Annotated in this window: 32 protein-coding genes and 1 pseudogene; 27 read left to right on the top strand and 6 right to left on the bottom strand. The window is 68.9% G+C overall.

The features are described 5' to 3' along the window. The first annotated feature begins 411 nt into the window (after positions 1-411). Together gltB and WBL05_RS13335 are read left to right on the top strand one after the other, a co-directional pair. The gene (gene gltB / locus WBL05_RS13330) at positions 412-4,926 is read left to right on the top strand and encodes a glutamate synthase large subunit (RefSeq protein WP_424226641.1); all 4,515 of its coding nucleotides are present in this window, start codon (positions 412-414) and stop codon (positions 4,924-4,926) included. Continuing rightward, entirely contained in the window at positions 4,919-6,382 is a 1,464-nt protein-coding gene (locus WBL05_RS13335) for a glutamate synthase subunit beta (protein WP_424226592.1), read from the top strand. The genes gltB and WBL05_RS13335 overlap by 8 nt, the downstream gene beginning before the upstream one ends. Positions 6,383-6,422: 40 nt before the next feature. Here WBL05_RS13335 and WBL05_RS13340 read toward each other — a convergent pair whose 3' ends face one another. Continuing rightward, positions 6,423-7,739, bottom strand: coding sequence for an enolase C-terminal domain-like protein (locus WBL05_RS13340; RefSeq protein ID WP_424226594.1), 1,317 nt, complete (start codon positions 7,737-7,739; stop codon positions 6,423-6,425). Between the two features lie 208 nt (positions 7,740-7,947). Between WBL05_RS13340 and WBL05_RS13345 the strand changes: the two are divergent. After that, a pseudogene (locus WBL05_RS13345) lies at positions 7,948-8,157 on the top strand (IS1380 family transposase); the annotation flags it as partial. A gap of 191 nt (positions 8,158-8,348) precedes the next feature. On the opposite strand, the gene WBL05_RS13350 reads toward WBL05_RS13345, so the two are convergent. Beyond that, positions 8,349-9,317 (bottom strand): zinc-binding dehydrogenase, encoded by a 969-nt coding sequence (locus WBL05_RS13350; protein WP_424226596.1) that lies wholly within the window; start codon positions 9,315-9,317, stop codon positions 8,349-8,351. 151 nt (positions 9,318-9,468) lie between these two features. Between WBL05_RS13350 and WBL05_RS13355 the strand changes: the two genes are divergently transcribed. The 3 genes from WBL05_RS13355 to WBL05_RS13365 all read left to right on the top strand — a co-directional run bounded on the left by WBL05_RS13355 (position 9,469) and on the right by WBL05_RS13365 (position 14,067). Further along, the gene (locus WBL05_RS13355) at positions 9,469-9,792 is read left to right on the top strand and encodes a putative quinol monooxygenase (RefSeq protein WP_424226597.1); all 324 of its coding nucleotides are present in this window, start codon (positions 9,469-9,471) and stop codon (positions 9,790-9,792) included. Between the two features lie 93 nt (positions 9,793-9,885). Beyond that, positions 9,886-13,404: a DNA polymerase III subunit alpha gene (gene dnaE, locus WBL05_RS13360; RefSeq protein ID WP_424226599.1), complete on the top strand. Its 3,519-nt coding sequence runs from the start codon at positions 9,886-9,888 to the stop codon at positions 13,402-13,404. A gap of 33 nt (positions 13,405-13,437) precedes the next feature. Continuing rightward, a complete protein-coding gene (locus WBL05_RS13365; RefSeq protein ID WP_424226601.1) occupies positions 13,438-14,067 on the top strand; it encodes a hypothetical protein in 630 nt (209 codons plus the stop codon). On the opposite strand, the gene ybaK is transcribed toward WBL05_RS13365, so the two are convergent. Continuing rightward, complete coding sequence (gene ybaK / locus WBL05_RS13370; RefSeq protein ID WP_424226602.1) at positions 13,996-14,457, bottom strand: Cys-tRNA(Pro) deacylase; 462 nt, start codon at positions 14,455-14,457, stop codon at positions 13,996-13,998. The genes WBL05_RS13365 and ybaK overlap by 72 nt on opposite strands. A gap of 36 nt (positions 14,458-14,493) precedes the next feature. Continuing rightward, positions 14,494-15,273, bottom strand: a complete 780-nt coding sequence (locus tag WBL05_RS13375; RefSeq protein WP_424226604.1) for a DUF554 domain-containing protein — start codon at positions 15,271-15,273, stop codon at positions 14,494-14,496. Positions 15,274-15,336: 63 nt separating this feature from the next. On the opposite strand from WBL05_RS13375, the gene hisD reads away from it, so the two are divergent. The 15 genes from hisD (at position 15,337) to WBL05_RS13450 (ending at position 30,587) form a co-directional block, all read left to right on the top strand. Further along, entirely contained in the window at positions 15,337-16,647 is a 1,311-nt protein-coding gene (hisD, locus tag WBL05_RS13380) for a histidinol dehydrogenase (protein ID WP_424226605.1), read from the top strand. Further along, positions 16,644-17,774 carry a histidinol-phosphate transaminase gene (locus WBL05_RS13385; RefSeq protein WP_424226607.1) on the top strand — a complete coding sequence of 377 codons (1,131 nt, stop codon included), beginning with the start codon at positions 16,644-16,646 and terminating at the stop codon, positions 17,772-17,774. The genes hisD and WBL05_RS13385 overlap by 4 nt, the downstream gene beginning before the upstream one ends. A gap of 5 nt (positions 17,775-17,779) precedes the next feature. Beyond that, positions 17,780-18,391 carry an imidazoleglycerol-phosphate dehydratase HisB gene (hisB, locus tag WBL05_RS13390; RefSeq protein ID WP_424226608.1) on the top strand — a complete coding sequence of 204 codons (612 nt, stop codon included), beginning with the start codon at positions 17,780-17,782 and terminating at the stop codon, positions 18,389-18,391. Beyond that, complete coding sequence (gene hisH / locus WBL05_RS13395; RefSeq protein ID WP_424226610.1) at positions 18,388-19,023, top strand: imidazole glycerol phosphate synthase subunit HisH; 636 nt, start codon at positions 18,388-18,390, stop codon at positions 19,021-19,023. Before hisB ends, hisH begins: the two co-directional genes overlap by 4 nt. Positions 19,024-19,028: 5 nt before the next feature. Further along, positions 19,029-19,811: a bifunctional 1-(5-phosphoribosyl)-5-((5-phosphoribosylamino)methylideneamino)imidazole-4-carboxamide isomerase/phosphoribosylanthranilate isomerase PriA gene (gene priA / locus WBL05_RS13400; RefSeq protein ID WP_424226612.1), complete on the top strand. Its 783-nt coding sequence runs from the start codon at positions 19,029-19,031 to the stop codon at positions 19,809-19,811. 6 nt (positions 19,812-19,817) lie between these two features. Continuing rightward, on the top strand, positions 19,818-20,849 hold the full coding sequence (locus WBL05_RS13405; protein WP_424226613.1) for a GNAT family N-acetyltransferase: 1,032 nt from the start codon (positions 19,818-19,820) through the stop codon (positions 20,847-20,849). Positions 20,850-20,899: 50 nt separating this feature from the next. Then, complete coding sequence (locus WBL05_RS13410) at positions 20,900-21,700, top strand: YebC/PmpR family DNA-binding transcriptional regulator (protein ID WP_424226615.1); 801 nt, start codon at positions 20,900-20,902, stop codon at positions 21,698-21,700. Between the two features lie 164 nt (positions 21,701-21,864). Then, positions 21,865-22,395: a crossover junction endodeoxyribonuclease RuvC gene (gene ruvC / locus WBL05_RS13415; RefSeq protein WP_424226617.1), complete on the top strand. Its 531-nt coding sequence runs from the start codon at positions 21,865-21,867 to the stop codon at positions 22,393-22,395. Further along, positions 22,392-23,006 carry a Holliday junction branch migration protein RuvA gene (gene ruvA / locus WBL05_RS13420; RefSeq protein WP_424226619.1) on the top strand — a complete coding sequence of 205 codons (615 nt, stop codon included), beginning with the start codon at positions 22,392-22,394 and terminating at the stop codon, positions 23,004-23,006. Before ruvC ends, ruvA begins: the two co-directional genes overlap by 4 nt. Before the next feature lie 13 nt (positions 23,007-23,019). Continuing rightward, positions 23,020-24,054, top strand: a complete 1,035-nt coding sequence (gene ruvB / locus WBL05_RS13425; protein ID WP_424226621.1) for a Holliday junction branch migration DNA helicase RuvB — start codon at positions 23,020-23,022, stop codon at positions 24,052-24,054. An 84-nt stretch (positions 24,055-24,138) separates the two neighbouring features. Further along, a complete protein-coding gene (yajC, locus tag WBL05_RS13430; RefSeq protein ID WP_424226623.1) occupies positions 24,139-24,642 on the top strand; it encodes a preprotein translocase subunit YajC in 504 nt (167 codons plus the stop codon). 81 nt (positions 24,643-24,723) lie between these two features. Continuing rightward, positions 24,724-26,388: a protein translocase subunit SecD gene (gene secD, locus WBL05_RS13435; protein WP_424226642.1), complete on the top strand. Its 1,665-nt coding sequence runs from the start codon at positions 24,724-24,726 to the stop codon at positions 26,386-26,388. Continuing rightward, positions 26,385-27,602, top strand: a complete 1,218-nt coding sequence (gene secF, locus WBL05_RS13440) for a protein translocase subunit SecF (RefSeq protein ID WP_424226624.1) — start codon at positions 26,385-26,387, stop codon at positions 27,600-27,602. The genes secD and secF overlap by 4 nt, the downstream gene beginning before the upstream one ends. Before the next feature lies 1 nt (position 27,603). Next, complete coding sequence (locus WBL05_RS13445) at positions 27,604-28,143, top strand: adenine phosphoribosyltransferase (RefSeq protein WP_424226625.1); 540 nt, start codon at positions 27,604-27,606, stop codon at positions 28,141-28,143. 83 nt (positions 28,144-28,226) lie between these two features. After that, positions 28,227-30,587: a RelA/SpoT family protein gene (locus tag WBL05_RS13450; RefSeq protein WP_424226627.1), complete on the top strand. Its 2,361-nt coding sequence runs from the start codon at positions 28,227-28,229 to the stop codon at positions 30,585-30,587. 15 nt (positions 30,588-30,602) lie between these two features. On the opposite strand, the gene WBL05_RS13455 is transcribed toward WBL05_RS13450, so the two are convergent. Next, positions 30,603-31,886: a DUF349 domain-containing protein gene (locus tag WBL05_RS13455; RefSeq protein ID WP_424226629.1), complete on the bottom strand. Its 1,284-nt coding sequence runs from the start codon at positions 31,884-31,886 to the stop codon at positions 30,603-30,605. Here WBL05_RS13455 and WBL05_RS13460 point away from each other — a divergent pair. The 5 genes from WBL05_RS13460 to WBL05_RS13480 all read left to right on the top strand — a co-directional run bounded on the left by WBL05_RS13460 (position 31,879) and on the right by WBL05_RS13480 (position 38,015). Then, positions 31,879-32,571: an MBL fold metallo-hydrolase gene (locus WBL05_RS13460; RefSeq protein WP_424226631.1), complete on the top strand. Its 693-nt coding sequence runs from the start codon at positions 31,879-31,881 to the stop codon at positions 32,569-32,571. The two genes, WBL05_RS13455 and WBL05_RS13460, sit on opposite strands and share 8 nt — an antisense overlap. After that, positions 32,571-33,905, top strand: a complete 1,335-nt coding sequence (gene hisS / locus WBL05_RS13465; RefSeq protein ID WP_424226633.1) for a histidine--tRNA ligase — start codon at positions 32,571-32,573, stop codon at positions 33,903-33,905. The genes WBL05_RS13460 and hisS overlap by 1 nt, the downstream gene beginning before the upstream one ends. Positions 33,906-33,993: 88 nt before the next feature. Further along, complete coding sequence (aspS, locus tag WBL05_RS13470) at positions 33,994-35,793, top strand: aspartate--tRNA ligase (protein WP_424226644.1); 1,800 nt, start codon at positions 33,994-33,996, stop codon at positions 35,791-35,793. An 84-nt stretch (positions 35,794-35,877) separates the two neighbouring features. Further along, the gene (locus WBL05_RS13475; RefSeq protein ID WP_424226634.1) at positions 35,878-36,657 is read left to right on the top strand and encodes a tyrosine-protein phosphatase; all 780 of its coding nucleotides are present in this window, start codon (positions 35,878-35,880) and stop codon (positions 36,655-36,657) included. Positions 36,658-36,659: 2 nt separating this feature from the next. After that, entirely contained in the window at positions 36,660-38,015 is a 1,356-nt protein-coding gene (locus tag WBL05_RS13480) for a replication-associated recombination protein A (RefSeq protein WP_424226635.1), read from the top strand. Here WBL05_RS13480 and WBL05_RS13485 read toward each other — a convergent pair. Then, positions 38,001-39,059 (bottom strand): YihY/virulence factor BrkB family protein, encoded by a 1,059-nt coding sequence (locus WBL05_RS13485; RefSeq protein WP_424226637.1) that lies wholly within the window; start codon positions 39,057-39,059, stop codon positions 38,001-38,003. The genes WBL05_RS13480 and WBL05_RS13485 overlap by 15 nt on opposite strands. Positions 39,060-39,143: 84 nt before the next feature. Between WBL05_RS13485 and alaS the strand changes: the two genes are divergently transcribed. Beyond that, the coding region (alaS, locus tag WBL05_RS13490; protein WP_424226639.1) for an alanine--tRNA ligase at positions 39,144-41,614 on the top strand (2,471 nt) is incomplete at its 3' end.

The raw sequence follows: 41,614 nt of genomic DNA on the forward strand, positions 1-41,614 counted from the left end.
CGGGTCGACCTCGTGTCCAGCCACGCGCTGTGACTTACCAGAGCCGCTCCGACGGCCAAAGTGATGGCGACCCGCCCGTCCCGCTCATCCCAAACTGAAACACGCCTTCTTCAGCAGTCTCCTAGACAGTGGCGGGCGGGATCGTCTGGGTCTGAGTCCGCGCGGCACCCGCCGGCTGATGGGGCACGCCGACGGGCTCGAGCAAGTCCCGGATCGCGGCTGAGCTGAGCCGACAATGGCGGATCCGCGGCGGCGTGCTCGCGTCCCAACTGCGCCCAACCATCACACGCCTGAAAACTGTTCGTAACAAAGCGTCGTTAGTCTTCCGGTGTTCTCAGCGCCCTTTTTCGGACGCTCCCGCCGGGAGCGTCCGGCCAGGGTGCTCCAGGCTTGGGAGGCGATATGACCGCGATGGGTACAGTGCCGGCACGACAGGGTCTGTACGATCCTGCCTTCGAGCACGACGCCTGCGGGGTCGCCTTCGTCGCCCGGCTCGACGGGCTGGCCAGCCACGACCTGGTGCGGGACGGGCTGACCGCGCTGGCCAACCTCGACCACCGCGGCGCGACCGGCGCCGATGCGGCAGCCGGCGATGGCGCCGGGATCCTGGTGCAGGTGCCGGACGAATTCCTCCGCGGGCAGGTGGACTTCCCGCTGCCACCGGCCGGTGAGTACGCCGCCGGGATCGCCTTCCTGCCCACCGATGAGGAGTTCCGGGAGCTGGCGATGATCTCGATCGAGAAGATCGCCCTGGAGGAGCGGCTCAAGGTGCACGGCTGGCGGGAGGTGCCGGTCCGCACCGACACGCTGAGCCCGATCTCGCTGCGGGCCATGCCATACCTGGCCCAACTGTTCGTCAGCGACCGCCGGCACGCCAGCGGCATCGACCTGGACCGGCAGGTGTACGCGTTACGGCGCCGTTCCCGCTACCAGGCCGGGGTCTACTTCGCGTCGCTGTCGTCGCGCACCTTGGTCTACAAGGGCATGCTCACCACCGGACAGCTCACCGAGGTCTACCCCGACCTGACCCACCCCAGCTTCGCCTCGGCGATCGCGCTGGTGCACTCGCGGTTCTCGACCAACACCTTCCCGTCCTGGCCGCTGGCCCACCCCTACCGGATGATCGCGCACAACGGCGAGATCAACACCGTCCGCGGCAACCGGAACTGGATGCGAGCCCGCGAGGCGCTGCTCGAATCCGACCTGATCCCCGGCGACCTGGAACGACTCTTCCCGATCTGCGCCCCGGCCGACTCCGACTCGGCGTCGTTCGACCAGGTGCTGGAGCTGCTGCACCTGGGGGGCCGCAGCCTGCCGCACGCGGTGCTGATGATGGTGCCCGAGGCTTGGCAGCATAACGACGCCATGCCGCAGGCCCACCGCGAGTTCTTCGACTACCACGCCTGCCTGATGGAGCCGTGGGACGGACCGGCCTGCATCGCGTTCACCGACGGCTCGCTGATCGGCGCAACCCTCGACCGCAACGGTCTGCGTCCCGCCCGCTACTGGGTGACCGACGACCGGGTGATCTTCGCCTCCGAGGCCGGCGTGCTGGACGTGCCGGCCGACCAGATCCGGCAGAAGGGCCGCCTGCAGCCCGGCCGGATGCTGCTGGTCGACCTGGCGCAGCACCGGCTGATCGACGACCGCGAGATCAAGGACCAACTGGCCGCGGAGCGCCCCTACGGTGAGTGGCTGGCCAGGGGCCGGGTCTTCCTCGACGACCTGCCCGAGCGCACCCACATCGTGCACAGCCCCGGCTCGGTGGCCCGGCGCCAGCAGGTCTTCGGCTACTCCCACGAGGACCTCGCCACGATCATCGCGCCGATGGCGAACACCGGCGCCGAGGCGATCGGTTCGATGGGCAGCGACACCCCGATGCCGGTGCTCTCGTCGGAGCCGCGGTCGCTGTTCGACTACTTCAGCCAGCTGTTCGCTCAGGTCACCAACCCGCCGCTGGATGCGATCCGGGAGGAGTTGGTCACCTCGCTGGAGACCAGGTCAGGCCCGGAGGCCAACCTGCTCGCGCCCGGGCCGGAGTCGGCCCGGCAGCTGGTGCTGCGCTCACCGGTGATCGACTCCGAGCAGTTGGCCAAGATTGTCCACCTCGGCGAGCGGGCCGATCGTCCCCGCGGCCTGACCAGGGTGATCAGCTGCCTGTATGACGTCGACGGCGGCCCGGCCGCGCTGCGCGCCCGGCTGGCCGCGATGCGGGCCGAGGCGACCGCCGCGATCGAGGACGGTGCGCTGTACGTGGTGCTCAGCGACCGGCACTCCAACGAGGACCGGGCACCGATCCCGTCTCTGCTGGCCACCGCCAACATGCACCACCACCTGGTGCGGCTGAAGAAGCGCGTCCAGATCGGCATGATCGTCGAGGCCGGTGACGTCCGCGAGGTGCACCACGTGGCGCTGCTGATGGGCTACGGCTCGGCGGCGGTCAACCCGTACCTGCTGTTCGAGAGCGCCGAGGACCTGGCCCGCCGCGAGCTGCTGGTCAACGTGTCGCCGGACACCGCGATCCGCAACGTCAGCCACGCCCTCGAGCACGGCCTGCTGAAGGTGATGAGCAAGATGGGCGTGTCGACGATGGCGTCCTACCAGGGCGCCGAGATCTTCGAGGCGGTCGGGCTGAGCAGCGAGTTCATGGACGAGTTCTTCAGCGGCACCACATCGCGGATCGAGGGGATCGGGCTGGACCAGATCGCCCGCGACATCGCCGCCCACCACGCCCGCGCCTACCCGAAGCGGAACCCGTTGCCGCACCGCACCCTGATCACCGGCGGCCAGTACAACTGGCGACGCGAGGGCGAGCAGCACCTGTTCGACCCGGAGGCGATCTTCCGGCTGCAGCACGCCACCACGACCGGACGCTACGACGTGTTCAAGCGGTACAGCGCCCGGGTGGACGACAACTCGTCGCGGCTGATGACCCTGCGTTCGCTGCTGGAGCTGGTGCCGCAGGGGGAACCGGTCCCGATCGACGAGGTGGAGCCGGTGAGCGAGATCGTCAAGCGGTTCAGCACCGGCGCGATGAGCTACGGCTCGATCAGCCAGGAGGCGCACGAGACCCTGGCGATCGCGATGAACCGGATTGGTGCCCGGTCGAACACCGGCGAGGGCGGGGAGGACCGGGAGCGGCTGCACGACCCGGAGCGCAACTCCGCGATCAAGCAGGTCGCGTCCGGCCGCTTCGGCGTCACCTCGGAGTACCTGAGCTACGCCACCGACCTGCAGATCAAGATGGCCCAGGGCGCAAAGCCGGGGGAGGGCGGGCAGTTGCCCGGCCCCAAGGTGTACCCGTGGATCGCCCGCACCCGGCATTCCACCCCCGGCGTGGGCCTTATCAGTCCGCCGCCGCACCACGACATCTACTCCATCGAGGACCTGAAGCAACTGATCCACGACCTGAAGTGCGCAAATCCGGCTGCCCGGGTGCACGTCAAGCTGGTCAGCGAGATCGGCGTCGGCACCATCGCCGCCGGGGTCAGCAAGGCGAAGGCGGACGTGGTGCTGATCTCGGGGCACGACGGCGGCACCGGTGCGGCGCCGCTCACCTCGATCAAGCACGCCGGCGGACCGTGGGAGCTCGGCCTGGCCGAGACCCAGCAGACCCTGCTGCTCAACGGGCTGCGCGACCGGATCGTGGTGCAGTGCGACGGCCAGCTCAAGACCGGACGCGACGTGGTGATCGCCGCGCTGCTGGGGGCCGAGGAGTTCGGTTTCGCCACCGCCGCGCTGGTCACCACCGGCTGCATCATGATGCGGGTCTGCCACAAGGACACCTGCCCGGTCGGGGTGGCCACACAGAACCCCGAGCTGCGCAAGAAGTACGCCGGCAAGCCGGAATACGTCATCAACTTCATGCAGTTCATCGCCCAGGAGGTGCGCGAGTACCTCGCCCAGCTCGGCTTCCGAACCCTGGCTGAGGCGGTCGGACGCGTCGACCGGTTGCAGACCCGCCGAGCCGTCGAGCACTACAAGGCGTCCGGTCTCGACCTGACCCCGATCCTGCACCAGGTAGCGGTGCCCGACCAGGCGCCCAGGCGGCAGGTGACCGGGCAGGACCACGAACTTGACAAGTCGCTGGACGTCGAACTCATCCGGCTCGCCAGGGCGGCGCTGGAGCGCGGCGAACGCGTCCACGCCCGGCTGCCGATACGCAACACCCACCGAACCGTCGGCACCATCCTCGGTCACCGGGTCACGATGGCCACCAACGGACAGGGGCTGCCCGCCGACACCATCAGCTTCGAACTGGTGGGAACCGCGGGGCAGAGCTTCGGCGCGTTCCTGCCGGCCGGTGTCAGCCTGCTGCTGACCGGGGACGCCAATGACTACCTCGCCAAGGGGTTGTCGGGCGGCCGGATCGCGGTCCGGGTCGACCCGGCGGCCCGCTTCGAAGCCGCCGACCAGATAATCGCCGGCAACGTGGTGGGCTACGGTGCCACGGCCGGTGAGATCCTGCTCAACGGCCGGGCGGGGGAGCGGTTCTGCGTCCGCAACTCCGGCGCCACGGCGGTGGTCGAGGGGGTGGGTGACCACGCCTGCGAGTACATGACCGGCGGAGAGGTACTGATCTGCGGCAGCACCGGACGTAATCTGGCCGCCGGGATGTCCGGCGGCACCGCCTGGGTGCTCGACCTGCGGCGTTCCGACCTGAATGACGAGTACGCCGATGCGGTCCCGATGACCGATGTCGACGTGCGGCGGGTGCTGGAACTGTTGCGGCGCCACCACGACGTCACCGGGTCGAAGCGGGCGGCCGACCTGCTGCTGGGCGGTGCGCCCCTGGTCCGCGAGCGGTTCACCAAGCTGGAGCCGCGCGACTACGCCCGCATCGTGCGCGTCCGGGACGACGCGCTCGGCCGCGGCCTGTCGCAGACCGAACTGACCAGGCTCATGATGGAGGCTGCCCATGGCTGATCCGACCGGCTTCCTCACCACGCCACGCGAGGTGGCGACCCGCCGCCCGGTGGCCGAGCGGCTGCAGGACTGGAACGAGGTGTACCCGGACACCCCCGGCGCTGTGCTGCTGCCGATAATCAGCAAGCAGGCCGGACGCTGCATGGACTGCGGGGTGCCGTTCTGTCACCAGGGCTGCCCGCTGGGCAACCTGATCCCCGAGTGGAACGACCTGCTGTGGCGCGACGAGTGGCAGGATGCCCTGGAGCGCCTGCACGCCACCAACAACTTCCCCGAGTTCACCGGCCGGCTCTGCCCAGCCCCGTGCGAGACCGCCTGCGTGCTGGGTATCAACCGCGACCCGGTGACCATCAAGAACATCGAGGTGGCGCTGGTCGATAAGGGGTGGGCCGACCGCCGGATCACCCCCCAGCAGGCGAACTGGCACACCCTCAAGACCGTTGCGGTGGTCGGTTCCGGACCGGCCGGGCTGGCCGTTGCCCAGCAACTGACCCGCGCCGGCCACACCGTGGTCGTCTACGAGCGGGCCGACGCGATCGGTGGTCTGCTGCGCTACGGCATCCCGAACTTCAAGATGGAGAAGAAGGTCCTCGACCGGCGGCTGAAGCAGATGGTGCTGGAGGGCACCACCTTCCGGCCCAACACCACGATCGGCGTCGACATCACCGCCGAGCAGTTGCTGGAGCGGTTCGATGCCGTGGTGCTGGCGATCGGCGCCACCCGGCCCCGAGACCTGCCGGTGCCCGGCCGGGAACTCGGCGGCATCCACCAGGCGATGGACTACCTCACCCAGGCGACCAGGGCGTTGGCCGGCCCGCTCGACGGCCAGATCAGCGCCGAGGGCAAGGATGTGGTGGTCATCGGCGGTGGCGACACCTCCAACGACTGCCTGGGCACCGCGCTGCGCCAGGGCGCCCGCTCGGTGACCCAGTTGGAGATCCTGCCGCTGCCGCCGGTCGAGCGGCCCGACAGCCAGCCGTGGCCCACCTATCCGATGACCTACCGGGTCTCGTCGGCCAACGAGGAGGGTGGCGAGCGCGTCTACGCCGTCAGCACCACCGAGTTCGTGGCCGTCGACGGGCAGGTCGCCGGCCTGCGGCTGGTCGAGGTCGGCGGAGCCGAGACGCGGTTCGCGCCGATCACCGGCACCGAACGCGTGATCCCGGCGCAGCTGGTGCTGCTGGCAATGGGCTTCCTCGGACCTGAGACCACTGGGGTGGTGGAGCAACTCGGGCTGGCGCTGGACGCGCGCGGCAACATCGTCCGGGACGACAGCTTCGGCACCAGCGTGCCGGGCGTGTTCGCCTGTGGGGACGCCGGCCGTGGCCAGTCGCTGATCGTCTGGGCGATCGCCGAGGGACGCAGCTGTGCCGCCGGGGTGGACGCGTTCCTGACCGGAGAGCCGAGCGTGCTGCCGCGCCCGGTCGGCCCCACCGACCGGCAGCTACTGGCCTGAGGTGCCAGAGGCGTCGACGTCGGTGGAAGTCGGTGACCGCTCAGCGGACGCCGCTCCAGTACCGGCCGTCGGGGAACCTGAACTCGGCGATCGACTCGGCGTGCATCTCGGTGTTGTAGCCGCGTTCGCCGGTGACCTGGTAGCGGCCGCCGGCCACCCGCACCGGATGCACGAAGTGCTCGTGCAGGTTGTCGACGTACTCGGTGATGCGACCGGCGTAGGAGCCTGATACCGCCACGTAGTCGAGCATGGACGCATGCTGAACCATCTCGCACAGGCCGACCCCGCCGGCGTGCGGGCAGACCGGCACCTCGAATTGGGCGGCCAGCAACAGTACGGCGAGGATCTCGTTGAGCGAGGCGAGCCGGCCGGCGTCGAGCTGGCAGAAGTCCATCGCGCCGGCGGCCATGAACTGCTTGAACATCACCCGGTTGTGGCAGTGCTCACCAGTGGCCACCCCGATCGGTGCCACCGCATCGCGGATCTCGCGGTGGCCCAGGATGTCGTCGGGGCTGGTCGGCTCCTCGATCCAGCGCAGGTCGAACTCCTGCAGAGCGTTGACCCATTCGATCGCCGTTGGCACGTCCCACATCTGGTTGGCGTCGATCATCAGCGGACGATCCGGCCCGATCGCTTCGCGGGCGAGCCGGCAGCGGCGGATGTCGTCGTCGAGGCTGGCGCCGACCTTCAGCTTCACGGCGGTGAAACCCAGTCGCTCCTGCTCGGCGATGAGCCGCAGCATCTTCTCGTCGGAGTAGCCCAGCCAGCCGGCGGCCGTGGTGTACGCAGGGTAGCCGCTCGCCTCCAGCTTGGCGATTCGCTCCGGCTTGCCGAGCTCGGCCCCCTGCAGGATCTCCAGCGCCCGCTCGCGGGGCAAGACGTCCGCGAGGTAGCGCAGGTCGGCGATGTCGACCAGTTGCTCGGGAGTCATTTCGGCGAGCAGCCGCCACACCGGTTTACCGACCCTTCGTCCGGCCATGTCCCAAAGCGCGTTCATCACCGCCGACAGCGCCAGGTGCACCACGCCCTTCTCCGGGCCTAGCCAGCGCATCTGCGAGTCGTCGCCGAAGCTGCGGTAGGTGCGTCCCATGTCGTCCAGCAGTGCGTCGACGTCGTGACCCACGATCCGCTGCCCGAGCTCGCGGGCGGCCATGCACACGATGTCGTTGCCGCGCCCGATGGTGAAGGTCAGGCCGTGCCCGACCAGCGGTGCACCTGCGGCATCCGGGGCGTCGGTGTGCACCACGGCGTAGGCAGCCGAGTAGTCGGCGTCCTTGTTCATCGCGTCCGAACCGTCGGCGTGGAGGGAGGTGGGGAACCGGAGGTCTATTACCTCGAGCGAGGTGATGGTGGGCATTGCGACTCCTTGCTGGGTATCTTCTCAGGCAGGCAAGCGCACGGGTCGAGCTGTCTGGTCAGGATACCCACGCTTGCTGGGGCGCGCGACGCAGCGGTGGAACGACGGCGAGGCGGCCCTGTCAGATCCCCGCCCAAGTCTGGGCCACCGAGGCGTAACAGGAAGATTCGGCGAGCCATCGTGCTTGGCCAACTGAAGCACTCGACCTGACCTGCTGGACCAAACTCGTCGCATTCGCCGACATTCCAGAATAGAACTGGCCCGCTGCGAGATCGCCACGTTCCGCTATCGAGTGCTACACGTCGCAGCGAGGATCGCCCGAGGCGCTCGACATATCAGGCTCCGTATCGACAGGAATTGGCGCTGGGCCAGCCACATCGCCCAAGTCTTCGAACGAATACGCACCGCGTTCGCCTGACCACCCACCGCGGCACCCGCCCGCCCCAACCCCGAGGAGCCCGGAGAACCGCCCACCGGCAGCGCCAGCCAGCACCCTGTCGCCCCCTCACACAGCAAACGACCCGGTAACCCCACCGAGCCCAAGACCCGGCCAATCAGCCAGCCGCGTGAAAGACCGAGGCCAATAGCGTCGTGGGCCGACGCCGGGGCTCAGGGAGTGAAAATGATGTTGCCGAAAACCTTACCGGCAGCGAGCTGCTCGAAGCCCCGCCGGGCCTCGGCGAGCCGGTAGTGGTTCGCCACGATCGGCTCGATTGACTTGGTGTGCACGAACTGCAGCAGCGCGGCCAGTTCATCCCTCGTTCCGGCCGAAGAGCCAAGTACTCGCAGCTCACGGAAGAAAATCTTCCGCAGCTCGGTCTTGCGCGGCGACTCGCCACTGGTCGCGCCGCACGTGACCAGGCAGCCTCCCGGCTTCAGCACGTTGATCGAGTGGCTCCAGGTGGCGGCACCAACGTTGTCGATGACGGCATCCACCTTCTCGGGCAGCCAGGCGCCCGGCTGGAACGCCTGTTCGGCGCCGAGCTCCAGGGCCCTTTCCCGGCGGCTGGCGTCGCGGCCGGTGACCCAGACCCGGATGCCGGCAGCGGTGGCGAGCTGGATCACCCCAGAATTGACCCCGCCGCCGGATCCCTGGACCAGCACCAGCTGGCCCGGCTGCAGCTGCGCCTGGGTGAACAGCATGCGATAGCCGGTCAACCAGGTCATCGACGCGGTCGCTGCGGAGGCCCAACTCATCCCCCGGGGTTTCGCCACCAGGTTGCCGGTCGGCACCAGCGCGACCTCGGCGAAGGTACCGTCGACGCGCTCGGACAGCATCGTCCGGCTCGGATCCCAGATCTCGGGGCCGCGCCAATCGGGGTCGGTCACCAGCGGGTACAGCACCACCTCGTTGCCGTCCGGATCAACGCCGGCGCCGTCGCAGCCCAGCACCCGTGGCAGTTCCTCGGGCCCGATACCTACGCCCCGCAGCGACCACAGGTCGTGGTGGTTGAGCGTGGTGGCCCGCACTGTCACCGGCACCCATCCTGACCGAGGCTCGGGTTCGGGCTTGTCACCCACGTGGAGTCCGGAGAGAGGGTCGGTGGTCGAAAAGGCGGTGGCACTGACGGCAAGCACGTGCCCATGTTAATGGCCCACCCAGAATGCCGACCGCCGGCAGCCCGGGCCGGGCGATCGGAGGGTCACTCCCGCCAGGTGCGCGGTTCCTGCCCGAAACTGTCGGACGCGGGCTCTAGGCTGGCAGTCCGAATCGAGGAAGGAGCCACAGATGGCCGAACCGTTGACTGTCGTCGCGATCGTGCACCCCGCACCCGGCAAGGGGTCCGAGGTCGCCGAAACCTATCGCGAGGTGGCAGACGAGATCCACGCCGAACCCGGTTGCGAGCTCTACGCCGTTCACCTGTCGCAGGACGAGCAGACCGTTGTGGTCATCGAGCGCTGGACGACGCTGGCCGACCTGGAGGCGCACCTCGATGGACCGGCCATCGCCCGGCTGACCGAGCTGAACCAGGGGTTGCGGGCAGCACCCTCGCAGGTGATCAAGCTCGACCCGATCCCGATGGGCGACCCGGCCAAGGGTGTCCTCGGCTGATCAGGCCGCGCCCGCGGGTATCCTGTGGCAGGCGTGCCGGGGCGGTACGCCGGACTCGTGTCGGTGCGGCACGGGAAGGGTAGGTAGGTCTCCATGTCGCGGGGGTTCGTCCATCTGCACAACCACACCGACTTCTCAATGCTGGATGGTGCGGCCCGGGTGGACGACCTGGTCAAGGCGGCCAAGGCTCAGGGAATGCCGGCCCTGGGCATCACCGACCACGGCAACATGTTCGGCGCCTACGAGTTCTACAAGGCCGCCCAACGTGAAGGCGTGAAGCCGATCATCGGTCTGGAGGCGTACCTGACCCCCGGCACCCCCCGGTGGGAGCGCAAGCGGGTCCAGTTCGGCGACGGTACCGGCGACGACGTCGCTGCCAAGGGTGCCTACACCCACATGACGATCTGGAGCCAAACCCGTCAGGGCATGTACAATCTGTTCCGGTTGTCGTCCCGATCGAGCCTGGAGGGCCATTTCTACAAGCCGCGGGCTGACCGTGAACTGCTGAGCGAGTACCACGAGGGTTTGATCGCGACCACCGGCTGTCCCTCGGGCGAGGTTCAGACCTACCTGCGGCTCGGGATGTTCGACAAGGCGGTCGCCTCAGCAGCCGAGTTCCAGTCGATCTTCGGCAAGGAGAACTTCTACGTCGAGCTGATGGACCACGGGCTGTCGATCGAGACCCGGGTACGCAGCGACCTGCTGCGGCTGGCCAGGAGGATCGGCGCACCACTGGTCGCCACCAATGACCTGCACTACGTGCACGCCGAGGACGCCAAGGCCCAGGACATCCTGCTGTGTGTCTCCTCCGGTTCCCGGATCAACAGCCCCGACCGGTTCAAGTTCGACGGCACCGGATACTACCTGCGGCCGGCCGACGAGATGCGGACGCTGTTCAGCAACCTGGCCGAGGCCTGCGACGCCACCCTCGAGATTGCCGAGCGCTGCAAGACCGGGTTCGACGAGGGCAACGGCACCTACATGCCGGTCTTCGACGTCCCGGCCGGACAGACCGAGGAGTCGTGGTTCCGCCACGAGGCAGAGGCTGGGCTGCGCAGGCGCTACGGCGACCCGCTGCCCACCGAGGTGCGGGAGCGCGCCGACTACGAGATGAGTGTGATCCTGACCAAGGGCTACCCGGGCTACTACCTGGTGGTCGCCGACTACATCGGCTGGGCCAAGCGCAACGGCATCCGGGTCGGTCCGGGTCGCGGGTCTGGTGCCGGCTCGATCATCGCCTATGCGATGGGCATCACCGATCTGGATCCGCTGCGGTACGGGTTGCTGTTCGAACGCTTCCTGAACCCCGAACGGCCCTCGCTGCCCGACTTCGACATCGACTTCGACGAGCGCCGCCGCGGCGAGGTGTTGGACTACGTCACCGAAAAGTACGGCAAGGACCACGTCGCCCAGATCGTCACCTACGGCACCATCAAGGCGAAGCAGGCGGTCAAGGACTCCGCGCGGGTGCTCGACAAGTCATTCGCGGTGGGGGAGCGCATCACCAAGGCCATGCCGCCGGCGGTGATGGGCAAGGACGTGCCGCTGAAGGAACTGTTCAACCCCGAGCACGACCGCTACGCCGAGGGCGGAGAGTTCCGCGACCTGTACAACTCCGACCCCGAGGTCCGCGAGGTCGTCGACACCGCCCAGGGCATCGAGGGCCTGAAGCGGCAGTGGGGCGTCCACGCCTGCGGCGTGATCATGGGTTCGGTCCCGCTCACCGACGTGATCCCGGTCATGAAGCGCGAGCAGGACGGCGCGATCATCACCCAGTTCGACTACCCCAGCGCCGAGGCGCTCGGGCTGGTCAAGATGGACTTCCTGGGTCTACGCAACCTGACGGTGATCGACGACGCGCTGCGCAACATCAAGCGCAACCGGGGCGTCGAGGTCGTCCTGGAGGACTTGCCGCTGGACGACCCCGCCACCTACGAACTCCTCCAGCGCGGCGACACCCTCGGCGTCTTCCAGTTGGACGGCGGCCCGATGCGGGCGCTGCTGCGGTCCATGCGTCCCGACAAGTTCGAGGACATCTCCGCGGTCTCGGCGCTCTACCGGCCCGGGCCGATGGGCGCCGACTCGCACAACAAGTACGCCCGCCGCAAGACCGCGCGGGAGCCGATCACCCCGATCCACCCTGAACTGGCCGAGCCGCTGGCCGAGATCCTGGATGAGACCTACGGCCTGATCGTCTACCAGGAACAGGTGATGGCGATCGCCACCAAGCTGGCCGGCTACACCCTGGGCGCCGCGGATGTGCTGCGCCGGGTGATGGGCAAGAAGAAGAAGAAGGAGCTGGACGCCCAGTACGACGTGTTCAAGGCGGGGATGCTGGAGCGAGGCTACTCCGAGGCGGCATTCCAGACCATCTGGGACATCCTCGTCCCGTTCAGCGACTACGCGTTCAACAAGTCCCACTCGGCGGCCTACGGCCTGGTCAGCTACCAGACCGCCTGGCTGAAGGCGAACTACCCGACCGAGTACATGGCCGCGCTGCTGCAGTCGGTGAAGGACGAGAAGGACAAGTCCGCGGTCTACCTGGCCGAGTGCCGGCGGATGGGCATCAAGGTGCTGCCTCCGGACGTCAACGAGTCCGACGGCATGTACACCGCCGTCGGCACCGACATCCGGTTCGGCCTGGGGGCGATCCGCAACGTCGGCGCCAACGTGGTGCAGGCGATCGTGGCCGCCCGCGACTCCCACGGTCCGGTGGCCGACTTCCACGAGTTCCTCGACATCGTGCCGTTGGTGGTGTGCAACAAGCGGGTCATCGAGTCGCTGATCAAGGCGGGCGCCTTCGACTCGCTCGGTCACCTGCGCCGCGCCCTGATGGAGGTGTACGAGAACGCGGTCGACCAGGTCGTCGAGATCAAGCGCAACGAGGAGCACGGTCAGGACAGCCTGCTTGGTGGTTTCGGCCTGGACGCGGACGGGCAGAACGGTCACGAACCGATCCCCGCCGTCGACGACTGGGACAAGCGCACCCGGCTGGCCTTCGAGCGCGAGATGTTGGGCCTGTACGTCTCCGACCACCCGCTCAACGGCCTGGAGCCGGTGCTGGCCACCGAGCGGTCGACGACCATCGTCGGGCTGACCGAACGCGGTGAGGGCGCAGCCGGCAGCAGCCAGGTGATCTGCGGGCTGATCACCCAGGTGCAGCGCCGCCAGACGAAGCAGGGCAACATCTGGGCGTCCATGGTGGTGGAGGACCTGGACGCGGCGATCAATGTGTCGGTCTTCCCCAAGGTCTACGAGCAGGTTGCCCACGAACTGGTGCCCGACTCGATAGTTCGGGTGCGGGGGCGGGTGAGCGTGAGGGACGAGGTGGTCGAACTGCACGCCGACCAGGTGACCACGCTGGACGTCAGTTCCGACGACGCCCGTCCGGTGGTGATCCAGCTGAAGGCTACCCGCTGCACCCCGGGTGTGGTCGACCGGCTGCGTTCGGTGCTCAGCGCGCACCCGGGCGCCACCGAGGTGCGCCTCAAGCTACTGTCGGCCGAACGCGCCACCACCTACCAACTGGCCGACGACCTGCGGGTGCAACCTTCGCAGCCGCTGATCGCAGACCTGAAGGCCTTGTTGGGGCCGTCCTGTCTGGCCGTCTAGAGTGGTGAGGTCCAAGAGGGGAGGCCAGCGCGGATGAGTGGTTCAACTCCCGTGCCGCCGCCGAGGGAGTTCCTGCTGGTGCGGGTGGGGCGAACGCTGGCTCCGATGCGTCGGCGACTGATCGGCTACGTCGTCATCGCGGCGGGCGCCGGCGCGGTGGCTGGCTGGTTGTGGAACGCCATCGTCGCGCTGCCCACGTACCTGACCAGCGACGACGGCTCGGTGCAGATCACTGAACGTGCGCAGAGTGAAGTCTTCGCCACCGATGCAGTGTTTGTCATCATCGGGCTGATCGTGTCGGTGGCGCTCGGCATCGTCGGCTGGCGGTTCTTCAACCGGCTGGGATGGCCGGTTGCGCCGATCAGCGTCGCCGGCGGGCTGACGGCCGGCGCGACCTGCTGGGCGGTCGGCGTCCTGCAGGGCCCCAGGAACTTCGCCGAGCGGGTCGCAACCGCGGTGCCCGGCGAGATGGTGCCGATCGACTTCGAACTGCACACCACCTCGGCGCTGCTGGTCTGGGGGCTGGGCGCGATCATCCCGGTGATGCTGTATGCGAACCTCAGCCGCGAAGAGCCTGAACCTGCGCCTCGGTCACGATCTGGCCAGCCGCGCGACGTGGGCACCCAGCAGCCCGACGAGATCCCCAGCGGCGACCTCAATTGACAACCCGCGCCGTCCGCCCGAGACCAGGATGGTCTCGAACGTGCGCGCCGAGGCGTCCAGGTAGACGGGTAGTTGACGCCGTTGCCCGACCGGCGAGATGCCGCCCACCACGTAACCGGTCAGCCGTTCGGCGGTGGGGGCGTCAGCCAGCCGCGCCTTCTTCGCCCCGGCGGCCTGCGCCAGCGCCTTCAGATCGAGTTGGCCGGCCACCGGCACGACGGCGCAGACCGTCGGCTCGCCACCGCCGTCCAGGTGCGCGATCAGCGTCTTGAACACCCGGTCGGCGGCCACGCCGAGCGCCGCCACCGACTCGTCCCCATAGTGGGTGTTGGCAGGATCGTGTTCGTACTCGTGCACGACGAAGCGGACACCGGCCGCGGTCAACGCCACGGTCGCCGGTGTCCCGACAGCCTTCCTGCGGCCCACTCAGACCACCAACTCAGCCACCGAAACCGCGATCGGGGCGACCAGCAGACCGGGCAGCAGGTCGGCAACCCGGATGTCCTTCACCGACAGCAGGCGCAGGCCAAGACCGCCGAGGACCACCCCGCCCGCCACCGTCAGCGCGTCGATCTGGGCCAGCGGCAGCACGTCTCCGAGCAGCCATCCGACCAGGGTCAGGGAACCCTGCAGCACCGCCACCGTTAACGCGGACGCCGCCACCCCGACGCCCAGCGAGGCTGCGAATGCCATGGCCGCGAAGAAGTCCAGACCTGACTTGAGGAAGAGTTGTTCGGCGCCGCGGCCCAGCCCGTCGTTCAGCGAGCCGAGAACGGCCAGCGGGCCGATGCAGAAGACCAGCGACGAAGTGACGAAACCATCGACGAACCGGGCCTCGGCGCTGGCCAGGTCGACCGCACCCTCCGGCGTCCTGCGCACCAGTCTGCGGCGCAGGAAGGAACCCAGCCGGGCGACGCCTTCCTCCAGCCGCAGCGCCGATCCGATCAACGTCCCGAGCAGCATCGCCACCATGATCACCACCATGGCGCCCGCGCCGACGGCCTCGGCCAGCGGTTCCCCGGCCAGCGGCACAATCGAGGTGCCGGCGATCACCAGGGTCAGCAGCCCGAGGGTATCGGTGACCGTGTTCCGGGTCCGGGCGCTGAACCGGTCGCCCAGCGCCATTCCCAGCCCGGCACCGGCCAGGACTGCGATGATGTTGACGACGGTGCCCATTCCGATGATGTGGACGATCACACCTGCCATCCCACCACGGTCGGCCGACAGACCCCTTCGGCGTCTCACCAGCCGACGGCCTAGAATCAGGGCGTGCTTTCCGTGATCGATCTCACCGACCGCCGGCTCGACGACTACACCGACGTGCTGCCGCGTGGCCGGTTCGACGTCGACAAGGCGGTACTGACGGTGCAGCCGATCTGTGACGCGGTCCGCGAGGAGGGCGAGCCGGCGCTGCGGCGGTTCAGTGAGCAGTTCGACCATGTGGTACCCGATCAGTTGCGGGTGCCCGGCCGGGCCCTGCAGTCGGCCCTTGACGAACTCGACCCGGCGGTGCGGCGGGCCATCGAGTTGGCCATCGAACGGCGACGCAGCGTCTGCCTGGCGATCGAGGACGAGCCGGCCTGGCAGACCGTTGAGCTGGCTCCGGGGGCGGGGGTGGGCAACCGGCTGGTCCCGGTCGGTCGGGTCGGGTTGTACGTGCCAGGGGGACTGGCGCCGCTGTCGTCCAGTGTGGTCATGAACGTGGTGCCTGCGCAGGTCGCCGGCGTCGGCTCGCTGGCGGTGGCCACCCCGCCGCAGGCCGAGTTCGGTGGGCTGCCGCACCCGGTGACACTGGCCACCTGTGCGCTGCTCGGTGTGGACGAGGTCTACGCGGTCGGCGGCGCTCAGGCGATCGCCATGTTCGCCCATGGCGTCGCCGGATTGTGCCGGCGGGTTGACATGGTGACCGGCCCGGGCAACATCTACGTGGTGGCCGCCAAGCGCCACCTTCGCGGGCTGGTGGGGATCGACGCCGAGGCAGGTCCGACCGAGATCGCGGTGCTGGCCGACGGGGCGGCCAACCCCCGGTACGTGGCAGCAGACCTGATCAGCCAGGCCGAGCACGATCCGATGGCCGGTTCGGTGCTGATCACCCCCAGCCGCGAATTGGCCGATGCGGTCAACGCCGAGATCGGCCGGCAGCTGGAGGGGCTCGCGACGGCCGACCGGTTACGCACCGCGCTGTCGGGTGAACAGAGCGCCATCGTGCTGGTCAGCGACCTTGCCCAGGGCGTCGAGGTGGCCAACGCCTACGCCGCCGAGCACCTCGAGATCCAGACCGCCGAACCGATGGCGGTGGCCAACCGGATCCGCAACGCCGGTGCCATCTTCATCGGTCCGTACTCACCGGTCCCGCTGGGCGACTACAGCGCCGGATCGACCCACGTGCTGCCGACCGGGGGAGCGGCCCGCTACTCGTCCGGGCTGACGGTGCGCAGCTTCCGGCGGGCGATCCACGTCATCGACTACGACCGGGCCGCGCTGGCGGAGGTGGGGCAGCGGGTGATCGACTTCGCTGACGCCGAGCGGCTGCCCGGACACGCCGAGGCCATCCGCGTCCGGCTTGAGGAGCAACTGTGACAACAGATCCGGGCGCGGCGATCACGCTGGCCGAGCTGCCGCTGCGGCCCGAACTGGTCGGGGAGCAGCCCTACGGCGCCCCCCAACTTGATGTCCCGGTCATGTTGAACGTCAACGAGAACCCCTACCCGCCCAGCCCGAAGGTCCGCCAGCAGATGGCGGCCGCCATCGGCGAGCTGGCGGGCACGGTGAACCGCTACCCCGACCGCGAGGCACGGGCGCTGCGCGAGGACCTGGCCAACTACCTGGGCTTCGGGCTGGGGGCCGACCAGATCTGGGTCGGCAACGGCTCGAACGAGGTGATGACGCACCTGCTGCAGGCCTTCGGCGGACCGGGCCGCACTCTGCTCACCTTCACTCCCACCTACTCGATGTATCCCGAGTACGCGCGCAACACCCACACCCGCTACGTCACCGTGCCGCGGCGCCGCGACTTCAGCGTGGACGCCGACTTGGTGGTCTCCGCGGTGGCCGATCACCGTCCGGACCTCCTGCTGCTGTGCACGCCCAACAACCCGACCGGGACCCAGATACCGGTCAGCGTCATCCAGGAGATCTATCAGCAGGTCGACTGCCTGGTGATCGTGGACGAGGCGTACCAGGAGTTCACCGAGGTGCCCGAGGACTCGGCGCTGGCACTGCTGCCCAGTTGCGGCCGGCTGATCGTCTCGCGGACGATGAGCAAGGCGTTCGCCCTTGCGGGCGGGCGGGTCGGCTACCTGGCGGCCGCCCGGGCGGTCGTGGACGCCTGCCGGATCGTCCGGTTGCCGTACCACATGTCGGCGCAGACCCAGGCGCTGGCGCGGGTTGCGCTGGCCAATACCCAGGAGATGCTGGGGCAGGTCGAGGTGCTGCGCGAGCAGAGCCAGCTGATCCAGCGGTGGCTACGTAACCAGGGCCTGCAGGTGCTGCCCAGCCAGGCGAACTTCTGCCTGTTCGGCCGCTTCACCGACCGGCACGCGGTCTGGTCCGACCTGCTGGAGCGGGGCGTGCTGGTGCGTGAAACTGGGCCGGACGGGTATCTTCGGGTGTCGGCGGGTACGCCGGAGGAGATGGCGGTCTTCCGCGACAGCCTCACCGAGGTGCTGCCCAACCACGAAGTAATCGGCTACCACGAGGAGGTGTGACGGCCATGGCCGGCAGGAGCGTCGAGGTCCACCGCGTCACCGGCGAATCAGACGTCCGGGTCTGGCTCGACCTGGACGGCACCGGGCAGTCCGAGATCAACACCGGGGTGGGCTTCTACGACCACATGCTGACCGCGCTGAGCAAGCACTCGCTGATCGACATTCGGATCACCACCACCGGCGACGTGCAGGTCGACGGGCACCACAGCGTGGAGGACACCGCGATCGGAATCGGCCAGGCACTGCGTACCGCGTTGGGCGACAAGCGCGGCATCCGGCGCTTCGGCGATGCCATGGTGCCGCTGGACGAGGCGCTCGCCCAGTGCGTGGTGGACGTGGCCGGTCGTCCGTACGTGGTATGCACCGGTGAGCCCGATGGGCAGGTGTACGCCCGAATCGGTGGGACGCCGCCGCTGTACGCGGGTTCGATGACCCGGCACGTGGTCGAATCGCTGGCGTACAACGCAGGGCTTTGCGTCCACCTTCGGCTGTTGGCCGGACGTGAACCGCACCACATCGTCGAGGCGCAGTTCAAGGCGCTGGCGCGCGCCCTGCGGATGGCCGTCGAGCCCGATCCGCGCGTCGATGCCGTCCCCAGCACCAAGGGCACCCTGTGACCCAACCCCTGGTGGGCGTCCTCGACTACGGGTCGGGCAACCTGCACTCGGCCTGCCGGGCCCTGGAGGCGGTCGGTGCCCGGGTGCTGCTCGGGCGTCGCCCGCAGGACTTCACCGGCGTCTCCGGCCTGGTGCTGCCCGGTGTGGGCGCGTTCGCGGCCTGCATGACCCAGTTGCGCGTGATCGGTGCCGACGACCTGGTGCGTGACTGGGTGGCCGCCGGCCGCAAGCTGCTGGGTATCTGCGTGGGTCACCAGGTGCTGTTCGCCCGCGGGGTGGAGCACGGCACCGACTCCGCCGGCATCGGCATCTTCGACGGGACGGTGGAACGTCTCGCCGCCCGTCGGTTGCCGCACATGGGCTGGAACACCGTGGAACTGCCGGACGGGGCGGCCCGGGTGGCCGCCGTGCGCGGACGCCGGTTCTACTTCGTGCACTCCTACGGCGTGCACAGTCACGATGAGCAGGGCCGACAGTCGGTGCCACCGGACGCGATGGTCGCCTGGACCGAGCACGGCGGCGACCGGTTCATCGCGGCTGTCCAGTGGCGCAGCGTCACCAGCACGCAGTTCCACCCCGAGAAGTCCGGGGCAGCGGGGGCTGCCCTGATGCACGATTGGTTGATGAGTTAGGGTTGATGACCGTGTTCAATACCCCCGATACCGCGCCAGCCACCGCGGATCGACTGATCCTGCTGCCTGCCGTCGACGTGCAGGCCGGCGAGGCTGTTCAGTTGATCCAGGGAGTCTCCGGCACCGAACGGGTCTTCGGCGACCCGGCCGAGGCCGCGCTGCGCTGGCAGTCCGAGGGCGCCGAATGGCTGCACCTGGTCGACCTTGACGCCGCCTTCGGCCGCGGCGACAACGCCCGGGTGATCGCCGAGGTTGCCGCCCAGATGCAGATCAACGTCGAACTGTCTGGTGGCATCCGCGACGACCAGTCACTGGAGCGCGCCCTGGCCACCGGTGCACGCCGGGTAAACATCGGTACCGCCGCGCTGGAAAACCCCGAGTGGTGCGAGAAGATCATCGGCCAGTACGGCGACCGGATCGCCATCGGCCTGGATGTCCGGGGTCACCAGCTCGCCGCCCGCGGCTGGACCAGGACCGGCGGGGACGTCTTCGAAACCGTGCACCGGATGACCAAGGCGGGCTGCGCCCGGTTCGTGGTCACCGACGTGGCCAGCGACGGCATGCTGACCGGTCCCAACCTCGAACTGCTGGGCGCGGTGTGCGCGCGCACGTCGGCCAAGGTGGTGGCCAGTGGTGGCATCTCCTCGGTGCACGACATCCGCATGCTGGCCGGACTGGTCCCGATCGGGGTCGAAGGCGCGATCATCGGCACGGCGCTGTACCTGGGCAAGTTCACCCTCGCCCAGGCCTTGGCGGCCGCCCGGGATCCGCACCCCGTGCGGCGGTAACGCGTCATGCCTGACACCGAGCAGCGGCCGAGCTGGGGTGAGGCGATCGTCGAGGGCAGCCTCGACTGGTCGTTCCTGACCCGCGCCGACCTGCCCGAGGTCGCCGAACTGTGCACCGCGATCGAGTACTTCGACGACCCGACCCAGCGTCGCACCCTCGACCAGATGGAGCGGGAGTTCGACGAGCCGACCGCGCACGCGTCCAACCACGCGGTGGTGGGCCGCGACCGTGGCGGCACCATCGTCGCCTACGCCTGGAACCACATCACCCCGTCCGACCAGCGCAATCCGCACGTCTGGATGGAGATCGGCGTCCACCCGGCCTGGCGGCACCACAAGATCGGGTTGCGGCTGGTCGGCTGGTCAATCGACCGGGCCCGCACCTGGTACCGGCACATCCGCGAGAGCCGGCCGGACATCGGTCGGCTCTGGGTCGGCTGCGCCGTCGACGAGGGTTCGCGGGTGGCCGCTGACCTGGCCGCGGACGGCACGCTGACCCCGCAGCGGTGGTTCTTCGACGCCAATCGCAGCCTGTCCGACGGCGAGTTGCCGCTGGTCGTGCCACCCCCCGGCATCGAACTTCGCAAGTACGAACGTCAGTTCTCCGAGCAGGTCAGGCAGGCTCACAACATCGCCTTCGCCACCCGGCAGGGTGCCCACGACGTCGGGCGGCAGGACTGGGAGGAGTCGCTGGCCCGTCCGGACTCCCGGCCGGACTGGTCGTGGATCGCGATGCGTACCGACGACCCGGACACCGGGGTGGTGGGTTACGCGCTGAACTGCGAGATCCGGGACCCGCAAACCGGTCTGACGCAGGGCTGGACGGAGCGGTTCGGGGTGCTGCCCGAGTACCGCAAGCAGGGCATTGGCCGGGCGCTGCTGGCGGCCTCCATGACGTCCTTCGCCGACCATGGGTGCGCGCTGGCCGGGATCGGCGTCGACACCGATACCCCGGACGCCGCCGTCAACCTGTTCGTTTCGATGGGGTACGTGCTGGACGACCGGGTGGTGCTCTACGGAGCCGTTTTCACCGACTGAGACGCTGCCCTAGACTGGCAAGTCGTCGAACCGCAGGAGAGGTGAGGGTTATGTCCGGCCATTCGAAGTGGGCAACAACCAAGCACAAGAAGGCGGCCATCGACGCCAAGCGCGGCAAGCTGTTCGCCAAGCTGATCAAGAACATCGAGGTGGCCGCCCGTGTCGGAGGCGGTGACCCGGCCGGTAATCCCACCCTCTACGACGCCATCCAGAAGGCGAAGAAGAGTTCGGTGCCCAATGACAACATCGACCGCGCGGTCAAGCGCGGCTCGGGTGAGGGCGCGGACGCGGTCGCCTACGAGTCGATCATGTACGAGGCCTACGGCCCGGCTGGCGTGGCGATCCTCATCGAATGCCTCACCGACAACCGCAACCGCTCGATCTCGGACGTCCGGGTCGCGGTCACCCGCAACGGCGGCACCATCGCCGATGGCGGATCGGTGCAGCGGTTGTTCAGCCGCAAGGGGGTGGTCGCGGTGGCCAAGGAACAGCAGATCGAGACCGACTCCCGGAAGACCGCCACCCGCACCATCACTGAGGACGAGTTGCTGGAGGCCACCCTGGAGGCCGACGTCGAGGACCTGACCGACGTCGGCGACCAGTTCGAGCTGATCAGTGATCCCAACGACATGGTCGAGGTGCGCAAGGCGGTGCAGGCCGCCGGTGTCGACTACGACTCAGCCGATGTGCAGTTCGTCGCCAGCTTCGACCAGATCGTCGAGTCGGTGGAGGACGCGGAGAAGCTGGAACGCATCGTCGACGCGCTGGAAGACCTCGATGACGTGCAGAACGTCTACACCAACGCCGACCTGTCCGACGAGGTGCGGGCGGCTCTGGAAGCGGAGGAGTGACCCGCTGGTGGGCCTCGCAACCTGCCTGTGACGGCAGGGAGCGCCCCAAGGTGTCCACTACAGCTCCTGCGCCGAGGCCGACAAGCTGACGGCGCGCCTCGTCCCCTCTTGACCGGAACACGCATAGGATCCGAACGTCTGTTCGGACGGCGAAAGGTGTTGGCGTGCGCGTGCTCGGCGTTGACCCGGGGCTGACCCGCTGCGGAGTCGGCGTCATCGACGGCCAACCGGGCCGGCCACCCGAGCTGGTCGACGTCGGGGTGATCCGCACCAGCACCGGCACTGACCACGCCCACCGACTGCTGGCCATCGAGCAGGGCCTGGACACCTGGGTGGTCCGGTTTCGGCCCGACGCCATCGCGGTCGAGCGGGTCTTCGCCCAGCACAACATGATGACCGTCACCGGAACCGCCCAGGCTGCGGGCATCGCGATGCTCATCTCCGCCCGGCACGAGATCCCGGTCGCCCTGCACACCCCGACCGAGGTGAAGGCAGCGATAACCGGCTACGGCGCGGCCGACAAGGCTCAGGTCGGTGCCATGGTGGCCCGGGTGCTGCGGCTACCGGCCGCCCCCACCCCGGCGGATGCGGCTGACGCCGTGGCGCTGGCCATCTGCCACCTGTGGCGGGGTGGCGCAACGAACCGATATGCGGCGGCCGTCCAGGCCCACGCTGCCAGGACAGGACGCCGATGATCGCCCAACTGAACGGAACTCCGGCCGCCCTCGGCCCCAACTGGGTCGTCCTCGACGTGCACGGCGTCGGCTTCCGGCTGACCTGCACACCGGCGACGGTGGCGTCCCTGCGGGCGGGGGAGCAGAGCAGCCTGGCCACCACGCTGGTGGTGCGGGAGGACTCGCTCAGCCTGTTCGGGTTCGCCACCGACACCGAGCGCGACACCTTCGAACTGCTGCAACTGGCGTCGGGAGTCGGGCCGAAGCTCGCCCTTGCGGTGTTGTCGGTGCTCACCCCCGGCCAAGTGGTACAGGCCATCCAGACCGAGTCGGTCAGCACGCTCACCAAGGTGCCCGGCATCGGCCGCAAGGGAGCCGAGAAGATGATCATCGAGCTGCGCGACCGGGTCACCGCGCTGGGCATCGGACCCGGCGACCAGCCCACCGCCGAACCTCGGCAGACCGAGGAGCGCTGGCGGGAGCAGGTCGCCGGTGGTCTGCAGGGACTCGGCTGGTCAGCCCGGGACGCCGAGGCCGCGCTCGACAACGTCGCCCACCTGGTTGCCGAAGACCCCCAGGTCTCGCTCGGTAGGCTGATGAAGGCTGCGCTGCAATCGCTGGCCAGGACCTGAGGAGACTCCCGCTGTGACCCATTCCCCGGTCGACCCGCGACCGACGCCGGACGAGGTGGCCGGCGAGGGTGCGCTGCGTCCCGGCACGCTGCACGAATTCGAGGGGCAACCGCGGGTCGTCGACCAACTCGGGCTGGTGCTGGCCGCCGCCCGGCACCGGGCCGCCACCCCCGACCACGTGCTGTTGTCCGGGCCACCCGGGCTCGGCAAGACCACTTTGGCGATGATCATCGCCAACGAGATGTCGGCACCGCTGCGAATATCGTCCGGACCCGCCATCCAGCACGCCGGCGACCTGGCCGCCATCCTGTCCGGACTGACCGACGGCGAGGTGCTCTTCCTGGATGAGATCCACCGGATGAGCAGACCAGCCGAGGAGATGCTCTACCTCGCCATGGAGGACTTCAGGGTGGACGTGGTAATCGGCAAGGGTCCCGGCGCGGCTGCGATCCCGATCGAGATCCCGCCGTTCACCCTGGTCGGTGCGACCACCCGCGCCGGGCTGCTGCCGGGCCCGCTTCGGGACCGGTTCGGTTTCACCGCCCAACTCGACTACTACGCCGCCTCCGACCTCGAGGGCATCGTCCGCCGGTCGGCCCGCAAGCTCGGCGTGCAGTTGGACGCCGCGTCCGCCGCCGAGATCGCCCGCCGCTCCCGGGGCACCCCACGGATCGCCAACCGGCTGCTGCGCCGCGTCCGCGACTACGCCCAGGTGCACCACGACGGCACCGTCACCTCCGAGCTGGCCTGCGACGCGCTGGAACTGTACGAGGTCGATCCGCTGGGCCTGGACCGGCTCGACCAGGCGGTGCTGGAGGCCATCTGCCTGAAGTTCGGCGGCGGTCCGGTCGGTCTGTCCACCCTGGCGATCGCAGTAGCGGAGGAAACCGAGACCGTCGAGGAGGTGGCCGAACCCTTCCTGGTCAGGTTGGGCTTCATGATGCGCACTCCACGCGGACGCGTGGCGACCCCGGCCGGTTGGCGGCACCTCGGGCTGGAGCCGCCCGCACCACAGAGCGGGTCGGAGCAACCAGACCTGTTCGGCTAATATTGTCGCGGCGCGCGCTCAAGGGTGTGCCGCCCGTTCCGCCCAGACGTGAGTCTGGCTTTCCGACTAGTTAGGTATTACGTCATGGAAATTCTCTTGCTGATGGTGGTCTTCATCGGCCTGATGTACGTGCTGATGGTCCTGCCCCAGAAGAGGAAGATGGACGCCCAGCGCAAGATGTTGAGCGCGCTGGAGCCCGGGGCGCGGGTCATGCTCAACACCGGCATGTTCGGGACCATCCGGGCCAGCGGCAACCAGCAGATGGTCGTCGAACTGGCCCCCGGGGTCGAGGTGACCGTCCTCAAGCAGGCCGTGGTCCGCACCGTAACCGCGCAGGAAGAGGAGTTCGAGTACACCGATGGCGACAAGGCCGCCGAACCGGGCGACAGCTTCTCGGCCGACGAGTTCGCGGCACTCGACGCGCCCGGCACCGACACCCAGGCGGGTCACCAACAGCCAGCCGAGCCGCCGCTGACCCAGGACCGCCCCATCAGCGACGCTCCGCCGGCCGGGCCTTCGTTCGCGCCGGCCGCCGACGACGTGGTCTCGCCGGTGGACGACGAGGACGACCGCCGGCAGAACCGCTGAGGCGGGACCGTCCGAGTGGCAACAACCTCCAACACCAGCGGGGCCACCCGCACGCTGATCGGGGTCGGCGTCGCTGTGGCGATGCTGTTCGGCCTGATGGCCATCACCGGCAGCTGGGTGCCCAGGCTGGGCCTCGACCTTCGCGGCGGCACCACCATTACCCTGACGGCCCGCACGTCCGACGGCAGTTCGCCGCCCCGGGAGAACCTGGAGACCGCGCGCACGATCATCCAGCAGCGTGTCGACTCACTCGGTGTGGGTGAGGCGTCGGTCACCGTGCAGGGCAACGACCAAATCGAGGTCGCCGCCCCCAACGTGAGCAGCGATGAGCTGGTCGAACTTGTGGGTACCACGGCCCGGTTGGCGTTCCGGCCGGTGCTGGCCGTCCAGGCTGCCACCCCGGCAGGCACGTCCACGCCGACCCCGTCCCCGGAGGCGTCCCCGAGGCCCAACCCGGACGACGAGGTGGGTGACCAGGCCACCAGCGAGCCAACCAGTCCGGCGCAGCGGGGCCCGGTGCCGGCGCTGCCGACCGAACCGCCGGCTCCCGCCACGCCGAGGCCATCCGCCCCGGCGGAGAATCCGCCGTCGTTGCAGGAACGGCTGGACTACCAGCCAACCGAACAGGACGTGAACGACTTCCTGGCCTTCGCGTGCGGTGATGAGTTCCCCGACGTCTCCGACCAGCCGCTGATCGCCTGCGATGAGCAGCAGACCGCGAAGTACCTGCTCGGTCCGGTGGTCGTCAGCGGCGAACGGGTCACCGACGCGTCCGCCGGTATCCCGCAGGGTCAGCTCGGCTGGGCGGTCTCGCTCAGCTTCGACTCCCAGGGCACCCAGGAGTTCTCGGACGCCACCGCGGCGCTGGCCACCAAGCAGTCACCGCAGAACCAGTTCGCCATCGTGCTGGACCACCAGGTGATCTCGGCGCCGAGCGTCAGCGAGCGAATCCCCGGCGGCCAGGCCTCGATCAGCGGCGGCTCGATCAACGAGGAGACCGCCCGCTCGCTGGCCGCCACCCTGCGTTACGGCGCGCTGCCGGTCGACCTGGAGATCAGCTCCGTCGACACGGTCTCGCCGACCCTGGGTGGCAACCAGATCACCGCGGGCATCGTGGCTGGCCTGATCGGTCTCGGCCTGGTGGTGGTCTACTCGCTGGTCTACTACCGCGGCCTGACCGTGGTGGTGGTCGGCTCGCTGCTGGCCGCCGCAGTCGTCACCTACGCGGTACTGGTGCTGCTCGGCTCGGCGGTCGGATTCGCCCTGAACCTGCCGGGCATCGCCGGCGCGATCGTTGCCATCGGTGTCACCGCCGACTCGTTCGTCATCTACTTCGAACGGATCCGCGACGAGATCCGCGAGGGCCACAGCCTGCGGCACTCCATCCAGTCCGGCTGGAGCAAGGCCCGCGGCACCATCCTGATGGCCGACGGCGTGCAACTGCTGTCTGCGGTGGTGCTGTACTTCCTGGCCATCGGCAGCGTCAAGGGCTTCGCGTTCACAGTCGGTGTGACCACCGCGATCGACCTGCTGCTGGTGATCTTCTTCACCCACCCGTTGATGACCCTGCTCGGCCAGACCAGGTTCTTCGGTGAGGGACGGAAGGGCTCTGGTCTCGACCCGGCGCACCTGGGTGTCAGCCGCGAGTCGCTGCTGGGCAGGCGTGCCACCACCAGACGACGCACCCGTCCGGACGCCAGACCGGCCGACAGCAGGCAAACCGTCGGCAGCCAGGAGGCGAAGTGAGGACCACCACCCCGCAGCCCAAGCGGCAGACGTTCGCGCATCGTCTCTACACCGGTGACTTCGAGTTCGAGTTCGTTGCCAACCGCCGCAGGTGGTACATCATCAGCGCGATCGTGCTGCTGATCTCGGTGCTGGCGGTCGCGGTCCGCGGCCTCAACCTGGGCATCGAGTTCGAGGGCGGTTCGGTCTTCCAGGCACCGGTCCAGGTCAGCTCGCAGACCATCCCGGAGTTCACCCGGGCTGCGGTCGACTCCGGGGTGCCCGACCTGGGCGTCCAGGTGAGCACCGTCGGCGACCACACCGTCCGCGTCCAGACCCGCAGCCTGGAGACCCCGGAGGTCGTCGACGTCCGGCAGGCGATCGCCGAGCAGGCGGGTATCAACTCCGACGACGTGGCCTACTCGCTGATCGGGCCGTCGTGGGGCCAGCAGATCACCCAGCAGGCGTTGATCGCGCTGGCGGTCTTCCTGGTGCTGGTGGGCATCCTGATCGCCATCTACTTCCGGGAATGGAAGATGTCGGTCGCGGCGCTGGTCGCGCTGATGCACGACCTGGTGGTGACAATCGGGCTCTACGCGCTGGTCGGTTTCACCGTCTCGCCGGCAACCATGATCGCGGTGCTCACCATCCTCGGGTACTCCCTGTACGACACCGTGGTGGTCTTCGACATGGTCCGGGTGCAGACCAGGGACCTGAAGAACCAGTCCCGCACCTACAGCCAGGCCGCCAACGCGGCGGTCAACCAGGTGCTGGTGCGCTCGATCAACACCACCATCATCGCCGTGCTGCCGGTGCTGGCCATCCTGGTGGCCGGCGTTGTGGTGCTCGGCGGCGAGGGGGCGCTGGCCGACCTCGGCCTGGCCATGCTGATCGGCATGATCTCGGGCGCCTACTCGTCGATCTTCCTCGCCACCCCGATGCTGGCGCAGATGCGGGAACGCGAACCCGAGATGGTGCGCCACCGCGCCTCGCTGGAGAAGAGCCGGCGAAAGGCTCGCGCCCGGGTCACCACGGTGGCCGCGGCGTCCACCGACATCGGGCCGGCCAGCGCACCGTCCATGGCGGTGCCGTCGGCCGGGGTGCTCGACTACGTCGAGCCCGAGGTCGACGCAGGGGCTGATGACGAACCGGCGGCCGACCAGCCCGAACCGCCCGCGGGCGGGGACAGACGCGTCCAGCCGAGCAAGAGCAGCAGATCGTCCCGAAAGAAGTGAGATGACCGACCCCCGAGTGGCACGCGCCGCCGCGTTGATCCGCAACGTCCCCGACTTCCCGCAGCCGGGCGTCCAGTTCAAGGACATCACCCCGATCCTGGGCGACATCTCGGCCTTCCGGGACGTGATGGACGTGCTGGCCGAACAGGCCCTGGCCGACATCGACGTGGTCTGCGGCGTCGAGTCCCGCGGCTTCCTGTTCGGGGCGCCGTTGGCGCTGCAACTGGGTGTCGACTTCGCACCGATCCGCAAGCCGGGCAAGCTGCCCAGCACGGTGGTGGAGGAGCACTTCGACCTGGAGTACGGGTCGTCCATGCTCGCCATGCACACCGACGCGGTGCAGCCCGGCCAGCGGGTGCTGCTGGTGGATGACCTGCTGGCCACCGGCGGCACCCTGATCGCGTCGGTGAAGCTGGTCGAGCGCCTGGGTGCCTCGGTCGCCCAGGTGCAGGTCGTGATCGAGCTGACTGACCTGGGTGGACGACAGAACCTGGTCGAGTTCGGGGTGAACGACCTGTACGCGATGATCCGAACCAGCTGAACCCAGCAAATGCGCAGCCACGTGCGGTTTCCGGCCCCGTAATACAATCAACGCTACGGTGCAGCGAGAGGGGGTCGGAAGCGATGTCGGATGACAGCGTCTACGGGCCCTACGGCACGGGGGAAGGGATTCCCGGGGCGCCGCGATCGGCCACCCTGGAACGCATCTCCAGCGGCCCCGAACAACCCAGGCTGCGAATGCGCCAGCGGCTTGCCTGGTTCGGCGCGGTCAACCGGCCACCGCAGTCGGCGGTGCTCGACCCGTTGTTCTCGGTGGTGCGGGCCAACCATCCGAAGGCCGACCTGGAGCAACTCGAACGGGCCTACCACACCGCAGAGCACTACCACCGCGGCCAGGTCCGCAAGAGCGGCGAGCCCTACATCACCCACCCGCTGGCCGTCGCCACCATCCTTGCCGGGCTCGGCATGACCGAGTCGACGCTGTGCGCGGCGCTGCTGCACGACACCGTCGAGGACACCAGCTACACCCTCGAACAACTTCGGGCCGACTTCGGTGAAGAGGTGGCGCTGCTGGTCGACGGGGTGACCAAGCTGGACAAGATCAGCTATGGCGAGTCGGCCAAGGCCGAGACCATCCGCAAGCTGGTGGTCGCGACCGCCCGCGACATCCGGGTGCTGGTGATCAAGCTGGCCGACCGGCTGCACAACATGCGTACGCTCACCTACCTGCGTCCCGACAAGCAGGCCCGCATCGCTCGCGACACCCTGGAGATCTTCGCCCCGCTGGCCCACCGGCTGGGCATGAACGCGATCAAGTGGGAACTGGAGGACCTGTCGTTCGCCACCCTGCAGCCCAAGGTCTACGACGAGATCGTCCGGATGGTCGCCGACGCCGCCCCGCAGCGGGAACGGCAACTGCGTGAGGTGATCGACCAGGTCAAGAAGGACCTGAACGAGGCCGGCATCAGGGCCGTCGTCTACGGCCGACCGAAGCACTACTACTCGATCTACCAGAAGATGGTGGTGCGCGGCCGCGACTTCGCCGACATCTACGACCTGGTCGGGCTACGGGTGCTGGTCGAGACCGTCCGCGACTGCTACGGGGCGCTGGGCGTGCTGCACAACCGGTGGAACCCGCTGCCCGGCCGGTTCAAGGACTACATCGCGCTGCCGAAGTACAACATGTACCAGTCGCTGCACACCACCGTGCTCGGGCAGGGCAACCACCCGGTCGAGTTCCAGATTCGCACCCATGAGATGCACCAGCGGGCCGAGTACGGCGTCGCGGCGCACTGGAAGTACAAGGAGGAGCCGCACGCCAAGGGCGGCAAGGGCGCGCAGCGGGACGACCCGGACAGCCAGCAACTGTCGTGGGTGTACCAGCTGAACCAGTGGCAACGCGAGACCGAGGATCCCAGCGAGTTCCTCGACTCGCTCCGGTTCGAGCTGAACACCACCGAGGTGTACGTCTTCACCCCGAAGGGCGACCTGATCGCGTTGCCGCAGGGCTCCACCCCGGTCGACATGGCCTACGCCATCCACAGCGAGGTCGGCGACCGGTGCATCGGCGCCCGGGTGAACGGACGCCTCGTTCCGCTGGACAGCAAGCTGGCCAACGGCGACATCTGCGAGATCCTGGTCTCCCGCTCCGAGGACGCCGGACCCAGCCGCGACTGGCTGGGCTTCGTGGCCAGCCCGCGGGCCCGGTCGAAGATCAAGCAGCACTTCACCCGGGAGCGCCGCGAGGAGGCGATCGAGCAGGGCAAGAACGCGCTGGCCAAGCAGTTGCGCAAGTCGGGCATGCCGTTGCAACGGCTGCTCACCATCGAGCACCTGACCGCCGTCGCCGACACCTACCGGCTGTCCGATGTGAACGCCCTGTACGCTGCGATCGGCGAGGGCAACATCGGCGCCCAGGCCGTCGTCCAGCGACTGGTCGAGACCGAGGGTGGCCTGGAGGCCACCGTCAGCGAAACCCTGGAGGAGAAGCAGCCGGTACCTTCCCCCGCGCGCAGGTCGCGCGGCAAGGACGACGTCGGCATCGTGGTGCAGGGCGACCCGGACATGTGGGTCAAGCTCGCGAAGTGCTGCACCCCGCTGCCCGGGGACGAGATCCTCGGCTTCGTCACCCGCGAGAACGGGGTGTCGGTGCACCGCCGGGACTGTACCAACGCGGCGAACCTGCTCAGCCAGCCCGAACGCATCGTCGAGGTGGAGTGGGCGCACTCGTCGAACGTCGGGTACCTGGTCTCGGTGCAGGTGGAGGCGCTGGACCGCACCGGCCTGTTGTCGGACCTGACCAGGGCGCTGTCCGACCAGGGGGTGTCGATCACCTCGGCGGTGGTGAGCACCACCAAGGACCGGATCGCCCGGGTTCGACTCACCTTCGAGTGCTCCGACCCCAAGCACCTGGCGCACGTCATCTCGCAGATGCGGAAGGTCTCGGGTGTCTACGACATCTACCGGGTCAGCCAGGGCGGCTGACCCGCGATCGCCGGCTCAGGCGCTGAACTCGTCGAGGGTCTTCTGGGCCTGGGCCAGCCACTCGGTGTAGGTCTTGATCGACTCGCGGGTCTTGGCCGCCTTGCTGCGGTCACCCCGACGCTCGGCCGCCTCGGCCTGCTCGGTCAGCTTCTCGATCTGGGCGCTGAACATCTCGACGGTGTCGGAGGCCCGCTTGCGGGCCTCCGGGTCGGTGCGCCGCCACTCCTCCTCCTCGGCCGAGCGCAACGCCTGCTCCAGCGCGCGGACGCGTCCCTCGAGCGGACGGATGGCCTCCCGCGGCACCTTGCCGAGCTGGTTGTAGCTGGCCAGGAACTCCCGGAAGGCGTCCTTGGCGACCTTGACGTCGGTGACCGGCAGCATCGCCGCCTCCGCCTCCTCCAGCAGCTTCTGCTTGGCCGCCAGGTTCTCGCGGAACTCGGTCTCCGCGGCGTTGAAAACCGCCGAGCGGGCATCGAAGAACTGGTCCTGCAGGCCGCGGAACTCAGCCCACAGCTTGTCGTCCACGTCCCGGCCGGCGCCACCGGCCGCCCGCCACTGGTTCATCAGGTCACGAAACTCCGCCGCGGTCTGCGCCCAGTCGGTGGAGTCGGCGATCTGCCGGGACCGCTCGATGATCTGTTCCTTGATCCTGCGGGCGGCTTCCCGGCGTTCGTTCTCGCTGGCGAACTGCGCCTTGCGGCGGCGGGTGTAGGTGGTGCGGGCGGTGCTGAAACGGTGCCACAACTCGTCGTCGGTGGCCCGGTCGATCCGCGGCAGCGCCTTCCATTCCTCCAGCAGCACCCGGAACCGGTTGACCCCGCCGCGCCAGTCGTTACCGGCAGCCAGCTTCTCGGCCTCGGCGACCATCGCCTCCTTGGCGGCCCTGGTCTGTTCGTTCTGGGCGGCCCGCTCGGCCTTGCGGGCCTCCTGCGCGGCGGCCAACTGGGGAGTGAGCGCTTCCAGCCTGATCACCAGTCCGTCGAGATCACCCACCGCGCTGGCCTCGCCGATCGAGGTCTTCAGGTGGTTGATGGACTTTCGGGCCTCCTCCGGCGACAACGAGCCCGACTCGATCCGCTGCGACAGCAGGTTCACTTCGGTCTCCAGTGATTCGAAGCGGCGCACGAAGAAGGCGAGCGCTTCGGATTCGTCGGCATCGGGGACTTGACCGACCCTGCGTTCGCCCGCGGAGGTCAGCACGTACACCGTGCCGTCTTCCTCGACGCGTCCGAAACTGGCCGGCCCTGCGCTTTCAGTCATGCGTCCCATCTTGCCCGATAGGCTGCGATTTGTGTTCATCGTGCCGTTCGTTTGTGGTCCGTGGCAGGCCAACTGTTATGTGGTAGCCGCCGCCGAGCCGGCGGCGGGCCATCGGCAACCGGCACTGGTCATCGATCCCGGTGTGCAGTCCCGACCGCAGGTGGACGCCGTGACGTCCCGCCATCACCTCGATCTGGCCGGCGTGGTCTGCACCCACGGCCACGTCGACCACGTCGCCGACGCGGCAAAGCTCGCCAACGACCACCGGGTTCCGCTCTGGCTGCACCCCGCCGACCTGCCGATGCTCACCCGACCTGCCCTGGGCCTGGGGCATGGCAGCGAACTGCTGATCCAGCAGGTGCTGGGCAGCACCCGGCTGCCGGCCCCCAACGACCTGCGCGAACTCGCCGACGACCAGCAGCTCGACCTGGCCGGCATCCAGCTGCGCGTCCGGCACGCACCCGGCCACACCCCCGGCTGCGTCGTGCTGACCGGCGTGGCCGACGGCGTCCCGGTGATGTTCAGCGGCGACGTGCTGTTCGCCGGCAGCATCGGCCGGGTCGACCTGCCGGGCGGCAGCATGGCGCAGATGCGCAGCACGCTGGGTGACCTGCGGGACACCGTCGACCCGGTGACGAGTATCCTGCCGGGGCACGGTCCGGCCACGACGATGGCTCGCGAGCTGGCCGGCAACCCCTACCTGACCAAGGAGATGCTCGCCTGATGGCTCGTCCCAAAGCCCTCTCCGGCTTCCCGGAGTTCCTGCCTGCCCAGCGGATCGTCGAGCAGGCGGTGATCGACCTGCTGCGTGAGACCTTCGAGTTGCACGGTTTCGCGGGGATCGAGACCAGGGCCGTCGAACCGATGGACGCGCTGACCCGCAAGGGCGAGATCACCAAGGAGGTCTACGTCGTCCGCCGGCTGCACGCCGCGCCCGACGAGGTCGGCGACGACGTCGGCCTGCACTTCGACCTGACCGTGCCGCTGGCTCGCTACGTGCTGGAGAACTCCGGGCAGCTGAACTTCCCGTTCCGCCGCTACCAGATCCAGAAGGTCTGGCGCGGCGAGCGTCCGCAGGAGGGCCGCTACCGGGAGTTCGCCCAGGCCGACATCGACATCATCGGCGAGCACGGCCTGGCCGAGCACCACGACGTGGAGGCGCCGCTGGTGATGCTGGAGGCGCTGGAGAAGCTGCACCTGCGGCTGGGGCTGCCGCCGGTGCTGATGCACGTCAACAACCGCAAGCTGTCGGAGGGCTTCTACCGGGGGTTGGGCATCGAGGACACCGCCGCGGTGCTGCAGCGGGTGGACAAGTTCGACAAGATCGGGCCCGCCGCAGTGCACGAGTTGCTGATGGACGAGCTTGGCCTGTCCGACCAGGTGGCCGCCAAGTGCGTGGAGCTGGCCACCATCCAGGCCCCCGACGACTCCTTCGCAGCCCGGGTGCATGACCTCGGGGTGCGCTCGGAGATGCTGGACGAAGGGATCGACTCGCTGGTGCGGGTGATCAACGCCGCCCGCACCCAGGTGCCGGGGCGGATGCTGGCCGACCTGAAGATCGCCCGCGGTCTGGACTACTACACCGGCACCGTCTACGAGACCGAGCTGGTCGGGCACGAGCCGCTCGGCTCGATCAGCTCCGGTGGCCGCTACGACTCGCTGGCCTCCGACGGCAAGCGCAGCTACCCCGGCGTCGGCATCTCGCTGGGCCTGACCAGGCTGCTGGTGCCGCTGCTGGGACGAGGCGCGTTGGCGGCGTCCCGCAGCGTGCCGAGCTGCGTGCTGGTGGCGGTGGACGCCGAGGAAACCCGACCGGTGGCGATGTCGGTCGCTGCGGCGTTGCGGGCCCGGGGCATCGCCTGCGAGGTTGCGCCGCGGGCCGACAGGTACGGCAAGCAGATCAGGTACGCCGACCGCCGGGGTATCCCGTTCGTCTGGTTCGGCGGCGTCCAGGGTGAGGTGAAGGACATCCGGTCCGGTGAGCAGGTGGGCGCCGATGCGTCCGGCTGGCAGCCCCCCGCCGAGGACCTGCGTCCCGGGGTGGTCACGGCGTCCTGAGCCGAATTGCGGCTGACCGGCCGGACGGTACACTGTCCGGCGTGCCCGCACTGTCTATGCGGGGTTCGCACCCGAGAGGAATGTGGCGTTGATTCGCACCCACGAGGCAGGGACGCTCGGTTCGTCCGAAATCGGTACCACTGTTCGGCTCGCCGGTTGGGTGGACGCCCGACGCGACCACGGCGGAGTGGTCTTCGTCGACCTGCGGGACGCCTCCGGCATCGTGCAGTGCGTGATCCGTGAGGAACTGGTCGACCAGTTGGGTGCCCACCGGCTGCGCAACGAGTTCTGCCTGGCGATCGGCGGGGAGGTGGAGGCCCGGTCCGCCGACACCGTCAACCCCGGCATGGCAACCGGCGAGATCGAGGTCGCCGTCAACACCCTGGAGGTGCTGAACCCGGCCGCACCGCTGCCGTTCCCGATCGACGACCGCGTCAACGTCGGTGAGGACACCCGGTTCCGGCACCGCTACCTCGACCTGCGCCGCCCCGAGCCGGGCCGGCTGCTGCGGCTGCGCAGCCAGGTCAATGCCGCCGCCCGGAAGGTGTTGGCCGCGCACGACTTCGTCGAGATCGAGACCCCGACGCTGACCCGCAGCACCCCTGAGGGTGCCCGCGATTTCCTGGTGCCGGCCCGGCTGGCACCCGGCTCCTGGTACGCCCTGCCGCAGAGCCCGCAGCTGTTCAAGCAGTTGCTGATGGTGGCCGGCATGGAGCGCTATTTCCAGATCGCCCGCTGCTACCGGGACGAGGACTTCCGGGCCGACCGGCAGCCGGAGTTCACCCAGCTCGACGTCGAGATGAGCTTCGTCGACCAGGACGACGTGATCGCGCTGTCGGAGCGGATCATCGCCGAGGTCTGGTCGCTGATCGGCTACCAGCTGCCGAACCCGCTGCCGCGGCTGACCTTCACCGAGGCGATGGACCGGTACGGATCGGACAAGCCCGATCTGCGGTTCGATCTGGAGCTCACCGAGCTGACCGAGTACTTCGCCGACACTCCGTTCCGGGTCTTCCAGGCGCCCTACGTGGGGGCGGTCGTGATGCCGGGTGGGGCGTCCCAGCCGCGTCGCACCTTCGACGCCTGGCAGGAGTGGGCCAAGCAGCGCGGCGCCAGGGGGCTGGCCTATGTCACCATCGCCGACGACGGCGCCATGGCCGGCCCGGTCAGCAAGAACATCTCGGACGCCGAACGCGACGGGCTGGCGGCCGCGACCGGCGCCCGGCCGGGCGACTGCATCTTCTTCGCCGCCGGTACCCGGACTGCGTCCCAGCATCTGTTGGGGGCGGCCCGCAACGAGATCGCCCGTCGGTGCGAGCTGATCGACCAGGACGCCTGGAGCTTCTTGTGGGTGGTCGACGCGCCGTTGTTCAAGCCGGTGTCCGAAGCGGTCGCCGAGGGCGACGTGGCGGTGGGTGGTGGGGCCTGGACGGCGGTGCACCACGCGTTCACCTCGCCCAAGCCGGAGTGCATGGCGACGTTCGACACCGACCCCGGCTCGGCGCTCGCCTACGCCTACGACCTGATCTGCAACGGCAACGAGATCGGCGGCGGTTCGATCCGTATCCACCGTCGCGACGTGCAGGAGCGGGTCTTCAAGGTGATGGGCATCGGCGCCGAGGAGGCCCAGGAGAAGTTCGGCTTCCTGCTGGACGCCTTCCAGTACGGTGCCCCGCCGCACGGCGGGATCGCGTTCGGCTGGGACCGGATCACCGCGCTGCTCGGCGGTGCCGAGTCGATCCGCGAGGTCATCGCCTTCCCGAAGACCGGCAACGGCTACGACCCGCTGACCGGCGCCCCGGCCCCGATCACCGCGCAGCAGCGTAAGGAGGCCGGTGTCGACACCCGGCCGCAGCACAAGAAGCAGGCCGCCCAGGTCGAGGCCTAGTCCGGCGGAGGTCGGCCCTGCGATGGGCCGGCCCGCCGCAGGGTGTGTACCGGTCGGTCGGCGGGGCAGGGTACGGTCGATGCCATGACGACCGGACCGAACTGGGTGGAACTTGATGGCGTGGTCAACATGCGGGATCTCGGTGGGCACACCACCGTCACCGGACGGACCGTCCGCTGGCGGACGGTGCTGCGATCGGACAACCTGGCAGACCTGACGCCATCGGCGGCCACCCTCCTGCTCGACCACTACCGGGTGAGCGACGTCGTCGACCTGCGCACCAACGGTGAACATGCCCGGGACGGTGCCTGGCCGTTCAACGGGCAGGTCCACCTGCACAAGATGAGCCTGTACCCCGACGACGATCCGGACGATCCGATCCCGCCATGGCACGGCCAGCTGGCCGCCACCGAACCCGGCGAACCCCGCGACCGCAACCACCTGACGGCGCTGCACTACCTGGGCTACTTCACCACCCGGCCCGACAGCCTGATCCGGGCGCTGCGGACGGTCGCCTCGGCCAGCGGCGCCACGATCATCAACTGCGCGGCCGGCAAGGACCGCACCGGCGCCACGTCCGCGCTGCTGCTGTCGGCGGTCGGGGTGCCCGCCGACCAGGTGATCGCCGACTACGCGGCCAGTAACCAGCGGATTCGGGCCATCCTGGAGCGGCTCGGCGAGGCGGCCACCGTGGGGTCGCCCGAGTACGAGGATCGGGTGGCGGCCCAGGCCACCCCACCGGCGGTGATGGAGATCCTGCTGGACCGGATCGACCGCAAGCTCGGCGGCGTGGCGAACTGGCTGGACCGCCAGGGGTGGACCGGCGACGACCAGTCGGCACTGGAGAACAGGCTGCTCGACTGAGCATGTCGGAGGACCTGTTCGGCAACCTGATCCCTGGCCCCGACACCAGCACCGGTGGCTCGCTCACCCACGGTGATCACGCCAATCTCCCGCTGGCGGTCCGGATGCGGCCGCGCACCATCGACGAGATTGTCGGTCAGGACCACCTGCTGGCGCCCGGCTCGCCGCTGCGGCGGCTGGCCGAGGGTACCGGCGCGATGTCGGTCTTCCTGTGGGGCCCGCCCGGGGTGGGCAAGACCACTATCGCGGCGGTGGTCTCCAACCAGACCAACCGTCGCTTCGTCGAGCTGTCCGCGGTGACTGCCGGCGTCAGCCAGGTGCGCACCCAGCTTGACACCGCCAAGCGGGAACTGGCCCGAGGCCGGGCCACCGTCCTGTTCGTGGACGAGGTGCACCGGTTCAACAAGGCCCAGCAGGACGTGCTGCTGCCGGCGGTGGAGAACCGGCTGGTCACCCTCATCGCCGCCACTACCGAGAACCCCAGCTTCAGCGTGATAGCGCCGCTGTTGTCGCGGTCGCTGGTGCTGACGTTGAAGCCGTTGACCGACCAGGACCTGAACCGGCTGGTCGATCGGGCGCTGTCGGACGAACGCGGCCTGGCAGGCCGGTTCGGCCTGTCCGACGACGCCCGGGCAGCGATGCTGGCGATGGCGGGTGGGGACGCGCGCCGGGTGCTGACCTACCTGGAGGAGGCCGCCCGCAGCGCCGAGGCGATCGGCGCCGACGTCATCGAACTGGCAACCCTGGAGAAGTCGGTGGACCGGGCGGCGGTGCGCTATGACGCCGATGGCGACCAGCACTACGACGTGATCAGCGCCTTCATCAAGTCGGTGCGGGGCTCCGACGTGGACGCCGCGCTGCACTGGCTGGCCAGGATGCTGGAGGCGGGGGAGGATCCCCGGTTCATCGCCCGCCGGCTGGTCATCTCGGCCAGCGAGGACATCGGGATGGCTGCGCCGGGGGTGCTGCAGACCTGCGTCGCGGCCGCCCAGGCCGTGCAGTTGATCGGCATGCCGGAGGCCCGGATCAACCTGGCCCAGGCCACCATCGCGGCGGCCACCGCACCCAAGTCGAATGCGGTGATCACGGCCATCGACGCCGCCATCGCCGACGTCCGGGCCGGCCGGATCGGGCAGGTCCCAGCCCACCTGCGGGACGCCCACTACGCCTCGGCCGCCGGTTACGGCCACGGGGTTGGGTACCAGTACTCCCACGATCACCCGCACGGCGTCGCGGCCCAGCAGTACCTGCCCGACGAGTTGGCAGACCGGCGCTACTACCTGCCCAGCCAGCACGGCAACGAGGCGCAGATCGCCGACCGGCTGGCGGTGTTGCGGGAACTGCTAGGCCGGGTCTGACTTGTCGTCGGCCGACATCCGGATCTGGTGCGCCTCGGCGGCCAGCTTGTTGGCCTTCTCCTGCTTCTTGACGATGCCCGCGTTCTCCCGCGGTGGCAGCAGCGGGTCGCGTTCGGCCGCCATGCCCCGGTGCAACTGCCGGACGCGGATGATCTCCTCGTCCAGGTGGGCGCCCACCAGCAGGGCAAGGTTGGTCAACCACAGTAACCACAACGCGATGATGACGCCGGCGAGGGTACCGTAGGTCTTGTCGTAGCTGCCGAAGTTGGCCGCGTAGAAGCTGAAGCCGGTGGCCGCGATGATCGCGATGAACACGGCCAGAGTGGAGCCGGGGCTGATCGGCTGGAATTTTGGCTTCTTGACGTTGGGCGTCCAGTGGTAGAGCGCGGCGACCACAATCATCACCAGGGCGAGCAGGAGCGGCCATTTGGCGATGTCCCAGACCCGCACTACCGCGTTACCCAACCCGATTCGATCGCCGACCCACTGGGCGACGCTGCCGCTCAGCACCAGACCGCCGAGTACCAGTACCGCGCTGACCAGGACGATGATGGTGAGCAGCAGCTGGAAGAGCTTCAGCTTGATGGCGTTGCGACCCTCCTCGACCTCGTGGACGCGGTTCATCGCGCGAGTGAAGGCTGCGATGTAGCCGCTGGCCGCCCAGACGGCGGTGATGATGCCGAGGACCAGAGCAAAGCCGGCACCGGAAGAGGAGAAGAAGCCGTCAATTATGCCGACCAGGGTCTGCGCCGTACCGTCGTCCGGGACGCCTTCCTGGATCAGCCGGGTGAGTTCTGGCATCAGCCGGTCACCCACTCCGCTCAACTTGATGATGGAGACAATGGCGAGCAGGCCGGGGAACAGCGCCAGCACCGTGTAGTAGGTGAGGGTGGCGGCGATGTCGGTGGCCTGATTGGCGGTGAAGCGCTGGATGGTCGATTTCACGATGTGCAGCCAGGAGCTTCGGGGGATCTTGACCTTCTTGGGCTCCGGCGGCTGGTCGTCCGAGAGCACGGGGCCTTGGGAGTCGATGGGGTCGTTCATATCCCGAATGTACCCAGCGCGCTAGGCTTGGCTGCTGGCTCGGCGCGCACTACGCCCAGCGCGAACGCAAGTGAGGATGATGGGATGAAAGCAGCAGCAATCGGACGGCGTTTCCTGGACTTCTTCGCCGCCCGCGACCACACCGTGGTGCCCAGCACCTCGCTGCTGTACAACGACCCCACGCTGTTGTTCGTCAACGCCGGGATGGTGCCCTTCAAGCCCTACTTCACCGGGGCCGAGCGCGCCCCGTACCCGCGGGCGGTGAGCATGCAGAAATGCGTGCGCACCCTGGACATCGACGACGTCGGCAAGACCACCCGGCACGGCACCTTCTTCCAGATGCTGGGCAATTTCAGCTTCGGTGACTACTTCAAGCGGGAATCGATCGAGTGGGCCTGGCAGTTCGTCACCGGCAGCCAGGACGACGGCTGTCTGGGCTTCGCGCCGGACAAGATCTGGGTGACGGTGCTCGGCCCGGGCATGCACCCCGACTACCCGAACGGTGACGAGGAGGCGGTCCGGTACTGGCGTTCGGTGGGCGTGCCCGCCGGCCGCATCCAGGCCCGCAGCCTCAAGGACAACTACTGGCACATGGGCGTACCCGGGCCGGGCGGGCCGTGCTCGGAGATCTACATCGACCGCGGCCCCCGGTACGGTCCGGAGGGTGGCCCCAACGCCGACGAGGACCGCTTCCTGGAGATCTGGAACCTGGTCTTCCAGCAGGAGGAACTGTCGGTCGTGCGGGCCAAGGACGACTTCGACGTCGCACGTCAGCTGCCCAGCAAGAACATCGACACCGGCGCCGGGCTGGAACGGATCGCGTTCCTGATGCAGGGCGTCGACAACATGTACGAGACCGATGAGGTCTTCCCGGTGATCGCCCGGGCGTCCAGCCTGACCGGACGCCGCTACGGCGCCGACGCCAGCGACGACGTGCGGCTGCGGGTGATCGGCGACCACGTGCGCAGCGCGCTGATGCTGATGACCGACGGGGTGTCGCCCGGCAACGAGGCTCGCGGCTACGTGCTGCGTCGGCTGCTGCGACGCTCCATCCGCTCGATGCGGCTGCTTGGGTACCCCGGTGAGCACCTGGTCGAACTGCTGGACGTCAGCCGCGGGGTGATGCGCAACTCCTACCCCGAGATCGACGACCAGTGGGAACGGATCAGTGAGATCGCCGGGAATGAGGAGGCGACCTTCAGCCGGACCCTGCAGGCCGGCACCACCCTGTTCGACCTGGCGGTCGACCAGACCCGCCAGTCGGGGTCGGCCACCCTGCCCGGCGACAAGGCCTTCCAGTTGCACGACACCTACGGCTTCCCGATCGACCTGACCCTGGAGATGGCTTCCGAGCAGGGGCTCAGCGTCGACCGGGAACGCTTCGCCGAACTCATGACCGAGCAGCGGCAGCGCGCCAAGGCCGACGCCCGCGCCAAGAAGGGCGGCGTGGTCGACACCGAGGCCTACCAAGTGCTGCGCGCCGAGGGTGAGACCCCGTTCCTGGGTTTCACCGACCTTGTGATCGACACCAGGGTGCGCGGGCTGGTCGGCGAGGGCGAGTCGCTCACCATCGCACCTGACGGCAGCATCGTCGAGGTGGTGCTCGCCGAGACCCCGTTCTACGCCGAGGCCGGCGGCCAGGACTCCGACGCCGGTGTGCTGAGCACCCCGGCCGGTGAACTCAAGGTGCTGGACGTCCAGCGTCCGGTGCCCGGACTGATCGTGCACAAGGTCGAGGTCGTCGGCGAGCTGGCCGTCGGAGATCCGGTCACCGCTCAGGTGGACGGCTTCTACCGCCGGGGCGCCTGCCAGGCACACTCGGCCACCCACGTCGTCCACGCCGCACTGCGGGAACTGGTCGGCTCGGGCGCCACCCAGGCCGGCTCCTACAACCGCCCCGGCTACCTGCGCTTCGACTTCTCGGCCAGCAAGGGCCTCAGCCCCCAGCTCCGGGCCGAGATCGAGGAACGCTGCAATGAGGCGATCCGGGACGACCTGGCCGTCAGCGCCACCCAGATGAAGCTGGCCGAGGCCAGGGCGATGGGAGCGATGGCGATGTTCGGCGAGAAGTACCCGCCGATCGTCCGGGTGGTCGAGATGGGCGGGCCGTGGAGCCGCGAGCTGTGTGGCGGCACCCACGTCGAGCACTCCAGCCAGATCGGCATGATGACCCTGCTCGGTGAGCAGTCGATCGGCTCGGGCACCCGCCGGGTGGAGGCGCTGGTCAGCACCGACGCGTTCGCCCACATGGCGGCCGAACGCGCACTGGTGCACCAGTTGTCCGACCTGCTCAAGGTGCAACCCGACCAGCTGCCCGACCGGGTGCAGTCGATGGTCGCCGACCTGAAGGCTGCGCAGAAGACCATATCGGAGTTGCGGCTGGCCCAGTTGAAGGCAGATCTGGCCGACGCTGCCGAGCGCGCCCGCGACCTGTCCGGCGTCCGGACGGTGGCGCAACTGGTATCCGGCGCCGAGGGCGGCGAGCTGCGGACGCTGGCCACCGAGCTGCGCGACCGGTTCGGTTCGCAGCCGGCCCTGGTCGTCCTGATCGGGGA

This window comes from Brooklawnia sp., from assembly GCF_049651565.1.
Taxonomy (GTDB): Bacteria; Actinomycetota; Actinomycetes; order Propionibacteriales; family Propionibacteriaceae; genus Brooklawnia.

Bases quoted from the DNA above. Each gene is read 5' to 3' on its own strand.
- WBL05_RS13340 (WP_424226594.1), bottom strand. From the start codon at position 7,739: ATGCCCACCATCACCTCGCTCGAGGTAATAGACCTCCGGTTCCCCACC.
- WBL05_RS13450 (WP_424226627.1), top strand. From the start codon at position 28,227: ATGTCGGATGACAGCGTCTACGGGCCCTACGGCACGGGGGAAGGGATT.
- priA (WP_424226612.1), top strand. From the start codon at position 19,029: ATGACCGTGTTCAATACCCCCGATACCGCGCCAGCCACCGCGGATCGA.
- WBL05_RS13445 (WP_424226625.1), top strand. From the start codon at position 27,604: ATGACCGACCCCCGAGTGGCACGCGCCGCCGCGTTGATCCGCAACGTC.
- WBL05_RS13475 (WP_424226634.1), top strand. From the start codon at position 35,878: ATGACGACCGGACCGAACTGGGTGGAACTTGATGGCGTGGTCAACATG.
- WBL05_RS13480 (WP_424226635.1), top strand. From the start codon at position 36,660: ATGTCGGAGGACCTGTTCGGCAACCTGATCCCTGGCCCCGACACCAGC.
- WBL05_RS13365 (WP_424226601.1), top strand. From the start codon at position 13,438: ATGAGTGGTTCAACTCCCGTGCCGCCGCCGAGGGAGTTCCTGCTGGTG.
- ruvA (WP_424226619.1), top strand. From the start codon at position 22,392: ATGATCGCCCAACTGAACGGAACTCCGGCCGCCCTCGGCCCCAACTGG.
- WBL05_RS13355 (WP_424226597.1), top strand. From the start codon at position 9,469: ATGGCCGAACCGTTGACTGTCGTCGCGATCGTGCACCCCGCACCCGGC.
- WBL05_RS13410 (WP_424226615.1), top strand. From the start codon at position 20,900: ATGTCCGGCCATTCGAAGTGGGCAACAACCAAGCACAAGAAGGCGGCC.
- WBL05_RS13455 (WP_424226629.1), bottom strand. From the start codon at position 31,886: ATGAACACAAATCGCAGCCTATCGGGCAAGATGGGACGCATGACTGAA.
- hisS (WP_424226633.1), top strand. From the start codon at position 32,571: ATGGCTCGTCCCAAAGCCCTCTCCGGCTTCCCGGAGTTCCTGCCTGCC.
- gltB (WP_424226641.1), top strand. From the start codon at position 412: ATGGGTACAGTGCCGGCACGACAGGGTCTGTACGATCCTGCCTTCGAG.
- hisB (WP_424226608.1), top strand. From the start codon at position 17,780: ATGGCCGGCAGGAGCGTCGAGGTCCACCGCGTCACCGGCGAATCAGAC.
- WBL05_RS13485 (WP_424226637.1), bottom strand. From the start codon at position 39,059: ATGAACGACCCCATCGACTCCCAAGGCCCCGTGCTCTCGGACGACCAG.
- secD (WP_424226642.1), top strand. From the start codon at position 24,724: ATGCTGTTCGGCCTGATGGCCATCACCGGCAGCTGGGTGCCCAGGCTG.
- yajC (WP_424226623.1), top strand. From the start codon at position 24,139: ATGGAAATTCTCTTGCTGATGGTGGTCTTCATCGGCCTGATGTACGTG.
- dnaE (WP_424226599.1), top strand. From the start codon at position 9,886: ATGTCGCGGGGGTTCGTCCATCTGCACAACCACACCGACTTCTCAATG.
- WBL05_RS13375 (WP_424226604.1), bottom strand. From the start codon at position 15,273: ATGGCAGGTGTGATCGTCCACATCATCGGAATGGGCACCGTCGTCAAC.
- WBL05_RS13405 (WP_424226613.1), top strand. From the start codon at position 19,818: ATGCCTGACACCGAGCAGCGGCCGAGCTGGGGTGAGGCGATCGTCGAG.
- WBL05_RS13335 (WP_424226592.1), top strand. From the start codon at position 4,919: ATGGCTGATCCGACCGGCTTCCTCACCACGCCACGCGAGGTGGCGACC.